57 protein-coding genes, 1 pseudogene and 1 riboswitch (2 of these 59 cut by a window edge) are annotated in these 57,671 nt (G+C 47.3%); of the genes and pseudogenes, 20 read left to right on the top strand and 38 right to left on the bottom strand.

The features are described from left to right. The 6 genes in view from lipA to AOC32_RS09260 are tightly spaced (at most 39 nt apart) and all read right to left on the bottom strand, a layout consistent with a single transcriptional unit that may run on beyond the window. Positions 1-623, bottom strand: the 5' portion of a protein-coding gene (lipA, locus tag AOC32_RS09235) for a lipoyl synthase (RefSeq protein WP_108509173.1). The gene continues 349 nt to the left of window position 1, outside the view; 623 of the gene's 972 nt are visible here — the first part of the coding sequence; it begins with the start codon at positions 621-623; the stop codon falls past the left edge of the window. After that, positions 623-1,282 (bottom strand): lipoyl(octanoyl) transferase LipB, encoded by a 660-nt coding sequence (gene lipB / locus AOC32_RS09240; protein ID WP_108509174.1) that lies wholly within the window; start codon positions 1,280-1,282, stop codon positions 623-625. Before lipB ends, lipA begins: the two co-directional genes overlap by 1 nt. Before the next feature lie 9 nt (positions 1,283-1,291). Beyond that, the gene (locus tag AOC32_RS09245; RefSeq protein ID WP_108509175.1) at positions 1,292-1,567 is read right to left on the bottom strand and encodes an HP0495 family protein; all 276 of its coding nucleotides are present in this window, start codon (positions 1,565-1,567) and stop codon (positions 1,292-1,294) included. Then, a complete protein-coding gene (locus AOC32_RS09250) occupies positions 1,564-2,283 on the bottom strand; it encodes an alpha/beta hydrolase (protein ID WP_108509176.1) in 720 nt (239 codons plus the stop codon). Before AOC32_RS09250 ends, AOC32_RS09245 begins: the two co-directional genes overlap by 4 nt. 19 nt (positions 2,284-2,302) lie before the next feature. Beyond that, positions 2,303-2,608: a (2Fe-2S) ferredoxin domain-containing protein gene (locus AOC32_RS09255; protein WP_108509177.1), complete on the bottom strand. Its 306-nt coding sequence runs from the start codon at positions 2,606-2,608 to the stop codon at positions 2,303-2,305. Between the two features lie 39 nt (positions 2,609-2,647). Then, positions 2,648-3,772 carry a VanZ family protein gene (locus AOC32_RS09260; protein ID WP_108509178.1) on the bottom strand — a complete coding sequence of 375 codons (1,125 nt, stop codon included), beginning with the start codon at positions 3,770-3,772 and terminating at the stop codon, positions 2,648-2,650. A 38-nt stretch (positions 3,773-3,810) separates the two neighbouring features. On the opposite strand from AOC32_RS09260, the gene AOC32_RS09265 reads away from it, so the two are divergent. Continuing rightward, positions 3,811-4,611 carry a biotin--[acetyl-CoA-carboxylase] ligase gene (locus tag AOC32_RS09265; protein WP_108509179.1) on the top strand — a complete coding sequence of 267 codons (801 nt, stop codon included), beginning with the start codon at positions 3,811-3,813 and terminating at the stop codon, positions 4,609-4,611. After that, on the top strand, positions 4,608-5,417 hold the full coding sequence (locus AOC32_RS09270; RefSeq protein WP_108509180.1) for a type III pantothenate kinase: 810 nt from the start codon (positions 4,608-4,610) through the stop codon (positions 5,415-5,417). The genes AOC32_RS09265 and AOC32_RS09270 overlap by 4 nt, the downstream gene beginning before the upstream one ends. Here AOC32_RS09270 and rfaE2 read toward each other — a convergent pair. Continuing rightward, positions 5,414-5,911 carry a D-glycero-beta-D-manno-heptose 1-phosphate adenylyltransferase gene (gene rfaE2 / locus AOC32_RS09275; protein ID WP_108509181.1) on the bottom strand — a complete coding sequence of 166 codons (498 nt, stop codon included), beginning with the start codon at positions 5,909-5,911 and terminating at the stop codon, positions 5,414-5,416. The two genes, AOC32_RS09270 and rfaE2, sit on opposite strands and share 4 nt — an antisense overlap. 133 nt (positions 5,912-6,044) lie before the next feature. Here rfaE2 and AOC32_RS09280 point away from each other — a divergent pair, with 133 nt between their 5' ends. From AOC32_RS09280 to AOC32_RS09300, 5 genes are read left to right on the top strand one after another with little or no spacing between them, the layout of a single operon-like run. Further along, positions 6,045-6,620: a glutathione peroxidase gene (locus AOC32_RS09280; protein WP_108509182.1), complete on the top strand. Its 576-nt coding sequence runs from the start codon at positions 6,045-6,047 to the stop codon at positions 6,618-6,620. Next, entirely contained in the window at positions 6,617-8,005 is a 1,389-nt protein-coding gene (locus AOC32_RS09285) for an NAD(P)/FAD-dependent oxidoreductase (protein ID WP_234409750.1), read from the top strand. The genes AOC32_RS09280 and AOC32_RS09285 overlap by 4 nt, the downstream gene beginning before the upstream one ends. Positions 8,006-8,028: 23 nt before the next feature. Then, positions 8,029-8,814: a DUF1365 domain-containing protein gene (locus AOC32_RS09290; RefSeq protein WP_108509183.1), complete on the top strand. Its 786-nt coding sequence runs from the start codon at positions 8,029-8,031 to the stop codon at positions 8,812-8,814. After that, positions 8,811-10,061 (top strand): SAM-dependent methyltransferase, encoded by a 1,251-nt coding sequence (locus AOC32_RS09295; RefSeq protein WP_108509184.1) that lies wholly within the window; start codon positions 8,811-8,813, stop codon positions 10,059-10,061. The genes AOC32_RS09290 and AOC32_RS09295 overlap by 4 nt, the downstream gene beginning before the upstream one ends. A gap of 8 nt (positions 10,062-10,069) precedes the next feature. After that, the gene (locus AOC32_RS09300; RefSeq protein ID WP_108509185.1) at positions 10,070-10,846 is read left to right on the top strand and encodes an SDR family NAD(P)-dependent oxidoreductase; all 777 of its coding nucleotides are present in this window, start codon (positions 10,070-10,072) and stop codon (positions 10,844-10,846) included. 2 nt (positions 10,847-10,848) lie between these two features. Here the strand turns inward: AOC32_RS09300 and AOC32_RS09305 are convergent, their stop codons facing one another. The 3 genes from AOC32_RS09305 to argS are packed head-to-tail and all read right to left on the bottom strand — an operon-like array spanning position 10,849 to position 13,918. Further along, a complete protein-coding gene (locus AOC32_RS09305) occupies positions 10,849-11,496 on the bottom strand; it encodes a thiol:disulfide interchange protein DsbA/DsbL (RefSeq protein WP_108509186.1) in 648 nt (215 codons plus the stop codon). Beyond that, positions 11,493-12,125, bottom strand: a complete 633-nt coding sequence (locus AOC32_RS09310; RefSeq protein ID WP_108509187.1) for an SPOR domain-containing protein — start codon at positions 12,123-12,125, stop codon at positions 11,493-11,495. Before AOC32_RS09310 ends, AOC32_RS09305 begins: the two co-directional genes overlap by 4 nt. Before the next feature lie 47 nt (positions 12,126-12,172). Then, positions 12,173-13,918 (bottom strand): arginine--tRNA ligase, encoded by a 1,746-nt coding sequence (gene argS, locus AOC32_RS09315; RefSeq protein WP_108509188.1) that lies wholly within the window; start codon positions 13,916-13,918, stop codon positions 12,173-12,175. Positions 13,919-13,955: 37 nt separating this feature from the next. On the opposite strand from argS, the gene AOC32_RS09320 reads away from it, so the two are divergent. Continuing rightward, positions 13,956-14,267: a DUF1840 domain-containing protein gene (locus AOC32_RS09320; protein WP_108509189.1), complete on the top strand. Its 312-nt coding sequence runs from the start codon at positions 13,956-13,958 to the stop codon at positions 14,265-14,267. Positions 14,268-14,271: 4 nt separating this feature from the next. On the opposite strand, the gene metH is transcribed toward AOC32_RS09320, so the two are convergent. Both metH and AOC32_RS09330 read right to left on the bottom strand, forming a co-directional pair. Then, positions 14,272-17,013 (bottom strand): methionine synthase, encoded by a 2,742-nt coding sequence (metH, locus tag AOC32_RS09325; protein WP_108509190.1) that lies wholly within the window; start codon positions 17,011-17,013, stop codon positions 14,272-14,274. Further along, positions 17,010-18,086 carry a homocysteine S-methyltransferase family protein gene (locus tag AOC32_RS09330; protein ID WP_108509420.1) on the bottom strand — a complete coding sequence of 359 codons (1,077 nt, stop codon included), beginning with the start codon at positions 18,084-18,086 and terminating at the stop codon, positions 17,010-17,012. The genes metH and AOC32_RS09330 overlap by 4 nt, the downstream gene beginning before the upstream one ends. A 78-nt stretch (positions 18,087-18,164) precedes the next feature. Between AOC32_RS09330 and AOC32_RS09795 the strand changes: the two genes are divergently transcribed. After that, complete coding sequence (locus AOC32_RS09795) at positions 18,165-18,599, top strand: PhaM family polyhydroxyalkanoate granule multifunctional regulatory protein (protein ID WP_159074936.1); 435 nt, start codon at positions 18,165-18,167, stop codon at positions 18,597-18,599. Here AOC32_RS09795 and AOC32_RS09335 read toward each other — a convergent pair. Continuing rightward, positions 18,505-19,605, bottom strand: coding sequence for an MBL fold metallo-hydrolase (locus AOC32_RS09335; protein WP_108509191.1), 1,101 nt, complete (start codon positions 19,603-19,605; stop codon positions 18,505-18,507). The two genes, AOC32_RS09795 and AOC32_RS09335, sit on opposite strands and share 95 nt — an antisense overlap. A 37-nt stretch (positions 19,606-19,642) precedes the next feature. Between AOC32_RS09335 and aceK the strand changes: the two genes are divergently transcribed. Continuing rightward, positions 19,643-21,436, top strand: coding sequence for a bifunctional isocitrate dehydrogenase kinase/phosphatase (gene aceK / locus AOC32_RS09340; RefSeq protein WP_108509192.1), 1,794 nt, complete (start codon positions 19,643-19,645; stop codon positions 21,434-21,436). Beyond that, positions 21,433-21,630, top strand: a complete 198-nt coding sequence (locus AOC32_RS09345) for a DUF1289 domain-containing protein (RefSeq protein WP_108509193.1) — start codon at positions 21,433-21,435, stop codon at positions 21,628-21,630. Before aceK ends, AOC32_RS09345 begins: the two co-directional genes overlap by 4 nt. On the opposite strand, the gene acuI is transcribed toward AOC32_RS09345, so the two are convergent. Further along, the gene (gene acuI, locus AOC32_RS09350) at positions 21,620-22,603 is read right to left on the bottom strand and encodes an acrylyl-CoA reductase (NADPH) (protein ID WP_108509194.1); all 984 of its coding nucleotides are present in this window, start codon (positions 22,601-22,603) and stop codon (positions 21,620-21,622) included. The genes AOC32_RS09345 and acuI overlap by 11 nt on opposite strands. A gap of 90 nt (positions 22,604-22,693) precedes the next feature. Here acuI and AOC32_RS09355 point away from each other — a divergent pair, with 90 nt between their 5' ends. The 3 genes from AOC32_RS09355 to AOC32_RS09365 are packed head-to-tail and all read left to right on the top strand — an operon-like array spanning position 22,694 to position 24,128. Next, positions 22,694-22,972: a hypothetical protein gene (locus AOC32_RS09355; protein WP_108509195.1), complete on the top strand. Its 279-nt coding sequence runs from the start codon at positions 22,694-22,696 to the stop codon at positions 22,970-22,972. A gap of 8 nt (positions 22,973-22,980) precedes the next feature. Further along, entirely contained in the window at positions 22,981-23,484 is a 504-nt protein-coding gene (locus tag AOC32_RS09360; RefSeq protein WP_108509196.1) for a flavin reductase family protein, read from the top strand. After that, positions 23,484-24,128, top strand: coding sequence for a glutathione S-transferase family protein (locus tag AOC32_RS09365; protein ID WP_108509197.1), 645 nt, complete (start codon positions 23,484-23,486; stop codon positions 24,126-24,128). The genes AOC32_RS09360 and AOC32_RS09365 overlap by 1 nt, the downstream gene beginning before the upstream one ends. On the opposite strand, the gene AOC32_RS09370 is transcribed toward AOC32_RS09365, so the two are convergent. From AOC32_RS09370 to AOC32_RS09405, 8 genes are all read right to left on the bottom strand, one after another. Beyond that, positions 24,129-27,185, bottom strand: a complete 3,057-nt coding sequence (locus AOC32_RS09370; protein WP_108509198.1) for an efflux RND transporter permease subunit — start codon at positions 27,183-27,185, stop codon at positions 24,129-24,131. Then, entirely contained in the window at positions 27,182-28,324 is a 1,143-nt protein-coding gene (locus tag AOC32_RS09375; protein WP_108509421.1) for an efflux RND transporter periplasmic adaptor subunit, read from the bottom strand. Before AOC32_RS09375 ends, AOC32_RS09370 begins: the two co-directional genes overlap by 4 nt. Positions 28,325-28,491: 167 nt before the next feature. Further along, on the bottom strand, positions 28,492-30,054 hold the full coding sequence (locus tag AOC32_RS09380) for an efflux transporter outer membrane subunit (protein ID WP_234409751.1): 1,563 nt from the start codon (positions 30,052-30,054) through the stop codon (positions 28,492-28,494). A 39-nt stretch (positions 30,055-30,093) separates the two neighbouring features. After that, complete coding sequence (gene glmS, locus AOC32_RS09385; RefSeq protein ID WP_108509199.1) at positions 30,094-31,926, bottom strand: glutamine--fructose-6-phosphate transaminase (isomerizing); 1,833 nt, start codon at positions 31,924-31,926, stop codon at positions 30,094-30,096. A gap of 9 nt (positions 31,927-31,935) precedes the next feature. Beyond that, positions 31,936-33,351: a bifunctional UDP-N-acetylglucosamine diphosphorylase/glucosamine-1-phosphate N-acetyltransferase GlmU gene (gene glmU / locus AOC32_RS09390; protein ID WP_108509200.1), complete on the bottom strand. Its 1,416-nt coding sequence runs from the start codon at positions 33,349-33,351 to the stop codon at positions 31,936-31,938. 51 nt (positions 33,352-33,402) lie between these two features. Next, positions 33,403-34,314, bottom strand: a complete 912-nt coding sequence (ttcA, locus tag AOC32_RS09395; protein WP_108509201.1) for a tRNA 2-thiocytidine(32) synthetase TtcA — start codon at positions 34,312-34,314, stop codon at positions 33,403-33,405. An 18-nt stretch (positions 34,315-34,332) separates the two neighbouring features. Further along, positions 34,333-34,728 (bottom strand): dihydroneopterin aldolase, encoded by a 396-nt coding sequence (locus AOC32_RS09400; protein WP_108509202.1) that lies wholly within the window; start codon positions 34,726-34,728, stop codon positions 34,333-34,335. A gap of 5 nt (positions 34,729-34,733) precedes the next feature. After that, a complete protein-coding gene (locus AOC32_RS09405; RefSeq protein ID WP_108509203.1) occupies positions 34,734-35,531 on the bottom strand; it encodes an SDR family oxidoreductase in 798 nt (265 codons plus the stop codon). Positions 35,532-35,565: 34 nt separating this feature from the next. On the opposite strand from AOC32_RS09405, the gene AOC32_RS09410 reads away from it, so the two are divergent. Beyond that, the gene (locus AOC32_RS09410) at positions 35,566-36,744 is read left to right on the top strand and encodes a class I SAM-dependent methyltransferase (protein WP_108509204.1); all 1,179 of its coding nucleotides are present in this window, start codon (positions 35,566-35,568) and stop codon (positions 36,742-36,744) included. 488 nt (positions 36,745-37,232) lie between these two features. On the opposite strand, the pseudogene cca reads toward AOC32_RS09410, so the two are convergent. From cca to AOC32_RS09425, 3 genes and pseudogenes are all read right to left on the bottom strand, one after another. Further along, positions 37,233-37,868: pseudogene (cca, locus tag AOC32_RS09930) on the bottom strand (multifunctional CCA addition/repair protein); the annotation flags it as partial. Further along, positions 37,865-38,776, bottom strand: coding sequence for a complex I NDUFA9 subunit family protein (locus tag AOC32_RS09420; protein WP_108509206.1), 912 nt, complete (start codon positions 38,774-38,776; stop codon positions 37,865-37,867). The gene AOC32_RS09420 and the pseudogene cca, both read right to left, overlap by 4 nt. Further along, on the bottom strand, positions 38,773-40,734 hold the full coding sequence (locus tag AOC32_RS09425; RefSeq protein WP_234409752.1) for a lytic transglycosylase domain-containing protein: 1,962 nt from the start codon (positions 40,732-40,734) through the stop codon (positions 38,773-38,775). The genes AOC32_RS09420 and AOC32_RS09425 overlap by 4 nt, the downstream gene beginning before the upstream one ends. Before the next feature lie 29 nt (positions 40,735-40,763). Between AOC32_RS09425 and AOC32_RS09430 the strand changes: the two genes are divergently transcribed. Further along, positions 40,764-41,381, top strand: coding sequence for a 5-formyltetrahydrofolate cyclo-ligase (locus tag AOC32_RS09430; protein ID WP_108509208.1), 618 nt, complete (start codon positions 40,764-40,766; stop codon positions 41,379-41,381). Here AOC32_RS09430 and metF read toward each other — a convergent pair. The 3 genes from metF to metK form a co-directional block, all read right to left on the bottom strand. After that, positions 41,371-42,213 (bottom strand): methylenetetrahydrofolate reductase [NAD(P)H], encoded by an 843-nt coding sequence (gene metF, locus AOC32_RS09435; RefSeq protein WP_108509209.1) that lies wholly within the window; start codon positions 42,211-42,213, stop codon positions 41,371-41,373. The two genes, AOC32_RS09430 and metF, sit on opposite strands and share 11 nt — an antisense overlap. Before the next feature lie 18 nt (positions 42,214-42,231). After that, complete coding sequence (gene ahcY, locus AOC32_RS09440) at positions 42,232-43,671, bottom strand: adenosylhomocysteinase (RefSeq protein WP_108509210.1); 1,440 nt, start codon at positions 43,669-43,671, stop codon at positions 42,232-42,234. Between the two features lie 62 nt (positions 43,672-43,733). Beyond that, positions 43,734-43,825, bottom strand: a riboswitch (S-adenosyl-L-homocysteine riboswitch). Between the two features lie 27 nt (positions 43,826-43,852). Beyond that, complete coding sequence (metK, locus tag AOC32_RS09445; protein WP_108509211.1) at positions 43,853-45,019, bottom strand: methionine adenosyltransferase; 1,167 nt, start codon at positions 45,017-45,019, stop codon at positions 43,853-43,855. Between the two features lie 178 nt (positions 45,020-45,197). Here metK and AOC32_RS09450 point away from each other — a divergent pair, with 178 nt between their 5' ends. The 3 genes from AOC32_RS09450 to dapF are packed head-to-tail and all read left to right on the top strand — an operon-like array spanning position 45,198 to position 47,878. After that, positions 45,198-46,058, top strand: a complete 861-nt coding sequence (locus AOC32_RS09450) for a lysophospholipid acyltransferase family protein (RefSeq protein ID WP_108509212.1) — start codon at positions 45,198-45,200, stop codon at positions 46,056-46,058. Between the two features lie 8 nt (positions 46,059-46,066). After that, entirely contained in the window at positions 46,067-46,966 is a 900-nt protein-coding gene (locus AOC32_RS09455) for an LpxL/LpxP family acyltransferase (protein ID WP_108509213.1), read from the top strand. Positions 46,967-46,990: 24 nt separating this feature from the next. Further along, on the top strand, positions 46,991-47,878 hold the full coding sequence (dapF, locus tag AOC32_RS09460) for a diaminopimelate epimerase (protein ID WP_108509214.1): 888 nt from the start codon (positions 46,991-46,993) through the stop codon (positions 47,876-47,878). Here dapF and pyrE read toward each other — a convergent pair. Next, complete coding sequence (gene pyrE / locus AOC32_RS09465; RefSeq protein WP_108509215.1) at positions 47,875-48,546, bottom strand: orotate phosphoribosyltransferase; 672 nt, start codon at positions 48,544-48,546, stop codon at positions 47,875-47,877. The genes dapF and pyrE overlap by 4 nt on opposite strands. An 8-nt stretch (positions 48,547-48,554) precedes the next feature. On the opposite strand from pyrE, the gene AOC32_RS09470 reads away from it, so the two are divergent. Continuing rightward, complete coding sequence (locus AOC32_RS09470) at positions 48,555-49,337, top strand: exodeoxyribonuclease III (protein ID WP_108509216.1); 783 nt, start codon at positions 48,555-48,557, stop codon at positions 49,335-49,337. Here the strand turns inward: AOC32_RS09470 and AOC32_RS09475 are convergent. The 9 genes from AOC32_RS09475 to AOC32_RS09515 all read right to left on the bottom strand — a co-directional run. After that, complete coding sequence (locus AOC32_RS09475) at positions 49,309-50,634, bottom strand: AmpG family muropeptide MFS transporter (protein ID WP_234409753.1); 1,326 nt, start codon at positions 50,632-50,634, stop codon at positions 49,309-49,311. The genes AOC32_RS09470 and AOC32_RS09475 overlap by 29 nt on opposite strands. Next, the gene (gene metW, locus AOC32_RS09480) at positions 50,621-51,208 is read right to left on the bottom strand and encodes a methionine biosynthesis protein MetW (protein WP_108509217.1); all 588 of its coding nucleotides are present in this window, start codon (positions 51,206-51,208) and stop codon (positions 50,621-50,623) included. Before metW ends, AOC32_RS09475 begins: the two co-directional genes overlap by 14 nt. Next, positions 51,199-52,341 carry a homoserine O-succinyltransferase MetX gene (metX, locus tag AOC32_RS09485; protein WP_108509218.1) on the bottom strand — a complete coding sequence of 381 codons (1,143 nt, stop codon included), beginning with the start codon at positions 52,339-52,341 and terminating at the stop codon, positions 51,199-51,201. Before metX ends, metW begins: the two co-directional genes overlap by 10 nt. Further along, complete coding sequence (gene slmA / locus AOC32_RS09490; RefSeq protein WP_108509219.1) at positions 52,338-52,991, bottom strand: nucleoid occlusion factor SlmA; 654 nt, start codon at positions 52,989-52,991, stop codon at positions 52,338-52,340. Before slmA ends, metX begins: the two co-directional genes overlap by 4 nt. 10 nt (positions 52,992-53,001) lie before the next feature. Further along, positions 53,002-53,907: an acetylglutamate kinase gene (gene argB / locus AOC32_RS09495; protein WP_108509220.1), complete on the bottom strand. Its 906-nt coding sequence runs from the start codon at positions 53,905-53,907 to the stop codon at positions 53,002-53,004. A 14-nt stretch (positions 53,908-53,921) separates the two neighbouring features. Next, entirely contained in the window at positions 53,922-54,299 is a 378-nt protein-coding gene (gene dksA / locus AOC32_RS09500; protein WP_234409852.1) for an RNA polymerase-binding protein DksA, read from the bottom strand. A gap of 292 nt (positions 54,300-54,591) precedes the next feature. Beyond that, entirely contained in the window at positions 54,592-55,644 is a 1,053-nt protein-coding gene (locus AOC32_RS09505; protein ID WP_108509222.1) for a CobW family GTP-binding protein, read from the bottom strand. Between the two features lie 47 nt (positions 55,645-55,691). Then, positions 55,692-56,900 carry a class I SAM-dependent rRNA methyltransferase gene (locus tag AOC32_RS09510; RefSeq protein ID WP_108509223.1) on the bottom strand — a complete coding sequence of 403 codons (1,209 nt, stop codon included), beginning with the start codon at positions 56,898-56,900 and terminating at the stop codon, positions 55,692-55,694. Continuing rightward, on the bottom strand, positions 56,897-57,671 hold the 3' portion of the coding sequence (locus AOC32_RS09515) for a tyrosine recombinase XerC (RefSeq protein ID WP_108509224.1). It continues 182 nt past the right edge of the window; 775 of the gene's 957 nt are visible here — the last part of the coding sequence; its start codon lies beyond the right edge, outside the window; the stop codon is at positions 56,897-56,899. The genes AOC32_RS09510 and AOC32_RS09515 overlap by 4 nt, the downstream gene beginning before the upstream one ends.

Raw genomic sequence — 57,671 nt, forward strand, 5'->3', positions numbered from 1 at the left:
CTGGCTTGCTTATATAAGCGCGGTACGGTTTCTAGGTTATGGTTCATGACATCAGGCAAGCCTTGTGGATCGCTAGCAAATATATCGAGAGCCTTCTCAAGTCGTCCCCGAAAATCAGGCACTAAGACCTCAACACGAGTTGACGGTGAAAGCTCTTTGGTTCGTCGGATGCAATCGACAAAATGCTGTGCGCCGCCATCACGCAGATCATCACGATCAACGCTTGTAATCACCACATAGGAAAGTTTAAGTGCGGCTATTGTCTTTGCGAGATTAATCGGCTCTTGTGCATCTAAGGGGTCAGGTCTACCATGCCCTACATCACAAAACGGACAGCGTCGCGTACATTTATCGCCCATGATCATAAAGGTGGCTGTGCCTTTACCAAAACACTCACCAATATTAGGACAGCTTGCCTCTTCACATACAGTGACCAACTGGTTCTCACGCAAAATCTGCTTAATCTCATTAAAGCGCGAACTACTCGACGCGGCTTTGACCCGAATCCAGTCCGGCTTTTTTAAGGTCTCGGCTAGAGGCACGATCTTAATTGGAATCCGCGCAGTCTTGTCTGCCGATTTTTGTTTTTGCAGGGGATCGTATTCTTTTTTTAGATCGCTCATCAAACAGGTTCCAATTGCAACTGCTGTTGTAGGTGATTCAGTAAATTTCCTGCAACGGTATCGATATTCTCGCTGATTCCAAGCGACTTGAGGTCAATCGTTTTTAAGCCCTCATAGCCACAAGGGTGGATTGCCTCAAAGGGTGATAAGTCCATATCAATATTCAGTGCTAAACCGTGGTAACTGCATTGTTTGGTAATTTTAAGCCCCAAGGCTGCAATCTTGGCACCCCAAAGGGACGGTGATACCTGAGGCTGCTCACTAAGATAAATGCCAGGAGCACCGGATTTACGCTCAGTGATTACCTTGTAATCAATGAGGGTCTGGATAAGCGCTTCCTCAATGCGCGAAACCAGCTCTTTGACAAAGAGCTTCTTACGCTTAAGATCAAGTAATAAATAAATCACGATTTGGCCTGGCCCGTGATAGGTAATCTCACCGCCACGATCAACTGCAATAAGAGGAATAGAATCAATCGGAGTATGTAAATTACTTGGCTCTCCAGCCAATCCCAAGGTAAAGACCGGAGGATGTTGCAAGACCCACACTTCATCAATCGTCGTCGCAGAGCGTTCTTGTGTAAACCGTTGCATGGCTTCAAAAGCTTCTTGGTATCCCACCAAGCCCAAGAATCGAATTTGTACTGGGCTAGCCTGCATAGCAACTCACTAGAGTACGACGCTCACCAAGGGATGGGTGGATAGTGTTCGATAGATTTCATCGAGCTGCTCACGACTGGTTACATGCACTGTAATGGTTAGGCCGAGGTAATTACCATCACGTGATGGCCGCTCTTCAATGCTTGTCTCCTGAAAATTGGGATCGAATTGTTTTGCAATATGAATCACTGCCGGTAAAAACTCGGGGGCTGCTTTACCCATTACCTTGATTGGAAAATCACATGGATACTGAATCAGGGACTCTGCGGGAGTATTGGTGTTCATGATGATGTTCTCGGAAAGCCCAACCAGTTAGACAAAATAATATTGCGTATGCAGTGCAACTTGCGATGAAAAAAATGATCAGCTCCTGGTACCACATGCACAGTTAATTCTTGAGGACGAGTCCAATCAAATACCGCACTCAACGGAATGGTCTCATCATTTTCCCCATGAATCACAATCGTATCAGCGGGAACACGTTCGGCCAACTCCCACTTGCCTGCTGCGCTACCCACCATGACAAAGCGCTCTACCGGTCGTCCAAGCTCAGCTAGTTTTTGAACCAAATGGGTGCCCACATAACTACCAAATGAGAAGCCTGCTAGCACCAACGGCAATTGATTGACTTGGGTAATCCAAAGCTGCTCATTGGCATTTGGTAGACTTTGCGTCCAAGCTCCTGGGGTACGCATCCAATCACTAATGCAAATTAGATCGTCGAGCTCGCCACGCCCCTCATCATGCACGCCTTCCGATAAACCAACCCCCCGAAAATTGGGTCTCACGCATACATAATCCAACTGATTAAACGTTCTTGCTAAGGTCTGCACCACCTTGTTATCCATGGTGCCGCCGAGTAAGGGATGGGGGTGGGCAATCAAGGCCAATCCTCGCAACTCAGTATGGGGATTTTGTTTGAGGCTCTCTGGCAAATCAATCGAGAGCTGAATTTGGCCGACTGGGCCAGGAATCGTAATGGTTTGGGTCCGACTGTTCATGCCATGCCTAATCGCTTAGTTAAATCATTAAACGTTCGACAGGTTTACCTTGCATCAAATGAGAGTCGATAATTTCTTCCACATCTTCAGTATCGATCATGGAGTACCACACACCCTGGGGATAAACCACCATGACTGGGCCATTGGCACAATGATCTAAACAACCTGCTTTATTTACACGCACCTTGCCTGCGCCGTTGAGTCCTAATTCCTTAACCCGTTTTTTAGTGAAATCAAATAAGGCTTGGGCATTGTGCCGAGCACAGCAATCATCGCCATTACTGCGCTCGTTTAAACAAAAGAATAGGTGGTATTGATAGCTCATCCTAGAAATTATATCGGTGGATGTGGCTTCTGGCCGAACTCACTGATTTGCCCGTCGGGCGAAATGAATCAGCCAAATGAATGCCACTGGCAGCCACAGCCAAGACAGCCATTGCATTAAATCATTGAGGTGGGCTAAACGGCTGTGATTCCATCGAGGCAGGCTAATAGTGAAGTAGGGATTATCTGGAAAATAGTTCACCAAAATCATAAGAGCAACTAAAGCGCTGATACAGGCAATGAGCCGAATGCTGGTTGAAAAGCGTATAAAAATGCTAGCTAGGAGACTGCTGAGCACCATCCCCCAAATTGCACCTGCACTTAACCACACAAAGCCAAACTCCGACCCAAACTGTAAGGATGTAAATAAGGATTTGATCGTGATCGTGATCGCTAATAATCCTGCAAGTATTGGTAGTTTAGGAATATTGTTACGTAGTGCCAAAGAGAAGAATAGGCAAACGCCAAACCAACTAAGGCCTGTTACTAAAGCCTCATAAATCGTGTGGTGCATTCCATCCAATCCCCAGCTTGCAATCGGATTGATGCCAAGACCCAAAAAGCCCATTCCCAACCATGCGCTTTGGGGATAAATTTGTGCGAACGGGAACAAAATAAATAGAGCAACACTTAACCAACGTGTGCCAAACCAGTAATCAAAGCGCTTACGCAGTGCTGTTCCAGATAACCAGTGTGGCCCTAAGGGTTGAGCCAACAGTGCCCCAATTAAGGCACCCATTAAATTAGCGATCCAATCAATTTGTGTCGGTACTCGGGTGGGCAACCAACTTTGTGCACTCTCGATCGCGCCTGATAGAAGGGCGCTAAATACTAAGGCAATGGCAATTGCTCGAAATCCTTGCCAGCGAGGATAAAGAGCGAACACCAAAATAAAGCCCAAGGGAATGTATCCCAAGACATTGATCGTCACATCAAATAAGGTAATGTATTTAGGCAGGGGGCCCGACCACCACGCAAATGGATCTAAACCAAACTTCCAATCCACATTAAAAGGGTTTAAACATCCATAGCCAATGAGCAAGACATAAATGATTGCGATTGCCCGAGCCAGCGGCATTGCCTGCAAAGGCCAATGAATACGCTGAGGCACTCTTGGCGTATCAGTGCGTTCTTGAGTAAGGTCTTTTTTGGCTTTGCCTGACATAAGTACCCATTCTATCGAGACCTTTCTACAATAGACAAATGAACTGGAATTGCATTCTTGAGCGCGTAGCCGAAACTGAATCAACCAACGACGATCTCATGGCGCGTTGGCGCACTGGGGCGCTTATCGACCCCATCTCCCGTTTGGCCAAACACCAAACCAAGGGTAAAGGGCGATCTGGGCGACATTGGTTTGCAGAGCCAAATTCTTCTTTATCGTTCTCGCTCGCTTATCCCTTTGATCAAACACAACAATCCCTGCATGGGCTAAGTCTTGTTTGCGGACTCGCGGTGATCCAGGGGATCTCCAAGAGTCTTGGGCTTGATGAAATGAGTCTGCGTCAACACGGTCTTTCACTAAAGTGGCCCAATGACCTTTTGATCAAGGAACGCAAATTAGGTGGGATTCTGATTGAGGGGGGGAAACTTGCGGGCTCCAATCCAAATGAACGAATTTGGGTGATTATTGGGATCGGTATGAACTTAAGCCATTCCAAATCCTTAGAAGACGCCGCGCAACTGCCCATTAGCGCTCTCTCAGAACTCAATCACAAGCACATGCCGATGGAGGCTGATTTAGTTTGGCTCGCCATTCTCAACGCTCTAGGCGACTATCTTGAACTCTTTGCCAAAAAAGGATTTGTGCCTTTTCGTTCGCAATGGGATTTTTGGGATGCCTATCGCGATCAACCAGTGAGCATTTCGGAGTCAGGCGTAGTTAAGCAAACAGGCATTGCCCATGGCATTAATGAAGAGGGCGCACTTTTACTGCAAGTGCCTGGTAATAGCGAATTAATGGCGATCTATGCCGGAGATGTCTCTTTAAGAAAGCATCTATGAGCTCATTCTTACTGATTGATATTGGTAACTCGCGCTTAAAGTGGGCAAGTGTGAATAGCAAACGCAATCCCGTCGAGCGCGATAAAAAATTATGGGATCATTCCGGTGCCATTGATACCAAGTTACTAGGCTCAAAAGAGCACCGTGATGAGCTGGCTCACTACATTCTCAATACCATCCCAACCCCAAGTGCGATTGGACTTTGCTGTGTGGCGACAGAATCTGCAGTCCAACAGCTCAATGAGCTACTTCAGCCCTGGCAACACTGTCCCCAGTTTCGTCTGCTCGGAAACTCATCATATCCATCTCTGCGCACGCAATACCAAAACACCCACACCCTGGGTGCCGATCGCTGGGCCGCATTAATTGCTGCACGAGAGCTATCGAATGACAACACCTTAGTGATTAGTGCCGGTACCGCAACAACCATTGATTTTTTGGGTGGCAATGGAATGCACTATGGTGGTTGGATCCTGCCGGGGTTGGGACTCATGCGCCAAAGCCTATTGCAACATACCGCCGGTCTTAATGTAGCGAGCCTTGATCAAGGATCGGCTGGCATAGGATTGGATACTGCGAGTGCGATTGATGAAGGATCGCGGCTAGTCCATCTGGGGGCGGTCACGCAGGCAATGAATTTTGCTAAACAGCGGCATCAAGCCATTACCCGTGTATGGATCGATGGAGGTCATGCCGCTACCTTATTTGATGGGCTGATTCACAATCAAATTCCCGCAGAAAAAATGCCGAGTTTGGTACTCCGAGGGCTTTGGGCTTGGCTCAATACCCAAGTCGCAAGAAACTAAGAACGAATCTTGCCAAGTAGGTTCGTAGTGGAGCGCTCATAAATAAAGGGGATCGCGTATGCTTTTCCACCCCATGATTGCACCAGCTTGGTTTCCTCTAAAGACTCGATTGCATAATCTCCGCCTTTGACATAAATATCTGGACGGATCCTACGAATCAAGTCGACAGGGGTCTCCTCTGAAAACAGCACTACCAAATCAACGCTTTCAAGTGCCGCCAAAAGGGCCATACGATCCTCTTGCCCATTAATCGGGCGATCAGCACCTTTTCCTAACATTCGCACCGATGCATCTGAATTAACACCCACGACCAAACTTTTGCCAAGCTGGCGAGCTTGCGCTAAGTAACTGACATGTCCCCGGTGCAAAAGATCGAATACGCCATTCGTAAAAACCATGGGGCGAGCCAAGGACTCTAACTTTGCCTCTAAATCCCCACTAGCAGCACATAGTTTCGCTTCAAAGGCAGGGGGCTTTAGGATTGGCTGCGTCATAGATCAAATTCTAGATGATTCCTACCCAAAACCCTGCTCGATCCTGAATTAAAGGGGTAATTTTCCCCAAAACACAAAAGAAGGCGGAAGACGGTAGACTTCAAGGTTTCTAGCTTAAAAGTGAGGATTCTTGATGAAATGGTTAATCATGATTTCCCTATTTGGTGCAACGACCATGCTAAGTCCAAATGATGCCCAGGCCAACCCATCGGTAAATAAGTGCAGTCCCGCACTGTCACATACCTTTCCAAGGCTTCAGGATGAAATCCCACAAAGTCTTTGCCAATACCAAGGTAAGGTCATCATGGTCGTGAATACAGCCAGCTTTTGTGGTTTTACCAGTCAGTATGAGTCACTCGAGAAAATCTATGCCCGTTATAAAGATCGTGGCTTTGTGATTCTGGGCTTTCCATCGAATGATTTTGGGCAACAGGAGCCCGGATCGAATAAAGAAATCGCGGAGTTTTGCAAAAATACCTACGATGTAAAATTCCCAATGTTTGCTAAAAGCTCCGTTAGTGGCAGAGAAGCGAATCCTCTATTTAAGATGTTGATTGTCAAAACGGGGACCACTCCAAAGTGGAATTTTTACAAATACCTGATTGATCGTGACGGCAATATTGTTGATTCCTTTAATAGCCTAACGAAACCCGATAGCAAATCGATTACCTCTGAAATTGAAAAACTACTAAAGTCAAAAGCCTCGTGAATACTGCTTCCCATTCCATGCCCCAAAAGAAAGTTGCGATTGTTGGCGCCGGCATCTCCGGCTTAGGCTGCGCATATGCATTACAAAAAAATGCGGGGGTTCATGTCACGCTATTTGAGGAAGCTTCGCATATTGGCGGACACAGCAACACCGTTGATATTGAGGTTCCGGGTCGCAATGGTGCAATCAAGTGCGCCGTGGATACTGGGTTTCTAGTCTTTAACCGAAAAACCTATCCGCGCCTAACGCGTTTATTTGAGGAACTGCAGGTTCCAATTGCCTTATCGGAAATGACCTTCTCGGTTTCCATTGATCACTCTCTAGAATGGTCGGGCGATAATCTCAATACTTTATTTGGGCAACGAAAGAATCTACTTCGCCCAGCATTTTGGAGAATGGTTGCCGATATCCTACGTTTTAATCGCTTGGCAACGGCACTAGCAACGAAACAAGTAAGCGCCGGGCATAGCACCGATCCAAAGCAGTTGCAATCGATCGCGTCGTTTCTGGATGAACATGGATTTAGTCAATCGTTTAGGGAGTGGTACTTTTTGCCAATGATTGGTGCGATCTGGTCATGCCCCACCCAACAGATGCTCGAGTTTCCGATCGAAACCATGGTGCGGTTTTGTCATAACCATGGACTCTTGCAGGTCAACAATCGTCCACAATGGCTAACCGTGAAGGGTGGATCGAAAGAGTATGTGGCAAGACTAATCAACGCGATGCATCCGGATCGATTTAAGTTAATTCGTGAGTCGGTCAAAAAAGTGAATGTGCCAGATGCACAAAGCCCAGATAAGCGTATTGAATTAATTAGCTCCCAAGGGATTCATTATTTTGACGAAGTCATCATGGCTTGCCACAGCGATGAAAGCCTAAAACTACTCCATGGGATTGATGAATTTGATCGCTCTCTCTTAGCTGCCATCCCCTATCAAGCAAATCGTGCGGTGTTACACCGTGATGCCAGCCTTTTACCTCAGACCAAGCGCTGCTGGGCAGCCTGGAACTATAAAACCACTTACACCAAAAATCAGATTCAATCGGTCAGTGTGGACTATCTCATCAATAAGCTACAACCCCTACCAGCTGCTTTGCATGAAGAACCGATTATTGTGAGCCTTAACCCCCTGATTGACCCAAAACCTGAATTGGTCTTTAAGGAGATTTCCTATTCACATCCCATTTTTGATGCCAAAGCGATTTCGGCACAGAAGAATCTTTCATTAATTCAAGGTAAGGCAGGAATTTGGTTCTGTGGCGCGTGGACTGGATACGGCTTTCATGAGGACGGTCTTCGCTCAGGAGAATTGGTCGCAGCTGACCTTGTTGCCTCGCTCCATGCCCCGCTTAAGCGCCCGCCATTGCAATCGGCTAACTAAGATAAAGATTAGTATTGCGAGCGATGGCGCATCCACTGATTAATTTTGGTCAAGTCAAGCATAGCCGCTTAAGACCGGTAGTCAATCGATTTAGTTATGGAGTCTTCACATTAAAGATCCCAATGCGAGAGCGCAATCGTAATCCCGAGCTTCTCAAACAATATGGCATGGGCGATAACCAATGGGCCTTTTACTCGTTTTACGACCGCGATCATGGTCACGGTACGGAAAATTCTCTGGCCTGGGCAGAGTCTCTTTTTGAGCAAGAGGGTGTTTCAATTCCTGATGGTGAAATTTGGCTACAAACATTTCCAAGAGTGTTAGGTTACGTGTTTAATCCTGTTAGCTTTTGGATCTACACGGATGGGCATCAAGCGGTACGTGCGATCCTAGCTGAAGTGAATAACACTTTTGGTGAACGGCACTGTTACCTGCTTCACAAAAAAGATGGTGCAGAATTATTTTCAGGCGAAACGCTGATTAGTCAGAAAATTTTTCATGTATCGCCATTTTGTGATGTTTCTGGTGAGTATCGGTTTCGGTTTCTTTTTTCCAAAGACAGCCAACGCAAAATGGATTCGGTATGTCGCATTGAGCTTTACACCGATCATCAGCCACTGATCTACACCAGCATTAGTGGTCAAGATTTTCCCCTGTCACGCTCTGCTTTGAGCCGTGCGAAGCTGCGTTACCCGATGATGACCTTTGGCGTGATTGCGCGCATTCATTGGCAAGCCCTCAAACTTTGGCTAAAGGGGGTACCATTTTACTCAAAACCAACGCCCCCTAGAATTGAAGTAAGCTCATGATTCGACCCGGACAATCCCTGCTCCACAAATTATCGGTATCGCGCACTGAAAAAATCCCGGCAGATGGAAAACTAAGTCTTGCTGCTCGGACCATTGAGCGCCTCTTAAAGCAGTTATCCATCGGTCATCTGGTGATGACTTTTCCAAATGGTGAACAGCGTGAATTTGGCAATCGAACCGATTCCTTACATGCTGAGATTCGCTTCCATCGCTGGTCTGCATTCCAAGACATTTTGCGGCATGGTGATATTGGCTTTGCTGAAGGGTATATCCGCGGGGATTGGGACAGCCCCCATCTTGAAAAGTTACTCGACCTCGCCGTCAAGAACCGCAATGTTCTTGAACGTGCCATTTATGGCAATTGGTTCGGGTCCTTAGTGTATCGATTTCGTCATTTTCTGAACCGGAACAATAAGGCGGGCAGCAAAAAGAATATTCATGCGCACTACGACCTAGGCAATGCGTTTTATCGCCTGTGGCTTGATCCCAGCATGACCTATTCGAGCGCTTGGTTTGGGGCTGACTCGAATGCCAGTTTGGAGCTTGCGCAACGGGCAAAATATCGCAATATCTTAAATTCTCTGGCACTTCAACCCAATAGCAAGATTCTAGAGATTGGTTGTGGGTGGGGTGGATTTATGGAAGAAGCAGCCCTTGCCGGTCACCGGGTTACAGGACTCACCCTCTCAACCGAACAGCAGTCATTTGCAATGGATCGCGTCAATCGACAATGGCCCAATCGCCATGAAGTACGACTTCAAGACTATCGGGATTGCAAGGATCAATTTGATGGGATCGCCTCCATTGAAATGTTTGAAGCAGTTGGCGAGCAATATTGGCCAATGTATTTTGAAACCATTGCCCGCTGCCTGAAGCAAAATGGCAAAGCATGTATTCAAACGATTGTGATCGCTGAAAATCTGTTTGACCGTTATCGCAAAAGCACGGACTTTATTCAGCAATATATTTTCCCGGGTGGGATGTTGCCATCCCGAGAAGCATTTAAACACTATGCACAACAAGCGGGGCTGCAAATCGAATGTGAATTCGCCTTTGGGCATGACTATGCCAAAACCCTTTGTATTTGGTATGAGCACTTTAATCAAAAACTCCCTGAAATCCGAGAGCTTGGGTTTGATGAACCCTTCATTCGGTTATGGAACTTTTATCTGATGTACTGTGCAGCCGGCTTCAAAGAACAAAATATTGATGTCGTTCAATTTACGCTCAGCCACCAACCGAAATAGGGTAATCAATGAAACAACCAGCGATTTTGAACTATCAGCAACAACGCGTATGGGTGATTGGGGCATCGAGCGGCATTGGTGAGGCTTGCGTTAAGGCCCTTTTTCAAAAAGGAGCTCGGGTTGCACTATCGAGTCGTCGCGTCGAACGCCTTGAGGCAATTGCTCAGACTCATCCAAAGGACGATTATCTAATCCTACCTGTTGATGTCATGCGTGAGGCTGATATTCAAGAGGCATATCAGAAGATTGAGAACGAATGGGGCGGTATTGATTTACTGCTTTTTGTCTCCGGAATTTATATTCCGATGCGAGCAGATACCTTCAATATGGCCGACGCTGAGAAAACGGTCGATTCGAATCTCTTGGGTCCAATGCGTGCAGTTGGGGTTGTATTGCCGGCGATGCTTGCCCGCGGTAGCGGACATATTGCCATTGTCGGCAGTGTTGCAGGCTATAGCGGTTTACCCAAGGCCTTGGCTTACGGGCCAACAAAGGCAGCGATGATTAATTTCTGCGAAACCTTGTTTTATGATCTGCAGCCCAAGGGTATTGGGGTTCATATGATTTCTCCGGGCTTTGTGGAAACCGAAGCAACTGCTCAAAATGACTTTGAAATGCCGGCCCTGATCTCTGCACAGACTGCCGCTAATGAAATCCTAGATGGAATTACGCGCGGAGAATTTGATATTCACTTCCCCAAACGCTTTTCAGGTTTTTTAAAGTTCTTACGCATCTTGCCCTACCCAATCTACTTTTGGATATTGCGTAAATTTGTGAAGATCTAAGTCTATTTGTAGCCGTCTTTGCGGACTTTATTCACTAAGAAATCCATCACCTGAATAGACTTGGCACGTGAGCCAGCAATCGATGGCGATGTAATGTACTTCCCCTGAATCGCCACGGTTGGTACACCATCAATTCGGTAGGCATTCCCTAACTGATTAGCAGCGCGGGCTTTTGAAAGAACAGCAAACGAGCGATAGGCTGCTAAGAATGCATTACGATCAACGCCTTGAGCGGCGACCCAATCGGCAATCTCGTTTTCATTGAGAAGTCGCTTGTTCTCACGATGCATGGCAAACATCACTTTGTCATTAAGCGCCTCACCCTTTCCCAAAGACTCCAGGGCATAAAACAATAAGCTATGGGGCATTAGTTCATCACGAAAGGCAATGGGCACTTTCTTAAATACAACATCTTTATTCTGACGCTTTAACCAAGCCTTTAGATCGGGCTCAAACTCGAAGCAATGGGGGCAGCCATACCAAAAGAATTCAATCACCTCGACCTTACCTTTTACATCGATTGGCTGGGCAATCGGTAAAACGCGGTAATCAAAACCTTCTTCAACCTTAATCGGGGCTTGTGCAAGTGCAAATGATTGCAGACCAAATAAGGTCAAGATCAGGACAAAGATTTTGAATAAAGATTTCATGATCGATTTACACGAATAACAGTGGGTTTAATTCCAAGGATGGTTAATTTACTGCGAACGGAGGTGGTATCTTCAATGCTGCCAAATGGGCCAATCCGAACTCGCCAAACCGAGTTTCCATCAACGGCGCTTTCACTCAGTTGCGCCTGAATACCCTGCATGGCTAAATTTGCCTTTTGTGCATCGGCTTCAGTGCGCTGATTAAATACACCGGTTTGAACATAAAACAAAGTATCTGCTTTAGGCTCAGGTTTCGCTTCGGGGGTCTTACCCGCTGCAATATCTGCGATTGGATCGCGTGCGGGGTCGGCTCCGCCAATGCCAGGAACTTTGGTCTGTAGCGGCTTATTAAGGTCAAGCTGAGGTGCGGCAACCGCAGTCTCTTCCTCGGTCTCTTTGTCTGATTTTGGTGGGAGCGGCTTCATAAAAGCAGGCGCGCTTGGGGCCCGAACTCCTGGCTTTTCTTGCGGCTGCGATTTCATTAAATACCACGCCACAATCAGCGCTAGACCTACCCCAACAAAAACGCCAATCAAAACACCCATAATCATTCCGCCCGATTCGGATGAGCCCAGTAGTTGGGTAGCAGATCGCTTTTCTAGTGCGTCGGATGATTTAATGTCAGCCATGGCCTCTATCTTAACTCTTGCTCAAAAATGCGAGCAAGCCGCTTAAATTACATCTTTTGCGGGGCACTAACCCCTAATATTTTTAGGCCATTTTCCAAGACTTGCCGTGTAGCAGCCAACAAGGCCAAGCGTGCTAATTTAAGATGCTCGTCGTCCACCAAAACGCGGTCTGCGTTATAAAAGGTATGAAAGTCGCCGGCGAGTTCACGCAGATAGAAGGCAACCGCATGAGGGGCCAAATCGTGCGCAGCATTGGCTAATACCTCCGGATACTCAGATAATCGCCGCAATAAGTGATCGGCCGCCTTACTGTCAAGCAGACTCAAATTCGCATGCTCTAAGGCGCTAGACTCCCCGCCCCATTGCTGAAGAATCGAACAAATCCGTGCGTGGGCATACTGCACATAAAAGACGGGATTCTCATCATTCTGTTGCAAAGCTAGATTCACATCGAATACAAATTCGGTATCCGCTTTACGCGAGATCAAGAAAAAGCGAACTGCATCGCGCCCACGCTGCAACGCCAGATTTCGCTCATCATCGGTCATTTGTGGATGAATGCCGCCAGACCATTCGACCAAATCTCGCAACGTGACATAGGAGCCAACGCGCTTGGAGAGTTTGACCTCTTCACCATCGCGAATGACCGTGACCATCTTATGCAACACATAATCGGGATAGGTGGTTGGAATTGGCCAATTACGTTTTTGTGCTACTCCCTGTATTCCAGAGCGGACTCGAGCAATCGTGCCATGATGATCACTGCCCTGAACATTAATCACTTTTTCAAAACCACGGCTCCATTTGTTGATGTGATAAGCCACATCTGGAACAAAATAGGTATAGCTACCATCGGACTTGCGCATTACACGGTCCTTGTCATCACCATCTAAAGTGGTCTTTAGCCATAAAGCGCCATCGGCTTCATAGGTTTTATCAACTGCTTGAAGATCGCCAATAACCTGCTTAACGCTTCCATCGGTATACAAAGAAGATTCCAAATAAAACTGGTCAAATTGCACGCCAAAGGTCTTCAAGTCAATATCTTGCTCTTTGCGCAAATAGGCCACTGCATATTGACGGATTTTCTCTAGATCAGACGGATCATGCCCAGCACCTTGGTAAGACTCGGCAATCTCAGCAATGTACTCACCGTTGTAGGCCTCTTTGGGCCAATTGGGGCTTTTGGGATTCAAACCCCGTAAACGCGCCTGCACCGATAGCGCGAGATTATGAATCTGAACTCCGGCATCGTTGTAATAAAACTCCCGATGCACATCAGTATCTTGGCTGTCTAAAAGATTGGCCAATGCATCACCGAGAGCTGCCTGACGCCCGTGTCCAACATGCAAAGGTCCGGTGGGATTAGCAGATACAAATTCAATCATGGCCCGCTTGGGCAGGCCCGGGTCTGACGTACCCATGCTATCCCGACGGCCAAAACCTGCACCCTCACGTAATATAAGTCCCACCACCGCAGACTTGGCCGCAAGACTCAAACGAAAATTAATGAATCCGGGCCCAGCAATTTCAGCGCTTGCAATCAGTTGTCCGTACTCAGGAAATTGATTTAATTGGCCAAGAATGGCTTGTGCCAACTCGCGCGGATTGGTCTTCCAGGCCTTCGAAATTTGCAAAGCAATATTGCATGCAACATCGCCATGGTCGGCAACTTTGGGTCGCTCTAAATGCGGAATCGGAAACTCACCGGCTGCGAGTCCACGCTCTTGCGCTAGGGCATTCAGAGCATTAGTGATGCATTGCGTGAGCTGAGTTTTTTGGCTAGACAACATAGAGATGAAAGTTTATCAGTGATGGTAAGCTTGATGCATGATTCATCAATTCCAGACCAAAAATGCAGCCCCTGTCATCATGCTCGATGACCTAACGCATCGAATTTTTAATGCCATTGGCCGCCCATTCGAGAATCAGGGTATTTTTCTGCCAGAACAAATTCCGGGATACATCGAACGGCTGCAGGCTGCGATTGATGCTGAACACGATAAGGCGCCTAGCTCAGGTACTGGCGATGACGAGGATCAATCGACCGATCCTGACCTCTTGGGACGAAGGGCTTACCCCTTTCTTGAACTACTGCGTCAGGCGCTAAAAAACCAGGAGCCGGTGGTCTGGGGTGTGTGAACCACTAATCCAAAGAGCTGGCTAGCGATCGCTTAATGTGATCAAGCGATTGTCCGCTTCGCTTGGCTAAATCATCTGCCTGATCCATCCCGATCTTTCCGACATTGAAGTATTGGGCATTCGGATGGGCCAGATAGAAACCGCTCACACTCGATGCAGGATTCATAGCCAATGACTCTGTGAGACTCATGCCAATTTCGTCTGCCTTTAGGGCGGCAAACATCGCCTGCTTGACATCATGCTGGGGGCAGGCTGGATAACCAGGAGCCGGACGAATCCCTTGATACTTTTCATCGATTAAATCATCTGGGCTTAGTTGCTCATTGGCCGCATATCCCCAAAGATCGGTTCGGATCCGCCAATGCATGAGCTCCGCAAATGCCTCCGCTAAACGATCGGCCAAAGCTTTGAGCATGATGGCACTGTAGTCATCGTGTTTGGCCATAAATTGAGCGACTTTTTCGTCAACCCCATGACCTGTAGTCACCGCAAAGCAACCTGCGTAATCGCGCACACCACTAGCTTTACTGGCGACATAGTCTGCTAAACACCGATTTGGGCGCATTACACCATCGACAATAGGGCGCTCGGCTTGCTGTCTTAAGTTATGCCACACAAGGAATGGTTGCAAGCGCTCCTCATCGGCATAAAACAAAATATCGTCACCATCACTATTGGCAGGGAAAAGACCAATCACTGCATCGGCCTGGAGCCATTGGCCTTTAATGAGTTTTTCCAGCATAGCCTGCGCATCCTGGTAGACACGGCGGGCCTCAATCCCTACAACCTCATCGTCCAAAATGGCAGGGAATTTACCTGCCAGATCCCAGGTCTGAAAAAATGGGGTCCAGTCGATGAACTTAGCAATCTCAGCCAATGAATAATTTTTAAAGACCCGTCGACCAATAAATTTTGGCTTAATAGTTTGACTATTCACCCAATCAATTGACTCACGATTGGCACGAGCAGCTTCTAGACTAATTAATGGGGTACTCTTTCGATTCGCATGCTGCTGACGAATACGCTCATAATCATTCAGCAAATCCTGCACAAATTTCTTTGCTCCCTCATCGGAGAGCAAACTCGATGCAACCGAAACAGAACGAGATGCGTCCGGTACGTAAACTACTGGACCTTCGTAGTGTGGCGCAATCTTAACGGCTGTATGGACACGCGAAGTTGTTGCACCGCCAATTAGTAATGGGATTTTTTTCTCCCTAAAATGTGGATCCCGTTGCATTTCTTGGGCAACATAGGTCATCTCTTCTAATGAGGGCGTAATTAATCCAGATAGGCCAACGATATCGGCATTTTCTTCCTTCGCCTTCTTTAGAATTTGATCGCAGGGAACCATTACCCCCATGTTGACCACTTCAAAGTTATTGCATTGCAAGACAACGGTTACGATGTTTTTTCCAATATCGTGCACATCGCCTTTGACCGTTGCAATCACGATTTTGCCCTTGGCTTTACTCTCTCCGCCAGCTGCAACCAATTGCTTCTTTTCCTCTTCGATATACGGAATTAGATGGGCCACGGCCTGCTTCATGACCCGTGCACTCTTGACCACTTGAGGCAAGAACATCTTGCCAGCACCAAATAAATCGCCCACCACATTCATTCCGTCCATGAGGGGTCCCTCAATCACCTCAATGGGCCGCCCGCCCGAGCCCATAATCTCAGCACGTAGCTCCTCGGTATCGTCGACAATAAAATTGGTGATGCCATGAACAAGTGCATGGGTTAAGCGCTCGCGCACAGGTGCCTCGCGCCACACTAAATTTTCTTCTTGCTTGATGCCCCCACCCTTGTACTGATCCGCAATCGCGAGTAAACGCTCCGTCGGCGTTTGTCCGTCTTTCTCCTGAAAGCGGTTTAGGACCACATCTTCAACACGCTCTCTTAACTCAGGGTCTAGGTCAGCATATACGCCAAGCTGTCCCGCATTCACAATTCCCATATCCATACCCGCCTGAATCGCGTGGTACAAAAAGACCGTATGAATGGCTTCACGCACCCGGTCATTACCTCGGAAGGAGAAGCTCACATTCGATACGCCACCACTTACTTTAGCGGCTGGTAAGTGTTCTTTAATCCAACGGGTAGCATCGATAAAGTCCACCGCATAGTTATCGTGCTCTTCGATCCCCGTAGCAATCGCAAAAATATTGGGATCAAAAATAATATCTTCGGGCGGAAAGTCCAACTCGTCAACCAAGATCTTGTATGAACGTTGGCAAATTTCTATTTTTCGTTGATAGGTATCGGCCTGGCCTTTTTCATCAAAAGCCATTACAACCGTAGCCGCGCCGTAGCGTTTAATCAATTTTGCCTGCTGCCTAAATTGCTCCTCGCCCTCTTTCAAGGAAATTGAATTAACAATCGGCTTCCCTTGAATACATTTCAGTCCCGCCTCGATGACAGTCCACTTGGACGAATCAATCATGATAGGTACTCGAGCGATATCAGGTTCAGAAGCAATCAGATTGAGAAAGCGCACCATCGCTGCTTCTGAATCCAACATGGCCTCGTCCATATTGATATCAATCATTTGGGCGCCATTCTCAACCTGCTGACGGGCAACTGCGAGCGCTTCATCAAACTGATTATTCAAAATCATGCGCGAGAACGCTTTTGAACCGGTCACATTGGTGCGCTCACCAATATTTACAAAGCCAATCTGGGGCGAGATATTGCAAGGCTCTAGCCCGGATAAGCGCATTGGCTGCATCGTTGCTTTACTCATGCCACTTCCTCGGTCCGGTCACTATGAAAAGGCCTGGGCTTTCGTTTAGTCATCGCCTTTGCAATTTGACGAATATGGTCAGGGGTTGTTCCACAACATCCTCCGACCAGATTGACTAATCCATCACGAGCAAATTCATCGACAAGCCCTGAGGTGACTTCGGGGGTTTCATCAAAACCCGTATCACTCATTGGATTTGGCAAGCCAGCATTCGGGTAGCACGAGACCGCTGTATCGCAAACGCGCGCCAATTCAGCAATATAGGGTCGCATTAATGCTGCACCAAGAGCGCAATTTAATCCAAACGTCAGAGGCTTAATATGGCGCAAACTATTCCAAAATGCTTCGACCGTTTGCCCCGAAAGAATTCGGCCCGATGCATCGGTGACCGTTCCTGAGATCATCACCGGTAAGCGCTCACCGGATTCTTCAAAAAATTCATCAATGGCAAACAATGCGGCTTTGGCATTGAGCGTATCAAAGATGGTTTCCACCAATAGCAAATCAACGCCGCCCTCAAATAGTCCTTCGACTTGTTCACGATAAGCAGCACGCAAACTATCAAAATTAACATTACGAGCGCCTGGATCGTTCACATCTGGCGAAATACTCGCAGTCTTTGGAGTCGGTCCAATTGCGCCGGCCACAAAACGGGGTTTATCCGATGTTGAGTATTCATCGCAGGCTTGACGCGCGAGCTTCGCTGCCTGCACGTTCATCTCGCGCGCCAGCTCAGGCATTTTGTAATCGTCTTGTGCAATCGACGTAGCACCAAAGGTATTGGTCTCAATTAAATCAGCGCCTGCCTCAAGGTATTGCCGATGAATATCCAAAATCGCTTCTGGTTGAGTAAGCACCAGTAATTCATTATTACCTTTGAGATCAATCGGATGATTGGCAAAGCGCTGCGTGGTTTTTAAACCCCGATAATCCTCTTCAGTAAATTTTTTCTGCTGAATCATGGTCCCCATGGCCCCATCCAGAATTAAGATTCGTTCTCTTAATAAGGTAGGAAGAATGGCGCCTCGGGTGTACGGCGAGATAGGCTTTAATTGACTTCCTTGGGATTGCATTGGCGCAGAACTCGTATTAATCTTCATTGACCCACCATTTTATCGATAATGTGATTATTTAGCCCGCGAGGAGAGAATATGTTTGGCGCAATACCCGACTTTAACCAAAGCCTAGAAATGTTCAAAACGATGTGGGGTCAGAATGCCACTGGGGCTCCTGGAGCTTCTTTTATGCCAGACATGAGTGGCGGCATGTCAGGCTTTAATAGCGCAATGCCAACCTTCGATATTGAGGAATTGGATAAGCGCATCAAAGACCTCAAAAGCGTTGAGTCTTGGCTGAGGATGAACCTCAATGTTCTAAAGTCAACCATTCAGACCCTTGAAGTGCAGCGTGCCACTCTCATGGCAATCAAATCATTTGGCGAGGCGATGGCCAACCCTCCCAGCCCATCGGGCGCCGAGGGGTCCTCAGAATCTAAGTCGAGAGAGCGCAAAAGCGCCAAATCCCGTCCGCGCTCAAAGAGCGCTGCAAGATCTTCTGGTGCCACAGATAGTTCAAATGAGCAATAGCTTCGCCCATGGCAAAGCTAAGCTGATGGTTATCAAGCGGTCGCCGAAATAGGACTGGAACGATCTCATACGCAGTTCGCGGCTCTTGACAGGCCATCACGGTCTCACTTAACCGAGCACGGTGATGCTCATGTAACTGCTCAATCCGTTCATGTAAGCCCACAAACGGTTTGCCATGCGATGGCAAAACGAGCGTTTTAGCAGGCAATGAGCGCCAACGATCAATCGATCGCAAATAGAGGTCTAAGGGGTTTGCATCCGGATCGGCGTCATAGACACTGACATTGGTCGAGATACGAGGCAAGACCATATCGCCCGAGATAAAGATTCCTTGGGATGCGCAATAGAGCGTAGCATGTTCAGGTGCATGCCCATAGCCCATCGATACGACCCAATCATGCTCGCCGATTTGAATATGGTCACCATCCATGATACGACGATACCGTTTAGGCACTTCAGGCACCAAACGACTGTAATAATCTGCACGACTACGAATGCGCTCAAGATCTTCGGCATGCTGCAAGCCATGGCGCTCATAGTGATCAGCCGTTCCGCCATTACCTGGGGTAGAACCAATCGCAGTACCGCCCTCCTTACTGCTTAACCATTGGGCCATCAGAAAATCGCTCATCGAGATCCATAACCCGACCTTCCAGCGCTCACATAAATAATGGGCAAGGCCAATATGATCTGGGTGCATATGGGTCACTAACACTCGCAAAATAGGCAAACCTTGGAGATGATTGGCAAAGATGGATTCCCAGCATGACTTTGTAAGGTCGTTCGTAATTCCACAGTCAATAATGGTCCAACCCTCCTGGCCATCCAATCGATCCCGTAAAAGCCATAAATTAATGTGATCAAGGGCAAATGGCAGTGGCATCCGTATCCAATACACACCTGGAGCAAGTTCTAATGTTTCTCCCTGCGCCACTAGGGTCTCCCCATATGGATAGACCAATTGCTTTATTGCATGATTATTGTCTGTAGGGCCTGACTGGGTCATCTTTGAATCCTAATTAATTGCTAGATACACTCTTGGTATGAACAATCCATTTCCCAAACTATTATCGTCGCAAGTTGCTTTTGATATGGCCCAAACTCTCCTTCAAGGATTTATGCGCCATTACAGCATTTTCAGAGACGCTGGCCGCTTGGCCAAAGCAGCATTTGAGAACCAAGATTGGCATGGTATTCGCCAGCTACTACGCGATCGGATCACCTTTTATGACCAACGGGTCCTTGAAACAGCGCACCACCTTGAAGAAGAATTTGATGCACCCGCCTTATCCGATGAAATTTGGCAACAGGTGAAACTGCATTACATCGGTCTTCTATCGAATCTTCATCAGCCAGAGTTAGCAGAAACATTTTTTAACTCGGTCACCACACGGATTCTGGCAAGTAAATATTTCAATAACAAATTTATCTTTGTACGCCCCACGATATCCACCGAATATTTAGAAAACGATGAGGCGCCCTCAAAGCCATCTTACCGGGCTTACTACCCTGGCGATATTCAGGGTCTTCAAGCTGTCCTCAAAAGTTTAATTAGCAGTTTTGATCTTAAAAACTCTTTTGAAAATTTAGATCGTGATCTTGAGCTAACAACCAAACTCATCAAGCAGTCTCTCTCGGACACAACGAGCTCAACGGATTTTCAGATTCATGCCCTAAGCACGCTATTTTTTCGCAATAAGACCGCCTACATCATGGGGCGCATCATTAATGGAGAAAAGATTTCTCCATTAGTGCTGGCTCTGATGCACAACCCAAAAGGTGAATTACTTATTGATGGTATCTTGCTATCGGAAGTTGACCTGCGTCTTATTTTTAGTTTCACGCACAGTTACTTCTTAGTCGATATGGAGGTACCATCGGCTTATGTCACGTTTATGCGAAGCCTCTTACCGCATAAACCCCGGGCTGAGCTCTACAACATGATCGGACTGCAAAAACACGGTAAAAATTTGTTTTATCGAGACTTCCAGCATCACCTGATGCATTCCACCGATCAATTTCGAATCGCCCCCGGAATACGGGGTCTAGTGATGCTAGTGTTTGATCTACCGAGCTATCCCTATGTATTTAAGCTCATTAAGGATTATTTTCCGCCTCCCAAAGAAACCACCCGTGATCAAATTATGGGGAAATACCAATTGGTTAAGCAGCATGATCGGGTTGGACGAATGGCTGACTCTCTGGAATTCTCCAATGTTGCCTTTCCCTTAAATCGGTTTACCCCCGAATTACTAGCCGAGCTTGAGGAGCACTGTGCATCATTACTTGAGTTTAGCGGTGGCGAAGGCCCTGATGCCGAATTAGTCATCAAACATCTTTATATCGAACGGCGCATGACCCCTCTTAATATTCGCCTTCAAGAGGGCTCGCCCGCTGAAATTGAGGATGGCGTGATTCAGTACGGCGAAGCGATAAAAAATCTCATCGCAGCTAATATTTTCCCGGGCGACTTGTTGTATAAAAACTTTGGGGTCACGCGCTATGGGCGAGTTGCCTTTTATGACTACGATGAAATTGAATACTTAACCGATTGCGAAATCCGCGAAGTTCCTGCACCACGCAATGAAGACGATGAAATGGCAAGCGAGCCCTGGTATCGCATTGGTCCTAAAGATATTTTTCCGGAGACTTATAAAACATTTTTACTTGGTAATGATCAAATCCGTGATCTGCTACTCAAGCACCATGCTGATCTATTCCAACCGGCAATGTGGCAATCGTATAAGAATCGTTTACTTGCAGGCGAAATTCCTGACTTCATTGAGTATGATCAGTCGTTACGGCTTAGAAATATTTTCCCGGACAATTACCGATGATTCGAAATCTAGATGGCAGCATTGGCTCACCATGCGTCAACTGGTGTGAAATGAATCCAAGATCAAACTACTGCTATGGCTGCTTTCGAAGCATTGATGAAATCGCAAATTGGTCTATCTTAAGTGAGACAGAAAAGGAAGCGGTTTGGTTGGCGCTTGCCTTACGACAAGCAACTGCAAACTCTAGCGATTAACATCCACAATCACCCGACCACGAACCTTACCGTTCATCAGATCCTCAGCATATTGAATGCTCTCGCCCAAAGAAATTTCCTTAGCAATCGCCATTAATTGCTCAGGTTTGCACAAGGATGCGAGCTGGGCCCATGCCTCAATGCGTTTTTGCTTTGGTTGAGTAACACTATTAATTCCATAGAGGGTAACGCCTCGCAAGATGAATGGGGCAACCGTGGCCGGAAAATCCATTCCCTGTGCTAGACCGCATGCGGCAACCGCACCATTGGCTTTAGTGGCAGCGCATGCATTGGCTAAGGTATGACTTCCCACTGAATCAACTACTCCTGCCCAACGCTCCTTCGCCAAGGGTTTGCCTGGCTGAGATAAGGAGGCGCGATCAATCACTTCGGATGCGCCAAGTGATTTCAAATAATCTACTTCCTCAAGGCGGCCGCTACTAGCGACAACGGTGTAGCCCAATTGATGCAAAAGACTAATTGCAAAACTACCTACACCACCGGCTGCACCGGTCACCAAGATTTCACCATCGGCAGGCTTTAGACCATGTTTTTGAAGCGCCATAATGCACAGCATGGCGGTATAGCCGGCTGTACCAATGGCTAAGGATTGTTTGGGCGTAAATGCCTTAGGCAATGGAATTAGCCATTCAGACTTTACGCTTGCCAACTGGGCCAAGCCCCCCCAGTGAGACTCCCCCACACCCCAACCGTTTAATACAACCAGGTCACCAACTTTAAACTCAGGACTCTTGCTTTCAATGACCTCGCCGGTTAAGTCAATTCCGGGGATCATAGGAAATTGCCGAACGATTGGTCCCTTACCTGTAATTGCTAAGCCATCCTTGTAATTTAAGGTGGAGTAATGCACCTTAATCCGGACATCCCCCTCTGGCAGGGCGCTCTCATCAACGTCACTTAATTGGGCACGATACCCTTGTTCGTCTTTATTAATTAAAATGGCTTTAAACATGGCGGATTCCAAAATAGATTAAATATTGAATGCGTGTACTTTATTAAAACCGTTTATCCTACTGTTTCAGGATCGATTATGGGGCTTTTCATGAAACGTATTGTATTAATAGTTGCGACCCCTCTTGTTTTAAGTGCGTGCGCCTCGACCGGGCTAACCATGTCTTTGGGTAATATGCGCCTCATTAGCTCGAGCGCCGATCCTCAACAAGTGATGGATTTTGCAAATAAAGTCTGTAAAGATGACTTTTATATGGGCGCCAGTTTTATTTCTAAGGCGGGCAAAGATTATCGGTTTAAATGCGTCAGAGCCGATGAAAATGAAGTTCTAATTCCCATTCCCACTACCAAAATCAATCCAGCCAAGTAAAGTTTTCATTGCAGACTCAATTCTCATCCCTCGAGCTAAGACAAGCGTTTTCTAGCTTTCCAACTGGTGTCACCGTAATCACCGGGCTTAATTCTGATAAAAAACCGGTCGGCATTACGGTCAGCTCATTTAATACCGTATCCCTATCGCCCCCCCTCATTTTATGGAGCATTGGGAAACAATCCGACCTGAAAGATTATTTTGGTGTTGGACAACGACAGCTGATTCATGTCTTAGAAGCCAATCAAAAGGATCTAGCCTTAATTTTTGCCAAGCAGATCAAGAAAAATATACTTGAACTAAACCATAACATCAATAGCAGTGGTTTATATCAACTCAGAGACTGTGCGGCCTATTACGAGTGTGAGACCGTTGCAGTGCATGAGGGTGGCGATCATCAAATTATTGTGGCTCGCGTTTTAGCTATCGAACACGATCCTGATTTGCAACCATTGCTGTTTGCACATAGCCAATTTACGCAACTCGCATTTGATCCGGAAGGGAGTCTCTGATGATGACGCTTTGGGGCAGAAAATCATCCATTAATGTTCAAAAAGTATTGTGGATACTTGCCGAACTGGGCCTTGTTGAAGGACGCGACTTTGAGCGGATCGATGCGGGTCTCCACTTTGGCGTTAATAAAACGCCCGAGTTTTTAGCGCTAAACCCCAACGGTTTGGTGCCGACTTTACGAGATGGTGAGCTAATCCTTTGGGAATCAAATTCTATCTTGCGCTATCTGGCCCATAAGTACGCTGATCGCAAGCGCTTCCCTGTTGAACTTGCGCCGATGGCAGCCTCTGATAAATGGCTCGATTGGCAATTAACAACCTTGTGGCCAGCTCTGCGGATCCCATTCTTAGGATTAACGCGCATTCCTGAGGCCGAGAGAGACTACGCGGCAATCCTTAAGGCATTCCAAGAGTCCAATCAATTGCTCGGAATTCTCGATAGTGTTTTGAGCAAGCAGGCTTATTGTTCGGGATCTAACTTCCACTTGGGTGACATCGTTCTAACCTTATGCGTCAAGCGCTGGTTCATGCTGAGCGATCAATACCCAGACAAAACGGGTCCACGCGCAGAGTTAAATCACATTACCCGTTGGTACGACCAGATTTGCAAATCAACCCAATTTACCAAAGCAGTTGAACAGTAATTAAACCTGCTTAAATTTCTTTTGTTGGTGATCGGCACCGATGTAGAGATACATCGCTGGCACCACAAATAAAGTAAATAGTGTGCCGATTGCAAGGCCAGTAAAGATCACAATTCCCATTGATTGACGGCCGGCTGCCCCAGCGCCTGAGGCAATCACGAGTGGAATAACGCCCAATACCATCGCAGCGGTCGTCATCAAAATTGGGCGCAGACGTACACTACTTGCCTCAATAATGGCTTCTAGCTTTGATCGTCCTGCCACTTGAAGTTCATTGGCAAACTCCACCATCAGAATTCCGTGTTTACTAATTAATCCCATTAAGGTTACTAATCCCACCTGGGTATAGACGTTTAAAGTGGTAAATCCAAGGTTGATAAAGATTAATGCCCCAAATAATGCGAGCGGCACCGAAACCAGAATAACCAAAGGATCACGGAAGCTCTCAAACTGAGCGGCAAGAACCAAAAAGACGATTAATACGGCAAACATCATTGTCACCAAAAATCCACCCGACTCGGCCTTAAACTGACGCGATGGCCCTGCGTAATCAATCGAGTAGCCAGATGGCGCAGCCTCTTTAATGGTTTGCTCCAGAAAATCCAAGACCTCCTCTTGCGAGACAAATGGCGTACTGACACCACTAATCGTCGCTGAATTTAATTGCTGAAAACGATTAATGGATTGGGGTACGACGCGACTTTGTATCGTCGCAATGGTTCTCACCTGAATCATCGCCCCCGTCGGGGTTTTAATGTAGTAGTCCAAAATCTGATCAGGATTTAAACGATCCGCCTGCTTCACCTGTGGAATGACCCGATAGGAACGGCCTGCAACCGAGAAGTAATTAACAAAGCCGCCGCCCAGGGCAGCGGATAAGGCATTACCCACATCGCGCTGGGTCATCCCTAAAGCAGCGACTTTCTCACGATCAATTTGCAATACGTCCTGTGGTTTATCGATCTTTAAATCTGAATCGACGAAGAAGAACATGCCGCTTTGTCTGGCTTTATCGAGGACCGCTTGCGACACCTCATTTAAATTGGAATAGGGCTCTGTTGTATTAATGACCACTTGAACTGGAAAGCCCTGAGCACCTGGTAACGCTGGAAACTGGAATGCGGCAATGCGCGTGCCCGCAATACTATTCCATTTATTTTGCAGATCTTCTTGGAATTTACTGGCACTGCGACTGCGCTCGCCCCAATCTTTCATAATCACGCCACCAAAACTTGAATTTGGACTGGTGATCTGAAACATTTGTTTATATTCGGGCTCTTTACTTGCAATCTGAAAAACTTGATCGGCATACCCTTGCATTTGATTTACGGTCGAATTGGGTGGTCCAACCGCTGAAACTAAAACAATACCCTGGTCTTCAGTGGGAGCAAGTTCAGAGCGCGCGGTCGCATAGAGATACACAACACCGATTAGCAACAACACGCCCATCACGATGATGACCTGCCAGGTTGATAACAGATCTCGCAGAGTATTCTGATACGAATGTCGCACACTCTCAAATACTCGATCGATCTTCTTCACAAAAGGAGACATCTCTTCCTCTTGCGAAAATAGTCGTGAACACATCATCGGCGATAGCGTTAATGCAACCACCCCAGAAACTGCGACCGCACCCGCTAAGGTAAATGCAAACTCGGTGAATAGGGCCCCCGTTAACCCCCCCTGAAATCCAATCGGGATATAAACAGCGATCAATACGATTGTCATCGCCAGAATCGGATTACCCAACTCACGCGCTGCAATCAGGGATGCCTCAAGCGGCGACTTACCTTCTTTCATGTGGCGATCAACGTTTTCAACCACAATAATGGCGTCGTCCACCACCAAGCCAATCGCTAACACCAAGGCTAATAATGTCAATAGGTTGATTGAGTAGCCAAGGACTTGCATCATGAAAAACGTGCCAATCAATGACAATGGCATGGCCAGTACGGGTACCGCAACCGCACGGTAGCTACCTAAAAATAGGTAGATCACGACTGTCACAATAATTAAAGCCTCTAGCAGCGTTTGGACCACTTCCTGAATGGAGGTATTAATAAAATCAGTCGAGTCATACACAATCTTGGCATTTAAGCCAGTTGGCAATTGCTTCTGAATATCGGGAAATGCATCCCGAACCCGCTTAGCCACATCCAATAGGTTTGCATCGGGTGCGACCTTAATACCAATAAAGACTGACTGCTTGCCATTAAATGCCACATTGTTGTTGTAATCTTCAGAACCCAAAGTGACCGTTGCAACCTGGTCTAAATACACAATGTCTGCACCATTGCGCTTAATAATTAATTTACGGAATTCGTCTAAAGAATGGAGGTCAGTATTGGCCACTAAATCCACCGAAACCATTTGCCCCTTAGTACTTCCCACGGGGGCTAAATAATTATTGGCGGCCAGTGCTGCATATACATCGTCTGGAGCAACACCAAGGCCTGCCATTCGGTCACGATCGAGCCAGGCACGAAGAGCAAATTTACGACCACCTAAGATTTCGGCATTTTGCACACCGTTAATTGAGTCCAACTTAGGCTTAACGACGCGTAATAAATAATCAGTAATGCTGTTATTAGCGATGTCGTCGCTATAAAAACCCATATACATTGCCGCAGTCGTTTGACCCACTTGTACTGTCAAAATCGGCTGTTGTGCTTGCGGCGGCAATTGATTACGCACCGAACTAATTTGCGTATTAATCTGAGTAAGCGCCTGATTAGCATCGTAATTTAGGCGCAGGGTAGCAGTAATCGTGGAAACGCCACTAATGCTAATCGAGGATAAATAATCAATGCCCTGGGCTTGAGCAATGGCTCCTTCCAAAGGCTGGGTAATAAATCCTGCGATTGTCTCCGGATCCGCCCCAAAATAAGTGGTTGTAATGGTCACTACTGCATTTTGAGTTTGGGGATACTGATTAACGGGCAATGAACCAACTGCTTTGAGACCCAATAGCAAAATCAGCAAGCTCACCACGATTGCAAGGACAGGGCGACGAATAAATAAATCCGTCCATTGATGGCGCTGAAAATCTTGACTCATTGCTCTTGTGGTTTTGGATCCGGTGAATTGGCTGGCAAGACACTGTTATTCACGATTAAGGGGGTGCCATTCTTCAATTTCAATTGCCCACTAGTGACAACCGTCATACCAGGCTCTAAACCTTTGAGAATGGCAACCTGGTCACCCCGGGTGGGTCCAGTCGTGACAAACACTTGCTGCGCCTCAAGCACAGGCACGCCTTTTTTATCCAAGCGATTGGTTTTCTTGGCAATAAATACGGTGCTGCCATACGGATTGTAAGTAACAGCGGTTTGAGGCAGGGTCAGTAACTCAACCTTATCGCCCAAATTAATATTGACGTTCGCAAACATCCCAGGCAAGAGCTTCTTATCTGGATTGCTAATTTGAGCCTCAATCTGAATATTACGGGTATTAAGCTCAACCTTAGGACTGACGGCCGTAATCTTTCCGACAAATGGCGTTTCTTTAAATGCATCAGTCTGCAACTCAATGGTTTGACCCACCTCGATAATCCCAGCCGAGCTTTGCGGCAAGGTGAAATCCACAAAAATAGGATCAATGGTCTGCAAGGTTAATAGCTTGTCACCAGGATTGACGTACTGTCCAGGATTAATTGTGACGATGCCAACCCGACCGCTAAATGGAGCCTTGAGATTCTTTTTAGCAATCAAAGCAATTTGCTGTTCTACCTGCGCTTGCTTTGCCTTCATATCCGCGGTGCTGGTGTCATAGACATTCTTGCTGATCGCCTGAATCGCTAATTGAGCCTTATCGCGCTCATTAATCACCTTCGCTAAATCCGCCATGGCTTTTAAAGAGTTCAGTTGGGCGACATCGGCGGAGTCATTGAGCTTAATGAGTAATGAACCTTCTTTAACATCCACACCAGACTTCACCGGAACCTTGACAACCAATCCGCCAACTTCGGTACTGAGATCAACACCTCGGAATGCGCGCACATTACCGACACTGTTCATCCGGGGTTGCCATTCTTGTTTTTCAATAACCGTGGTGGTGACCGTTGCAGGTGGAATTCCCATACCAGCCATAAACTGGTTAAACATAAATGTTTTTAATTGGTTAAATCCGAAAATTAGGCCTAACAAAATAAATACCCCAACTAGCATCACAATCATGCGACGCTTCAAGGGGGGCATTTGCATTAAGGCAGCGTATGTTTTGGTCTTTTTAAAACGCTCACGTGGGCGCAAACGAGCGCCAATCCAAGCAAATGGCGCCCAGATCAGTCTGAGAGTTTTCTCAGTGAGAAGCGTATTTTTTATCCACGCTATGAATTGATGAACTAGATTCATGAATCGATCTCTTAATGACTTTGTTTAGGCGAGTTAACTTGCTCACTGGCCTGGGCCTGAAAAGCGGGGCCACTGCGATTCCACCAGCCACCACCCAGCGCAGCAAATAATGCGGCAGTATTCGCAAACCGACTTGCTTGCACATCAATCAAGCGGAATTTAGTTTGCTGATACTGTCGCTGAGCAATTAATACTGCGAGATAACTACCAGTACCGAGTTTATATTGTTCCTCTAATAAATTGAGGTACTCCAAAGCATTACGCTCTGCCTCTGAAGCAGCCCGCAGCGCAAGCGCATCACTCTCAAGAGCTTGCAGCGCATTTGCTACTTCTTGAAATGCATTCAGTACAGTCGCTTGATACTGAAATACCGCAGCCTCATAGGTAGCAATAGCGCCACGTCGTTGAGCTAGCAATGCACCTCCCTGGAACAAAGGCTGAAATACCCCGCCAGCCACAGACCAAATGGCAGCATTTGGTCCGAATAGGGCACCAGTCGTTAAGGCCTGCGAACCCATCGCACCACTTAAAGAAATTTGAGGTAAAAGATTAGCAGTTGCTACGCCCACCAGTGCATTCGTTGACTTGATATATGCTTCGGCCGCACGAATATCAGGGCGTTGACGAACCAGATCCGATGGAATCGAAAGTGGAATGCGTTCTGGTAGGTTTAGTTTAGCGAGATCAAACTTAGCCAACTGTGCATTACCAGGAAAATCGCCCACATAAACTGCCAATTGATTTCGGGTGAACGAAAGATTCTTATCAATATTCAACAAATCAATTTGTGAGCTAGCCGCAAGCGAAACCTGTGAAGTTAGATCAACGCGGGATGCTGTTCCTATTTCTAACTGCTTACTAATTAAATCAGCCAGATTTTTCTGGGACTCGTAAATTTCTAAATTGGATTGATATTGAGCACGAAGTGCTGCCTCGCGAATCGCAGTAGTAACAATGTTTGCTGTCAAACTTAGATAAGCGCCCTCCAATTGAAATCCAGTAATTTCAGCCTGCGCTTGAGCACTTTGCACAGCACGTCGCGCCCCTCCAAATACATCCAAGTTGTAATTTACGGAAACCGAGGTGTTATACAGATTGAATATGTTTGGATTACCTGAGCTCAGCCCAAAGGTCGATGGAGTAATTTGTTGGCGCGTTGCAGATGCCCCCAAACCAATACTTGGAAACAATAAAGATCCAAAGGCTGCGTTCGCATTCTCTTGGGCAGCACGCAAGGTTGCATCCGCTGAGGCTAGGGTTGGGTTGCGTTTTAGAGCCTGCTTAATAAGCGCATCTAGTTCAGGGGAACGATATAGGGACCACCACTCCGCGGGAATATCGGCGGCAGGATCTAAGGATTGTTTCGTTCCTCCGACACTCGGCGCTGTTGCCAACTCTGATGAAACTGGTTTTTCTGTATACGTAGCAACTTTTGGAGCTTCGGGCTTTTTAAAGTCGGGGCCGACGGCACAGGCTGTGAGGCCAAGGCAAACCAAAAGACCAAAACCATGCTTAAGTGGATTTAGCGAAATGAAATGACAGAGAGAACATTGAGAATCGAAAAGGCTCTTCACACCTATTATTTGACCACAAGGAGCTTACTTTTGGATGAATTACTCGACCGTAACGCTTTTGGCTAAATTACGGGGTTTATCAACATCCGTACCAAGGGCTACTGCGGTGTGATAAGCCAAGAGCTGGAGCGGAATAACGTGTAATAGCGGCGATAAATTACCGTAATGCTCTGGTAAGCGAATCACCTGGATACCCTCTTCACTTTTAATTTCCGTACCCTGATCAGCAAAGACATAAAGGCGGCCGCCACGGGCTTTGACCTCTTGCATATTTGATTTCAGCTTTTCGAGCAATACATCATTGGGTGCTACGGTGACAACCGGCATCGCCTCAGTCACCAAAGCAAGCGGCCCATGTTTTAACTCGCCAGCCGGATAGGCTTCCGCATGAATGTAAGAAATCTCTTTTAACTTGAGGGCGCCCTCAAGAGCGATCGGGAAATGCAAGCCGCGCCCTAAGAAAAGCGCATTTTGACAATTCGCGAACGCTTGACTCCAGGCAATAATTTGTGGCTCTAGTGCCAATACGGCATGGATTGCTTGAGGTAAATGGCGTAAATCCTCGAGTACTTTTTTCTCAGCAAGGGGTGATAAATGCCCCGAGCGTTTGGCAATCGTATTGGCCAATAAGTACAGGGCAACTAATTGGGTAGTAAACGCTTTGGTAGAGGCTACCCCAACTTCAGTGCCAGCGTGTGTCAAAAAGTGCCATTTGGTTTCTCGTACCATCGCACCCGATGCCACATTACAAATCGACAAGCTAAGAGGATGACCAAGCTGTTTGGCATGACGCAAGGCTGCCAAGGTGTCTGCCGTTTCTCCAGATTGGGAGACAACCACAATCAAAGTTCTTGGATTTGGAATCGATTGTCGATACCGGTATTCACTAGCAATTTCAACTTGCGTTGGAATCTTTGCAATGTCTTCAAACCAATATTTAGCGACACAAGCTGAGTAATAACTTGTCCCGCAAGCAAGAATCAATACCTGATCAAACTCCTGCCATTCTTGCGTATTCGCAGCAAACAAAGCCGGGCCAAGTTCGGCGATATTGGCAATTGTGTCGGAGACCGCACGGGCTTGCTCAAATATCTCTTTTTGCATGAAGTGCTGATAGGGTCCTAATTCAACTGCTTGTGCTTGAACAGGCATTGGTGTAATTTCCCGCTGCATCGCCTGACCCGTTCGATCCCAAACCTCAAACCCATTGACAGTCAAAGCAACCAGATCGCCCTCTTCTAAATAAGCCATGGTTTTGGCTTTACCTGCTAATGCAAGTGCATCTGAGGATAAATAGTGGCCATCATCACCGATTGCAATAATGAGGGGTGAGCCGGCACGAGCGCCCACGAGGAGATGGGGCTCGGCTTGAGCAATCACAGCAATCGCATAAGCACCTCTTAATTGTTCTATGGCTTGTGCAACTGCTCTCTTTAAATCTGGCTTGCCAAGTTTAATAAATTCCTGATGAACTAAATGAGCAATGACCTCGGTATCAGTTTCTGATTCAAACACATAACCAGATGCTTTTAACTGATCGCGTAGTACCTCATAGTTTTCGATAATGCCGTTATGCACAACCGCAATTTGCCCATTCGAAATATGGGGGTGTGCATTATGCGTATCGGGTCTGCCATGCGTCGCCCAACGCGTATGCGCGATCCCAACCTGACCACAAAAGTCCTGGGCTTGCTTTGCCAAGTCGGCCACACGGGCAGTGGTTCTGGCTCGCTCGATCGGATGACCCGCTTGCTGACTATCAATCACGGCAAATCCGCAAGAATCATAACCCCGATACTCTAGGCGTCGCAGTCCCTCGATTAAGGTATCGACGACATTTGTTTTGGCAACTGCTCCAACGATTCCACACATAAAAAGGATTTACTTTCGAGCGATCTTTTTTGCTTTTGGCAACACACTTTTCACTTTCGTTGGCCGTTGCCATTCAATCGAAATTTGTTTTGCCCTTGATACCGTTAATTTGCCTGGAGGTGCATCTTTGGTAAGCGTGGTTCCTGCGCCGAGCGTCGCGCCTTTGCCTACCTTTACGGGGGCAACCAACTGCGTATCCGAACCAATAAATACATCGTCTTCAATTACTGTTTGGTGCTTATTGACACCATCGTAATTGCAGGTAATCGTGCCTGCGCCAATATTGACGCGTGACCCCACGATCGAATCGCCCACATACGCTAAATGATTGGCTTTGCTCTGTGATGCAATTTTGCTATTTTTAACTTCTACAAAATTACCAATATGAACATCACTTGCCAATTCAGCGCCCGGCCGTATCCGTGCATAGGGTCCAATTCGATTGGCGGGGCCAATCTTAGCCCCATCGAGATGGCTAAATGCTTCGATTGCAGTACCCTCAGCAATGTGCGTATCTTTAATGACGCAATAGGGTCCGATGCGAACCTGATCGGCCAGGGTTACGATTCCCTCAAAAACACAACCAACGTCAATCCACACATCCTTGCCACAACGCAGCTCACCGCGAACATCGATTCGATCGGGATCAAAAAGCGTGACGCCGTTCTCTAAAAGTACGTTCGCGATCTGAGTTTGCAAGACTCGCTCCAACTCGGCTAATTGTGCGCGATTATTGACGCCTAGGATTTCATAATCATCGGCTGCTTGGGCAGAACGCACTGGCACGCCGGCCTTAACCGCCATGGTGATCACATCCGTTAAGTAATATTCACCTTGCGCATTTTTAGCTTTAATCCCCTTTAGCCACTTACCCAATTGCTCGGTGGGCAAAACCATGATGCCGGTATTAATTTCTTGAATCGAGCGAATGGCTGGATTGGCGTCCTTCTCCTCAACAATGGCTTGCACATTGTTGTCAACATCCCGCACGATGCGGCCATAGCCATATGGATTTTCCATGCGATGGGTTAGCAAACCAACCGCCCCATCACTTAAGCGGGCTAACGTATTCAAGGTTTCCTTGGAGCACAGGGGTACATCACCATACAAGACCAGCGTGGGCGCCCCAGGATTTAGCTTTGGTAAGGCCTGTAATAGCGCATGACCCGTTCCTTTTTGCTCTTTTTGCAAAACGGTCTTTACCTTACTAAAGCGCTCATCTAAATTAGCCAAATGGGCTAAGAATGCTTGAACCTGCTGTGCACCGTGCCCGATCACAACAATCGGCTCGGCCTTAGGGGCAAGCGCTAATGCGGTTTCAAGCACATGCGCAAGTAAAGGCTTGCCTGCTAGAGGCTGCAATACCTTTGGCAAAGCGGACTTCATGCGCTTGCCTTGCCCAGCAGCCAAGATGACGATATTCATAGGATTAATTATAGGGCTTAGAAGCATCCCGCAAATGCGGATAGACGTACTCTAATCTTTATGGATCCAGGTCAGCGAAGACCATGAAGGCTCCGTTGCAGCACACACATCAACGCCCTCATCGATTGCACGATCACCCTCATACGATTTAACGAACTCGGTCAAATCCGAATGAATAGATAGATTCTGAAAATTAAAGGCATCTTGATCCAATAGGTGGGATGGAACGATGTGATGCAGGGAACGAAACAGGTTTTCGATCCGACCGGGAAATTCCTTTTCCCATTCACGGAGTAATTTCTTCATAGCAGCCCTTTGCAGGTTTGGCTGACTACCACATAGATCACAGGGAATAATTGGAAACTCCATCGATTGCGCATAGCGCTCAATCAACTTTTCAGGAACATAGGCTAGTGGCCGAATGACCAAATGACGCCCATCATCTGAGCGTAATTTGGGTGGCATTGCCTTTAGCTTGCCCCCATAAAACATATTGAGCAGTAATGTTTCTAGGATGTCGTCTCGGTGATGCCCCAAGGCAATCTTGGTTGCCCCAAGCTCATCGGCCACTCGATACAAAATTCCGCGTCGCAAACGAGAACACAATCCGCAGGTTGTCTTGCCCTCAGGAATCACCCTTTTCACAATGCTATAGGTGTCTTGCTCTTCAATATGAAAAGGGATGTTGAGTTGGCGTAAATAATTAGGCAGTGTGTCACTGGGAAAGTTGGGCTGTTTTTGATCTAAGTTCACAGCAACCAGATCAAATGAAATTGGTGCCCGCTCACGCAACTTCAATAAAATATCAAGCAAGGTATAACTATCCTTGCCACCAGAAAGGCATACCATCACCTTATCGCCATCGGCAATCATGCCAAAATCGCCGATAGCCTGACCAACTAGGCGGCATAGTTTTTTATCTAGCTTATTCTCTTCAAATGCTTGCTTGCGAGGGTCTACCATCTGCGGCTCCCATTAGCCTTACGATTGCTTCATCTTAAAGACTTCAACGCCGACCGCCTCACAATCCGGATAGACATCGGGCTTTGCAGTACTCACTCGAACTGCCATCACATTCGGATGCTCAAGAATTGCTGCCACGATTTCATCGCAGAGGGTTTCTTGTAAATGAATATGGCCGCGCTTAACGCGCTCTGCAATGGTTTTGCGAATGAAATCGTAATCAAGTACCTCTTCTAAGCGATCTTGCTTCGGGGTATTTAGCTCTAAGGGAACATAAATCTCGACATTAAAGATCACCCTCTGCTCAGCGCGCTTCTCAAAATCATGTACACCAATATTGATATAAACCTCGTAATCTTTCAAAAAGAGGCGTCGACAATGAATCAGACTTGGATGAGATAGTAAGGAGTGCATAGAACCTATTGTTTAATTTTGAACATCACATCGCGATCGGATGCTAGTAAATGTTGTCCGCCATCGACATACAGCGTGGTGCCCGTAATCGAATTGGCATTGGCTAAGAAAAACGCGGCGCTCGCAATATCCTGCGCGCTAGATGAATGCCCCAAGGGAGTGACCTGATGGGCTTTCTCGAACTCGGATTGACTTTGATCGCCCGATGGCAGGGTAATACCTGGGGCTAAACCAACAGAGCGCATATATGGCGCGAAATCGCGGGCCATCATTTCGGTTGCAGTCAATAGCGCGCTTTTGGAAAGCGTATACGAAAAATAATCTGGATTTAAGTTGATTAATTTTTGATCCAGTATTTGAATCGTTGCAGGAACAAAGTCTTTGCTAATTGGCTGAGACTTGAGGTGACGAAACATTGCTTGAGCCATCAGTACTGGAGCCGCTAGATTAATTTGAGTATGCCGCTCAATCAGGTCTGCGCTTACTAGATGATCATCTTGGCTCGGCCGATCGTATTCAAAAATCGCAGCACTGTTAATCAAGCAATCAATTCTTGAGAATTGGTCGATACTTTTTTTGATCAGAAATTCAGTCTCTGCTGGGCGCAACAAATTTGCCTGCAACGCAATTGCCTTAACCCCCAATCCATGAATCTCATCAACTACGGCTTTTGCCTCTTGGGTGGATTGCCCATAATGAATAATGACATTCCAGCCCTCACGAGCAAAATACAAGGCGATTTCTCGACCAAGGCGCTTAGCTGCGCCCGTGACCAATACTGTCCGATCTGCCATTGTTTTCATGTGCTATGGAAAAACTCACTTAGACTAGCGAGCTATGGATATTAACCTGACACAGGCGCAAGCGGAGCATTTAAAAGCCATCCTGACCAAAATTTCCCATGAAATTGGGGAAAAAGGCGGCTGGATTCCGTTTTCACGCTATATGGAGCTCGCCCTGTATCAACCAAGCCTTGGTTACTACACCAGCGCCCTAGAAAAATTTGGGCGCTCTGGTGATTTCATAACGGCCCCAGAAATCAGCCCATTTTTTGGCCAAACCATCGTGAATACGATTCTGCCGGTGCTAGAAGGATTAAGAAAGCAGAGACAACAGACCCGCATCATCGAAATCGGCGCAGGGACAGGGCAGCTCGCCAAGACGATTCTATTGGATCTGCACCGTCGTGGCTTTGACCTTGATGAATATCACATCATTGATGTATCACCAAATTTGATTGGACGTCAAAAGGCATTGCTCCAGGACGCCTGCCAAAGCCATGGGATTAAAACGCGTTGCCTGTGGCATTCAGAAGTGTTGCCGTCTTTTCATGGCGTCATTCTTGGGAATGAAGTGCTCGACGCGATTCCCTGTGAGCGTATTGTGTATCAAAACCATGCCTGGCACTATGCCGGGGTGGGGCTTGGAGCAGAGCCTGATCAATTTCTTATATCTGTACCCGGAGAAAAACTAGAGGTTCAGCCATTGATCGACTGCGCTAGCGATGGGTACACAACCGAAATCCACCCTCAGGCTGAGGCTTGGTTTACAAAAGTGATTGATCGACTCGAACAGGGTTTATTACTGATGATTGACTATGGTTTTCATCAACACGAGTATTACCATCCCCAACGAAATACCGGCACACTCATGGCGCACTACCGTCATCAAGCGCTAACTAATGTTCTGGCCCTACCGGGAATATCAGACATAACATGCCACATTAATTTCTCGAACCTTTTGCATTCAATTGAGAATAAGGAAAATGCTCAGTCATTTTTTTCTAGCCAAGCATCGTACTTATTGGATGCTGGCATTACCGATTTAGTATTGCAGCAATCCGATCCACGCGACCCTCAGCAGATGATCGCCATATCCAATGGGATACAGAAATTAATCTCGGAGGCGGAAATGGGGGAACTCTTTAAAGTACTGGCTTTTGGTAAACGCTTAGAGGGTCTTGATTTGGACCTCTATGCACTCCCCGGCTTTGGGGGTCGTAACCGGGTTTATTGAGATAGTGCCTCTTGAATGGTGAAGAGGCGCACCCTCTCAAGCTCCACATGAATTGCTTTACCTAACTCATTGGTGTTTGAGCGTTGGCTTACAGACTTCGCAATTTGTCCGGCATCAATACCCATCAATTTACTAATTAGCTTTTGCCAAACTGCCACATCAATACCTAGAACCTCAAAAAGAGTGAGCGCTTCACTGATGCGCTGAGGCTTTCTCCATAAGTCAGTCCGATTAAAAAATGCCAGGATATCCATAGGAATTAATTTAGAGTGCGCTGACTCAAAATCTGCAGCAATCTGGCAATATTCGGCAATCTCATTAGGCCACTTGGACCTGCGAGCCCACTCCTGGATTTCAGCAGGAGGGATGGTTCTTAATAAACAGGCGATACGCTGATTTAACTCGGGGTACGCCGCGACAACCAAATGCATTGCATGCCGAATACTCTTTTGAACATTTTCCTGATGCCACTGTTTCTCAAAGCCAGCTGGCAAAACATCCGCTAGGGCATTGCAGTGATTAAGTGTTTCGATAAACCGGAGTGGCTCTGTTTCTTCCATGGCGCGCGCTAGCTCTTGCCAGATGCGCTCCTTTGATAAGGTTTCTAATTCAAGCGCATCAACCATTCGTCTCATATAAACGAACGTCTCGGGCGCAATATGAAAATCTGGAAAACGTGCCGCAAATCGGGCGACGCGCAATACCCTTAAAGGATCCTCTAAAAAAGCATTTGAGACGTGCTGCAATACGCCCGCCCTCAGATCAGCCTGACCACCATAGGGATCGACGATCTCCCCGGCTGGCTCACCGACTTCATTGACTGCCTGGGCCATCGCATTGATGGTCAAGTCGCGTCTTTGCAGATCCTCCTCTAGGGTCACACTTGGGTCTGCATGAAAAGTAAAGCCTTGGTGGCCTGGTGCTGTTTTGCGTTCCGTCCTAGCTAAGGCATATTCGGCATTCGTGATGGGATGCAAAAACACCGGGAAATGACTACCCACTGGCCGAAATCCTTTTTGCATCATTTCATCGGCTGTGCTTCCAACCACCACGTAATCAATATCATGAACCGCTTTTCCAAGCAAACGGTCCCGCACCGCACCGCCAACTTGATAAATCTTCAAGTTAACAAACTCTCAATACGCTGTTTGGTAATCCTAAACTCATCAACCAAAGCGTCTTTTCCACCCGCAGGCAATATATTGGGAATACTCATGGAGGCAATATTGTCACGTGACATTAAGGTCGGGCCAGGGCCAAATTCAAATGCCAAGGCCTGTAGGTATCCAGCCCAATTGGGCAAAGAAATGATGAGACGATCCTTACCCGCTTTGCGAGCCGCAAATTCAACCAACTGTTTCATCGTGAACACCTCGGGACCCACCAAATCATAGGTCTGATGAATAGTACTGGGGTGAGCTAGGGCCATGACAAACGCACTAGCAACATCATTAACGCTCACTGGCTGAAACTTGGCATGTGAATACGCCAATGGAATCACCGGGAATAGCTTCGCTAGATTAGCAAAGGTATTAATGAACTGATCGTGCTCTCCAAAAATGACCGATGGTCTAAAAATGGTCCAATCTAAACCGCTGGCTCGCACCCGATTCTCACCGTCACCCTTACTGCGTTGGTACATTGAGGGACCATTCGAGTCGGCACCTAAAGCACTCATATGCAGATAGCGTTTGAGTTGCTTGGCTTTCATGGCCTCGATGATTGCCTGAGGCAAATCCACATGGGCTCTTTTAAAACCAGGGCCATATGGTTTTGCTACTTGATCTTGCAAGATACCAACTAGGTTGATTACCGCCCCGTGTGGCTTTACATCTCCGCATAATCGCTCAATGACTCTAGGCTGATTTACATCCGCCTCAACTAAGGTCACACTGGGTAAGAGCCGAAGGTCTCGCATGGCGCTATAACGCCGCGATGGAATCAAGACGGAGTAGCCTTTACTTTGTAGCTTCTGGCTAATGGCTTTACCAACAAAGCCGCTCCCACCAATTAATAAAATGTCATGTTTCATGGTAGTTCACTTAATACAGCAGTTTTAGGCGCAATCACTCCAAGCCGTTGTTTCATGGGAGTAGTTTGCCCATCCATTAAAAGCGAATAGTAGCTCGCATTGGCAAGCACATTCTTCACGTAGGTACGAGTCTCATTAAAAGGAATCGATTCCACAAAAATTGCCCCCTCAGTGGATTGGTTTAACCTTTCTCGCCACGATTTTGGCCGAGATGGGCCAGCATTGTAGGCGGCGGATGCCAATACCCAAGAGTCATCAAGGTCTTTTAAAACCATATTTAAGTAATGGCTTCCTAAGGTCAAATTCGTTTGCGTTTCTTTAAGACGTTCGTTGGTATAGGAATTCATACCAATTTTCTTAGCAACATACTTGGCGGTATTGGGCATCACCTGCATCAAACCCGAAGCACCCACCGATGATGAGGCGTTGGTAATGAAACGAGACTCTTGACGGATCAAACCATAAGCCCAGGCTAAGTTCAAATCAATATTCTTAGCAATCGGACTGAGCTGATCTTTAAAAGGGGTGGGGTAGCGCAGGGCAAAATCATGCTCACCTTTTGTGCGATCGGCCGTATTGACCGTACGATCATATAAATGGATACGTTTGGCATATTCTGCGGCAGCTAGTAATTGGCGATCGCTCATGCCCCGTAACTCCCAGTTCCACTCACGATTTCCTTCAAAGCGAAGGTTCATGGCATAAAAACGCTCAGCCCGAGTAAACCCAGGGCGCTTCCCCATCTCCTTAATTTCCCCGTCGCTAACTTTCACTTTGGGCGGAATCACAATCGGCTTACCGAGCTCCTCGCGCGCTAACTGTCCATAAAAACTAAATTGGTCTTCGAGTAATTGAAACTGCGCATTGGCTTTCTCAGGGTCTCCCAATTCTTTCAACGATCTTCCGTACCAATAGGTCCATGCAGGATCACGCTGACGAACGACCGGATTCATCGATTCAATCGACTCACGCACCAGCTGCCAATCGTGGGCCCGTAAAGCTGTACGAACTTTCCATTCCTGAGTTTCTGCGGATAGTAAGGAATTAAAACCTAATTGCTGTTGGCGTCGATATGCATCATAGGCATTTCGATCTAGGCGTTTTGCTAAAAATTGCCCAATCACACCCCATGCCATCGCTTGATCTTCTTTGTTATAGCGTAAGCTAGTTTGCAAGAAGTCACGGTAGGTTTTACTTGAGTCTGCTCTTGCACTGCGCACAATACTGGCAATCGGATCTTCTCCGCCAATACGTCGCCCTGCGGTTTCAAAATTCATTTCAGCAGCAGCGCGACCAAGCGCTCTGGCCTGAGAGTTGGACAGACCATTTGCCTGGACTAATGCCGGCACCAACTCTTGGCAAGCCAACCCAAACTGGCGTGGATCAACCATGATTTTGAGTGTATCTTGACCAACACGCTTTGCGTCTTCTTGCTTTACAAGTCGTGAATGAAGGGCATAACACTTCACATTGGTATCGTCATCCAAGACAAATTTAGGATATTCCTGATCAAACTGAGCCCAATCTTTCCGTTTACCAAGAACCAATAACCAATCGTTGCGCATCCGATCGCCGATCGCAGTCCCCTCATAGGTTTTTAGAAAAGCGCCAACCTCCTCATCAACCGAGGAATCAGCTCTTGCTTCATTTCCTTTATCAAACATTTGCGGCTTGATTCGAAAATACCGGACATAATCCGTATCCGGATAGTTACTTAATTGCGCTGAGAGCTGTTGAGTTTTTGGTACATCATTACGCCGCGCGGCATCGCGTAACTCAATAAATAATTTATCCGCTTCGGTGAGCTCATAAGGAGCGGGCTGGCCCGGGGAAGATTTGCTGACATTCGGCTTTTTAGCAAAGCCGCTTTCCCAGGCACCCAAGCAAAGCACTAGGATCGCCAAAAGAAGAAAGTGCTTGATCGGGTGTTTTGGCATAAAAGCAAAATTTCGGTTCATTTTGCTATTTTCACCCGATAATAAGTGCCATGCATACCCCTATTCATCAAATTCGACAGGATCTTTTGAGTCAGCGCGCGTCATTTGCTCGATCCCCCCAATTTGATTCTGCATACACCCATTTTTTATCGCATTTTCATCAATTTCTACTCCAAGAAGCACAGACGTATCAAGCCATTGCATTTTGCTGGCCCTATCGTGATGAACTTGATCTGCGCGAGCCCCTGCGAGAGTGGCAATCCTCGAACTCGGATCGATACCTCTTGTTACCTAAAGTTAGAGCCGATCGGCAATTGAGTTTTTATACCTGGTCGGACTCAGACCCCCTGGTTCACAATGCCTATGGGATTGCCGAACCCGATCCGACTGCAAGCGGTGTACAAGCCAAGAACCCCGACTGCATTCTAATCCCCTGTGTTGGATGGCTGAATTATCAGAATCGATACTGGCGGCTTGGCTATGGAGGAGGCTATTTTGATCGCACTATTGCTTCTTTAAAGCAAGCAGGGCATCGATTTACAACGGTTGGCATTGCGTTTGACTGGCAAGCGCTAGGTCTTGATCGCTGGACTCCCGAGGCTCATGACCAAGCACTAGATCTGGTGATCACGAATACTGGAATCTATCGAAACTCGATTAAGTCTTAGAGGCTTGGTCCAATTGCAGATTCTGGGCAATGCGGATCACGGGTTCTGCTTGATTTAAGGAATAAAAATGCAGCCCTGGCACTCCTGCAACGATGAGTTGCTCGCACAATGTGCTCACCACATCCTCACCAAAGGCCTTGATCGAAGCGCTGTCATCACCATATGCCAAAAGACGTAAACGAATCCAGCGTGGAATTTCTGCGCCGCATGCATCTGAAAAACGCAGCAATTGGGTGCTACTCGTAATCGGCATAATGCCGGCAACCACAGGCACATCAACGCCCAATTGATAAGCGTCGTCTACAAACCGAAAATACGCATCGCTATTAAAGAAGTATTGGGTAATCGCCGAGTTAGCACCGGCCTTAATTTTTTGGGCAAAGTAGGCGATGTCCTTACTTGGCGACTGTGCCTGCGGATGAGTTTCAGGATAAGCGGCCACCTCAATATGAAACCAGTCACCGGTTTCTTGGCGAATAAATTCCACCAACTGATTGGCATGCTGCAGCTCGCCATACTGACCCATGCCAGAAGGTAAATCACCACGTAGCGCCACAATTCGTTTAATGCCCAACGCCTTATATTGCGAAAGAAGCTTCGTAATTAATTCTTTGGAACTACCGACACAGGATAAATGAGGAGCCACTACCTCTCCCGCCCGATGAATCGCTTCGACCGTCTGCAAGGTTCCCGATTGAGTCGAGCCACCCGCACCAAAGGTCACCGAGTAAAAGGCGGGCTGCAATGCCGTTGTTATTCGCTCTCGCGTTTGCAACAAGCGCGCCTCCCCCTCCGGGGTTTTGGGGGGGAAGAACTCGACGCTTAATTCCATAGCAGACCCATTAGCCTTTTAGTAACGATAGGTTTCAGGCTTAAATGGGCCTTCTTTCTTAACGCCAATATAAGCAGCTTGTTGATCCGAAAGCTCCGTTAACTGTGCATTCAATTTCTTTAGTTGCAAACGAGCAACTTTTTCATCTAAATGCTTAGGCAAGGTATAGACGCCGACAGGGTATTTGTTCGTTCCTGCCGCTCCCCAGAGCTCGATCTGTGCAATCACTTGATTAGCAAACGATGAGCTCATGACATACGAAGGGTGTCCAGTGCCGCAGCCTAAGTTCACTAAGCGGCCCTTGGCCAAAATAATGAGGCGCTTTTCTGGAAGACCATTGGCTGCCGGGAAGATTACATGATCAACTTGAGGCTTAATTTCTTCCCATTGGTATTTTTCAATACCAGCAATATCAATTTCGTTATCAAAGTGACCGATGTTGCACACAATCGCCTGGTCTTTCATCTTCTTCATGTGATCGTGTGTGATGACATGATAGTTACCGGTCGCGGTCACAAAAATATCGGCCTTATCGGCAGCATATTCCATCGTGACCACACGATATCCTTCCATTGCAGCCTGAAGCGCACAGATCGGGTCGACTTCGGTCACCCATACTTGAGCGGAGAGTGCACGCAATGCCTGAGCGGAGCCTTTGCCCACATCACCATAGCCAGCGACCACTGCAACTTTGCCGGCAATCATGACGTCGGTTGCGCGTTTAATCGCATCGACTAAAGATTCGCGGCAACCGTACAAGTTATCAAATTTACTCTTGGTAACCGAGTCATTGACGTTAATGGCTGGGAAATGCAATTCGCCCTTCGCATGCATTTGATAGAGACGATGCACACCTGTTGTGGTTTCTTCGGTAACGCCATTAATCTTCGCTAACCGGGTTGAGTACCATGTTGGGTCGATCGCCAATTTACTCTTAATGGCCGCGAAGAGAATACGTTCCTCTTCGCTCGTCGGATGATTCAGAACAGCCAGATCTTTTTCGGCCTTACTACCCAGATGCAGCAATAAGGTTGCATCACCACCGTCATCTAAGATCATATTGCTGTAACCGCCGTCTGCCCACTCAAAGATCTTGTGAGTGAAATCCCAATACTGCTCGAGGGTCTCACCTTTAATCGCAAATACTGGGGTACCATTTGCAGCGATCGCGGCGGCGGCATGGTCTTGTGTTGAAAAAATATTGCATGAGGCCCAACGCACTTCGGCGCCCAAGGCCTCAAGCGTCTCAATCAGCACTGCTGTCTGAATAGTCATGTGCAGCGATCCGGTGATACGCGCGCCGCGCAATGGCTGCTTAGCAGCAAACTCTTCACGAATCGCCATCAAACCAGGCATCTCGGTTTCAGCAATTTTGATTTCTTTGCGACCAAAATCGGCCAAACCAATATCGGCAATTGCAAAATCGCCATTTAACTTTAAATCAGCTACGGTATTCATGAATAGCTCCAGCTAAAGAATGCCAGCAGAGCCAGTATTGACTCGCTAACCACTAGCATTCGGGTTAGCGAGCGCAGTTGCAATGAAGTTACTGGGTAACTCCCCTTCAAGCCTGGGGGGCGACGGTTCGCCCCTTGCAACGCTCCTTGAAGGATTTGCCTAAATTGTAATCAATTTTAGGCTAGAGGCCTGCCGCAGCCCTCAAAGCGGCTGCCTTGTCCTTGCGCTCCCATGTGAAGTCAGGCTCCTCGCGGCCAAAATGGCCATATGCAGCGGTCTTTTTATAAATAGGGCGCAACAGATCCAGCATTTTTACAATACCCTTCGGACGAAGATCAAAATGCTCCGATACGAGTTTTGCAATCTGCTCGTCGGCAATCTTGCCAGTACCAAAGGTGCTAACCATGACCGATGTAGGACGAGCCACACCAATCGCATATGAGATCTGAATGAGGCATTTACTGGCCAAACCAGCAGCCACCACATTCTTGGCTACATAGCGACCAGCATAGGCAGCCGATCGATCAACCTTGGACGGATCTTTCCCAGAAAACGCACCGCCACCATGAGGAGCTGCGCCACCGTAGGTATCCACAATAATTTTGCGTCCGGTGAGGCCGCAATCGCCTTGCGGGCCACCAATCACAAAACGGCCGGTTGGGTTCACCAAATATTTAATGTCGCCCTTGATTAAATGCTTAGGCAAAACTGGCTTGATTACTTCTTCGATCACCGCTTCACGTAATTTCTCCAAGGGAATATCCGCGGCATGCTGTGTCGATAGCACCACCGTATCAATCGAGTCGGGCTTTCCATCGACATAGCGCAAGGTCACTTGGGATTTTGCATCGGGGCGCAGCCAATTTAGGCGCCCGTCACGACGCAATTGAGATTGGCGCTCCACCAAACGGTGTGACAAATAAATTGGTAAGGGCATTAGCTCAGGGGTCTCATCGCAAGCGTAACCAAACATTAGGCCCTGATCGCCCGCACCTTGATCCAAGCCATCATCGTGCGCTTTATCAACGCCTTGCGCAATGTCTGGGCTTTGTTTGTCATAAGCTACTAAAACTGCGCAGCCCTTGTAATCGATACCATATTCAGTGTTGTCATAACCAATCTCGCGCAGGGTATTGCGCGCTACTTGAATGTAATCAACATTGGCATTGGTGGTGATTTCACCGGCCAGAACTACTAAGCCAGTATTGCAAAGTGTCTCAGCAGCAACGCGTGCCTTTGGATCTTGCGCCAAAATAGCATCTAAGATCGAATCTGAGATCTGGTCTGCAACTTTATCGGGATGTCCTTCAGAAACCGATTCTGAGGTAAAGAAATAATCGTTAGCCATTCTATTCTCCATTTAATTAAGCACTGACAACACCACGTGCCGGGGAATACAACGGCGACGCTTTAGCAGATTTTTTTAATTCGCCCCGCAAGTTGTCTTTAACTCGGCGAATAGCCAAATTCTAGCGCATCTAAGAACAGGCCGCCAAACCCCATTTTGAATTGAATATCATTAGCACATGTCACATTGGGCCTTGCATTTCATTCTAAAAGGTGTCGCCAGCCTCCCCTTGAGTTTGGCCCAGATTCTGGGTGGCTTAGGCGGGATTGTGGCCTACACCTTTTTCTCTCATTTTCGTGGCCTATTTCAAGAAAACTATCGCCATGCAATGCAGCTTCATGGTAGAACAACTCATCCATGGAGGGCTGCCGCAGCTTCTGGCATGCTTTTTATCGATAGTCTTTGGATCTGGCATAACCCTAAAAAGGCGCTATCACGTGCTGACGTCCAGGACTGGAGCCCAGTCGATCAAGCGGTTCAAGAGGGCAAGGGCTTGGTGATGCTCACACCCCACCTGGGCGGCTTTGAAATCATCCCCCGCATATTAGCCAATCATTTTCCGGCTACCATTTTGTATCGTCCGGCTCGTCAAGAGTGGCTAAATGATCTAATTGAGGAGCAACGCGCCTATCCCAATATGCACTTTGTACCCACCAATCTGCAAGGAGTCCGAAAAATGGTCAAAGCCCTTCAAGAAGGCGAGGCGATTGGCATTCTTCCGGATCAAGTGCCCAGTGGCGGTGATGGGGTGTGGGTGAAGTTTTTTAATCGCTACGCTTATACGACCCCCCTGCCAGCTCGGTTAGCGAATCGCAATCAAACCCCCGTCATCTTGTTCTCAGCCATTCGCAAATCACTTGGTCAAGGCTGGATCATTAAAGCGCAACGCCTAAAGGCATTTTCAGAGGATCCCCATCAGGCAGCTACCCAAATGAACGAAGCGATTGAAGCGGTCATTCTTGAGGCTCCTGAGCAATTTATTTGGTCATACAACCGTTATAAACACCCGGAGGGCGCTGAGCTTCCACCCCAAGAGTAAATTATTTGATGAGCTGGCTACACACCCTTCTCAATTACATTGGCCTGAGCATTCTGAGGCTTTTTGCTTTCCTGCCCTACACGTGGACCGTTCAAATTGGGTACGCCCTCGGATCAGTATTTGGGCGTCTACCTCACCAACGTAAATATGTAGTTCTTCGTAATTTAGAACTGTGTTTTCCAAATCTCGGTCCCCATCAAATACAAATCTTAGCCAATCAACACTGGCGCCTCTTGGGGCGCGCAGTCATTGAGCGCAGCCGTGTTTGGCTTGGCAGTGCAGAACAAATTTTCTCGATGGTCGACATTGAGAGCGAAATTCCTCTGGGCGATAACAAGCCTCGGATTTTGGTCATCCCCCACTTTGTCGGCTTTGAATGCGGATTCATGGCACTTTCTGCCCTTGGAGAAAAAAATGGCTGGCAGCGCGGAGCGGGTTTATATCAGAACATGAAAAACCCATTTTTTAACCAAAAAATCATTGAATGGCGCAACCGCTTTGGTGCTAAATCAATTAATCGTCAGAACCGACTCTTTGATTTAATTCGAGAGATTCGTAAAGGTAATTTTGTCGTCATTGCGCCCGATATTGATCTTGGCCCTAAAGACTCGGTTTTTGTTCCCTTCTTTGGTATTCCAACTAATACAATCACTGCGATATCGCGTCTAGCAAAAGCATGTAGTGCGGAAGTATGTTTGATGATCACAACGCTGAATGCGGACAAGAGTAAATACATTTGCAAAATCCATAAAGCCTTACCAAATTTTCCTAGCGATGATCCAGTATCTGACACTGCGCGATTAAATCATTACTTTGAAGAAGAAATTCGTAAACGCCCGGCTGAATACTATTGGGTTCATAAGCGCTTCAAATATCGCCCGCCAGGTGAAGCAAGCTTGTATGATTAGCCTCACATACTCTAAACGCATGTTATGACCCGATTACGCTTTACCAAAATGCATGGCGCCGGCAATGACTTTATTGTGATTGATGCGACTCGCCAAGACATTCGATCGATTACCCCAACGATTTGGCGAAAATTAGCACATCGCCAACTAGGTATCGGGGCCGATCAAATCTTGCTCGTGGAAAAAAGTAGTCTGCCAGATGTTGATTTTAAATACCGTATCTTGAATGCAGATGGGGGCGAAGTCGAGCAATGCGGTAATGGTTCAAGATGCTTTGTGCGTTTTGTTCATGAGGAAGGTCTTAGCACTAAAGATCAAATCCGAGTTGAAGTGCGTAATGGTCTTCTAAGCCTCAAACGCTTAGCTAATGGCTATGTAGAAGTTGATATGGGTAGCCCCATCTTTAACTCTGACGATATTCCATTTATTCCCTCGGGCCTGACAAGTAAACAAGAATTACACGAAACCCTTTATGCACTCCCACTGAGTCGCAATAGCGGCGCACATGCCGACTGGATTGCAGCTTTATCCATGGGCAACCCCCATGCCATTCAAGTGGTTGAGGATATTGATAGTGCGCCGGTATTAATCGATGGTCCGCTGATTGAGTCGCATCCCGCCTTTCCAAATCGAGTCAATGCTGGCTTTATGCAAGTTCTTGATCGCCACACAATTCGCTTGCGAGTCTATGAACGTGGAGCGGGCGAGACCCTATCGTGCGGTACCGGAGCGTGTGCTGCGGTGGTATCGGGCATTCGCCGCGGACTACTGGACTCCCCAGTAAAGGTAAGTACCCGTGGCGGAGAACTCGAAATTTTGTGGGATGGCTTTAAAAATCCCCACGCCCCCGTTTTGATGCGTGGGCCCACTCAAACCGTGTATCAGGGCGAAATCGATTTAGATACGCTTTAAATCCCGTATCGAGCCCGGTAATTTTGAACTGCGGGTAGATGCGTTTGCAATTGCTGATCATGCGATTGTTGTAAAAAACGCATCAGGCTATCCAAATTAGCGATTGCAATTACTGGTAAACCAAATTCTTGTCCGACACTTTGGACCGCAGAATATTGCCCAATATTGACTGCGTCTCCGGATTTTTCCATACGATCGAGTGCAATTAATACCGCGCAGGGCTTGGCACCGACCCGCTCAATTAAATCAACCGACTCACGCACCGAGGTGCCCGCTGAAATCACATCGTCAATAATGACAACCCGACCATGAACCGGAGCACCAATCAGGGTTCCGCCTTCGCCGTGATCTTTGGCCTCTTTGCGGTTATAGGCAAACGGGGTATTACGACCGGCATGCGCTAGTGCAATTGCCGTACTCGCCGCCAAAGTAATGCCCTTGTATGCGGGCCCAAAGAGCATATCAAAATCAATTTTGGATCCAAGGAGTGCTTGGGCATAAAACTCACCCAGCCTTCCCAGATGTGCACCATCATTAAAGAGTCCGGCATTAAAAAAATAGGGGGACAGTCGCCCAGCCTTCGTTTTAAACTCGCCAAAGGACAATACTTTTGCCTCAAGCGCGAATTGAATAAAGTCCGATTGAATTTGTTCTGAATTTACACTCATAGGCCTGTATGTTACGCATCATTTCTGCCAATCTCAATGGCATTCGCTCAGCAGCCAAAAAAGGCTTTATGGAGTGGATGCACGATCAGCGTGCTGATTTTATCTGCGTGCAAGAACTCAAGGCTCAAGAAGCTGATCTAGAAAGCACAATCCTCTCACCCGATGGACTAAATGCCTATTTTCATTATGCCGAGAAAAAAGGGTATAGCGGCGCCGGGATCTTCACGCCCCACCCCATCGATGATTTACAAATTGGATTTGGTAACCCTGAATTTGATGCCGAAGGGCGCTATGTCGAAATCTCGATCGGCTCCCTGTCAGTGATTTCGGTCTACATGCCCTCTGGGTCCAGTTCTCCCGAACGACAAGAAGCAAAATTTCGTTTTCTAGATGCGTTTTTACCCCACCTCATCAAGCTTCGAAACAAAGGGCGGCAAATTGTTTTATGTGGGGATGTCAATATTGCGCATCACGAGATTGATCTTAAAAACTGGAAAGGTAATTTAAAAAATTCAGGGTTCTTACCGGAAGAGCGCGCCTGGCTAACCAGGCTGTTTACTGAAGAAGGGTATATGGATGTCTATCGACATCTCGAGCCCCATGCAAGTGATACTTGTTATACCTGGTGGAGTCAACGAGGCCAAGCGTATGCCAAGAATGTAGGGTGGCGCATTGATTATCAAATCGCCACACCAGAGTTTGGCAAGTCCGCTAAGAAGGCTAGTATTTATAAAAATCAGCGCTTCTCAGACCATGCGCCGCTTACGATTGAATATGATTGGGCGCTTTAATCTGCATCCGAATAGCGATCCCAATCAAGATGAGGACTGGGATGCCAATCAATGCGGTTGAGATAAAGAAACTTTCGTAGCCAAAGCGATCGACATAGACTCCAGAAAATCCAGCTAACCATTTTGGCAGCAACAGCATCATCGAACTAAATAATGCGTATTGCGTTGCTGAATATTGAACATTGGTTAATGAAGAAAGGTAAGCGATAAACGCAGCCGAAGCGATACCGGAGCTCAGATTATCGGCGGAGATCACCCAAACTAAACCGGTGAGATCATGGCCGCGCGTGCTTAGCCACGCAAAAAGAAGATTGCTGGCCGCCGAGAGAATGGCTCCTAAAAATAAAATGCGCATCACGCCAAAACGCAGCGCCAGAATCCCGCCCACAAACGCGCCGACTAAAGTCATGATGACCCCAAATACTTTAGTAACGGCTGCCACCTCATCCTTGGTATAGCCCATATCCACATAAAACGGGTTCGCCATAATGCCCATCACAACATCGCTGATGCGGTAGACGGCAATGAGTGCCAGAATTAAAAGAGCATGCCAACGATATCGACTAATGAAGTCCGCAAAGGGTTGAATCAGGGTTTGGTGCAACCACTCGCCTGCCGAGCGCGCTTTGGGTAGCTGAACCATTTGGGGCTCAGGACTCAGTAAGGTGGTAATCACACCAACCCCCATCGACAATGCCATTACCAAATACGCAAATTGCCAGGCGTTGGCAAAGTAGAGGCTGGCGCTTTCTTCGGCGCGCGCTGCCAGCCACAATGCGCCCGCTCCTGCCCAAATCATCGCCAAGCGATAACCCGTTTGATAGCTAGCCGCCAAAGCAGCCTGGTACTCTGCCTTTGCCGACTCGATCCGAAAGGCATCAAGTGCAATGTCTTGGGTGGCTGAAGCAAAGGCGACTAATAATGCAAACCAAATAATGACCTGTAAATCTTGCTTGGGATCATTCATGGCCATGCCAACTAGACCAATCATGATGAGCGCTTGAGCGAATAGCAACCAACTGCGCCGACGTCCTAAGTATTTTGTGACTCCAGGAATTGGCACCCGGTCTACCAATGGGGCCCAAAGCCACTTACCGGCATAAAACAGGCCAACCCACGATAAATAACCAATGGTGCTGCGATCAATGCCAAGCTCTCTTAGACGAAAACTTAAGGTACCCAATACCAAGAGAAGTGGCAGGCCGGCCGAGAATCCTAGAAAGAAAATACGAATGCTGGGCCACTCAAGATAGACCCGTAAATCATTCAACCAGGAGCGAATGCTATTTAGCTCCACGCACGCGGTAGATTGCTAAGCTACCAAATAAATTAGGTAGCCAGTGGACCGTCTTGCCATGATGCAAAACAACCCGCCCCAGAATCTCAATTCCTAATTTGTGGGCCAGGGCTTCAAAATCAGCAATGGTCAGAACTCGTACATTGGGGGTATTGAACCACTCATAGGGCAAGGATTTTGAAACCGGCATGCGGCCCAAAGCGACTGCGTAGCGATGCGACCAGTGTCCAAAGTTTGGAAAAGAGACAACGCATTGTTTTCCGACGCGAACCACCTCCCGCAAAATACGCTCGGTTTGATGAATCGTCTGCAAGGTCTGTGATAAGACGACAGTATCAAAACTCTGATCCTTGAAAAGTGCCAAACCACCCTCCAAATCTTGCTGAATTACATTTAAGCCCTTTTCCACACACGCCAATACCGCGCTATCTTTAATTTCAACACCATAAGTAATCGCTTGACGCTTTGCACGAATAAACTCGAGGAACGATCCATCACCACAACCCAGGTCTAGTAACGAGCTGTTTGTTTCAACCCAATTGGCGATCGCATCAAAATCGGATCTTAATTGCATTGCGCCTCCGCCATCGTCGCAAAATAGGCTCGAACTAAGCGATGGTAGCGCTCATTATTGAGTAAGAATGCGTCATGTCCATGCGGCGCATCAATTTCAGCATAGCTCACATCTGCTTTGTTATTAAGTAAGGCTTGCACGATTTCGCGGCTACGATCGGGCGAAAAACGCCAGTCCGTTGAAAAAATGATGAATAAAAATTTAGCATTAGCATGCGCTAGGGCTTGGCTCAAATCCCCCTGATGACGTTTTGCTGGATCAAAATAGTCCAGAGCTCGCGTAATTAACAAATACGTATTGGCATCAAAATACCCAGAGAACTTATCGCCCTGATGGCGCAAATAACTCTCAACGGCAAACTCCACATCAAAACTAAAACGATATTCGTCTGGCGCGCCAGCTAAACGTTGCAAATCGCGCCCAAACTTTTCGGCCATATCGTCATCCGAGAGATACGTAATATGTCCCACCATCCGCGCTAAGCGCAAGCCGCGCTTGGGAACGACCCCATGCTTGTAATAATCGCCCCCATAAAAATCAGGGTCTGACAAAATTGCATTGCGCGCAACTTCATTAAATGCGATATTTTGTGCGCTAAGCTTTGGCGTGGAGGCAATCACCACGCAATGGGCAACGCGCTCTGGATATTGAATCGCCCATGACATGGCCTGCATACCACCTAGACTACCCCCCATAACCGCCGCAAACTTTTGAATGCCCATTTGATCGGCTAGACGTGCTTGTGCATTGACCCAATCCTCAACGGTTAGTACCGGAAAACGAGCCCCATAAGGTTCATTGGTTTGTGGATCGATGCTCATCGGGCCCGTTGAGCCAAAACACGAACCAAGATTATTTACCCCAATCACAAAAAAGTGATTGGTATCGACTGGCTTACCAGGCCCAACCATATTGTCCCACCAGCCCAACTCATCAGCATTGTCTGGATCAATCCCGGCAACGTGATGCGATGCATTCAGCGCATGGCAAATCAGAACCGCATTGCTAGCATTTGCATTCAGTCGTCCATAAGTCTCAACAACTAAATCGTATTGATCAATGCTAGCGCCACTTTGCAACCTTAGCGGTGCATCAAAATGATAGGTTTTCTTTAAAAGATGCAGCTCACTCATGCAGTAAGCAGAATTCGTAGACTTGGCTCAATTCCTTCGCTGGGCAACTTCTTAAAACCGCTCCGAGCAAAGCGATGCCAGCGACCAATCACATAACTCATCAGTAGCGCGGACTGCAAGCTGGCTGTATCGGTAGCCGCTCCATCCTGATGTTGACTTTGTGCAATCCGCAATGATTGCTTTAAGGATGTTTCAACACGATCCAAAACTTGATTGATGCGCTCTTGTAAGCGCTCGTCCTCCTGCAACAAAGCGTCGCCCAATAAAACACGCACCATGCCAGGATTTTTCTCAGCAAAAACCAAGAGCATTTGCACCATCCCCTTCACTTGTGCAATGCCCAATTCCTCTTTTTGATTAATCTGATTAATCAGGCCAAAAATGGTTTGCTCGATAAATGCAATTAAACCCTCAAACATTTGCGCCTTACTAGCAAAATGTCGATAGAGCGCGGCCTCTGAAACGCCGATCTTGGCAGCCAAAGCAGCTGTGGTGACGCGATCGCCGTTTGGGTTTTGCAGCATCTCGGCCAAAATTTGCAGAATTTGTAAACGACGCTCGCCCGGGCGTGGACGCTTACGAGTCTTGGTCTCGCCCCCGCTAATCTCAGAAGCTGAGTCTTGATGAAGAGGGCTACCGCTGCTGTTCATGATTATTTTTTTATCTAGAACGTATCATGGTACCAAAAGCTTGTTCCGTCAGAATTTCTAAGAGTAGGGAGTGCTCAATCCGCCCATCAATAATATGGACCGAGTTCACGCCGCTCTTGGCAGCATCTAGTGCAGACGAAATTTTAGGAAGCATACCCCCGGAAATCGTACCGTCGGCAAATAGTGCATCGATCTCACGTGCACTCAAATCGGTCAAGAGCTTGCCGGATTTATCCATCACGCCCGGTATATTGGTCATCATCACCAATTTCTCAGCTTTGAGAATTTCGGCCATTTTGCCCGCAACCAAATCCGCATTGATGTTATAAGCTTGACCCTCTTCACTAAAACCAATCGGTGAAATGACTGGAATAAATGCATCATCTTGTAAGGCTTTCACCACAGCCGGATTAATCGATTCAATTTCACCGACAAATCCTAAATCGATTGGTGCGCCTGAGGGAGTTTGCTCATTCGGAACCATCATTTTCTTGGCATGAATCAAACCACCGTCTTTGCCAGTTAAACCAACGGCCTGACCACCAAAATGATTAATTAGCATCACGATGTCCTGCTGTACCTCGCCGCCCAATACCCACTCAACCACTTCCATGGTCTCTTCATCGGTAACCCGCATTCCCTGAATAAAGGTGCCGGTCTTGCCAATTTTCTTAAGGGCTTCATCAATTTGCGGGCCACCACCATGAACGACGACCGGGTTCATGCCAACTAGCTTTAGCAAAATCACATCGCGCGCAAAGCTCTCCTTGAGACGCTCTTCAACCATGGCGTTACCGCCATACTTAATCACAATGGTTTTGCCATGGTATTGCCGAATGTAGGGCAGGGCCTCGGCCAAAATCTCGGCCTTCAACAATGGCGGAATGTCGGCGAGTGTTGGTACTGCTTTAGTCATGATGAATAGAAATCCTATTCACCAAATAACTTTTGGCGCAGCTCACGACGCTCTTGGGCCTCAAGTGAGAGATTAGCGGTTGGACGAGCGATTAGGCGCGATAAGCCAATCGCCTCACCGGTTTCTTCGCACCATCCATAGTCACCCGACTCAATCCTTGCTAGCGCTTGCTCAACCTTCTTTAAGAGCTTACGCTCACGATCTCGGGTTCGGAGCTCTAATGCGTGCTCTTCTTCAATCGTCGCCCGATCAGCGGGATCGGGGACCAGTATGTTTTCACGTAAGTGCTCAGTCGTTTCGCTAGCGTGCTTCAAAATATCTTCTTTGAGCGTTTGCAATTTGGTGCGAAAGAACTCCAACTGAGCGGCATTCATGTAGTCCTTTTCAGACATCTTTAGTAATTCGGCCTCAGTTAGGGGGGCGCCTTTAGCGGACGATCCAGAAGCTTTCTTACTGGGCTCAGCAGACTTCGCTTTGGTACTCGCTTCTTTTGTCGTCATGGTTTTTCCTTCGCTCCAAATAATCAACACCTTAAACCCCAGGGCAATATCGCCAATCAGGGTTACTACTAAAAGTCACTTAATTGCACTTTTAAGGGAGCATTATTACGCTTTCTATAAAAGTTTCAATGGCTATTTAAATACAACCGTGGCGGCGCATTGTACAGTAATTCAATTAATTCAATTAGTTAGCCAAGCAGCCTTCCAAACCGGCCAGCAAAGTATCTTTTGGCAGATCAATTCCAATGAATACCATCCGAGTTTGTTTAGCCTCTGCCCCCCATGGGCCAGCCAAATCACTACCCATCATTTCATGAACGCCCTGAAGAACCACCTTGCGGGCTGAACCCTTCACATACAAGACGCCTTTGTAGCGCAACATCTTCTCCCCAAATACAGATAAGACGCCCCCCAAAAAATCCTCCAACTTGCGGTGATCGAACGGTTTATCGCTTTTAAAAACAAATGATTGAATCCGATCGGTATGCCCATGGTGGTTGTGATGATTGTGGCCATGGCCATGGTGATGCTCATGATCGTGGTGGTGATCGTGACCACATTCGCTGTGATCGTGATCATCCTCTTCCAAAAAATGGGGATCAATATCGAGCTTGGCATTTAAATTAAATCCCCGCAAATCCAAGACGGAATCGAGCGGTACCACGCCCTTTGTAATCGTTTGGATGGGTGCTCTTGGGTTCATATGCATCAACCGATTTTTTAGAGCCGCAATTTCTTCTGGGCTCGTAAGGTCTGTTTTAGTAATAAAGATGCGATCGGCAAAGCCAACTTGGCGCTGAACTTCCTCGTGCTCATTAAGCTGTTTCTGTCCATGCTTAGCATCGACAAGGGTAACAACGGCATCTAACACGTAATGATTAGCAATGTCATCATCAATGAAAAACGTTTGCGCAACCGGACCGGGGTTTGCCACACCAGTCGTTTCAATGACCACATGGTCAAACTGAATTTTTTTACTCTTACGCTGCTCCCATAGCTGATTTAATGCTTCAACTAAATCGCCTCGAATCGAACAGCACACGCAGCCATTGCTCATTTGCACAATTTGCTCTTGCGTATCTTGAACTAGGATATCGTTATCGATATTTTCTTCACCAAACTCGTTTTCAATCACAGCAATTTTTTTGCCATGCTCACCGGTCAAAATGTGTTTTAACAAAGTGGTCTTACCACTGCCCAAAAATCCCGTGAGAATCGTTACTGGTATTAATGCCATCGTGATGTCATTTCTTAAAAAGAATGTTTAAACAAGTATCTTACCGATTATTGGGTGCGTTGGAGTAGCAATCCTTTAAGGTATTCCCCTTCCGGAAAACTAGCCAGAACTGGATGATCCAATCCCGCTGCCAAACGCCGCAGGATTCGATAATTCGTTTCTTGATCTTGCATATGTGACAAGGCCTCACTAACGGATGAAGTGATCATTTGCTCAAAATGCTCGAGGCTAACAGCGCCTGAGCAAGAAAATGTGAATAGCAGGCCGCCCGGATTGAGTAATTGCAAGGCAGCGCGATTAATCTCTTTATAGGCCTTTAAGGCACGCTCAAGATGCTGAGCCGAAGGCGCAAACTTTGGGGGATCTAAGACGATTAAATCAAATTTTTCCTGAGCGCCCCGCAGTTCTCGAAGGGTAGCAAAGGCATCGGCATCATGCCAGGTAGCCAATTCCGAAGAATAGCCATTCATTGCCATTTGACGCTGTGCCAAGGCCAAGGCATCGCCAGATGAATCAACTGACATCACGCTCTTTGCTCCTCCTTGCAAAGCCGCCAAAGAGAATCCACCGGTGTAGCAAAACATATTGAGCACTCGGCGATTGCTTGCAAGCTCAGACACCATCTTGCGGTTATCGCGCTGATCAATATAAAAACCGGTCTTATGACCTCCTAGCACATCGATTCCATACTGAACCCCATGCTCATTGACCGAAATGAGCTCACCGTCATGGTCGCCAGACAAAATACCGCTCTGCTCTGCTAATCCCTCTCGAGCTCGCACTGCAGCATCCGAGCGCTCGACCATCAAGGAGCACTGGGTTTGCTCTTGTAAGGCGCTGATGATGGCATCTCGCCAATATTCCACGCCTGCACTCAGAAACTGGCAAACAATCACCCGATCATACTGGTCAACAATCAGGCCGGGTAAGCCATCGGCCTCCCCAGCAATTAATCGAATCGCATTTGTGCCTCGTATCCATTGCTGCCGATGCTGTATCGCTGCACTAATTTTGCGCTTAAAAAAGGCGTGATCAATGGCTTCGGTTTCATTCCACGACCAAATGCGCACACGGATCTTCGACAGCGGGCTATAGGCCCCTTTTGCAATCCAGCGGCCATCTTGACTAAGGATCTGAACCGTTGCACCTGCTTTGGGCTTTCCATCAACCCTCTTGATCGCGGTTGCATACACCCAAGGGTGCCTCCGCACTATGGGGCGCTCCTTACCCGCCTCAAGAATAATGTTGCAGTTCACGTTTTATTACCCTTCACTTTGGCGCGTGGGTGAGCATTGTCATAGGCTTTTGCTAAATGCTGAAAATCCAAGGCGGTATAAATTTGCGTACTGGCAATACTGGCGTGTCCTAACATTTCTTGCACGGCTCGCAAGTCATGGGACGATTGCAGAACATGGCTAGCAAAACTGTGGCGCATCATGTGTGGATGTACATGGGTAGGCAAACCAGCCCGAATGGCCATCGACCTCAAACGGGCCTGCACGGTGCGTGGCGCAAGACGCCTACCCTGAATCGATACAAATAAAGCCTGCTCATCCTGCAACGTTAATAAAGCGCGTTGCGATTTCCAACGCTGCAATGCCTCCATGGCGGGCTTTCCAACTGGAATGGTCCTGCGCTTATTGCCCTTACCAAGAACCGAAACCTCGCTTGCACTCCAATCAATCCAACCTAAAGAATCTCGACTTGGCTCACTATCTAACCCTAACAGCTCTGATAGGCGCAAGCCCGATGAATACAAAAGTTCGATCAAAGCATGATCACGACTCAACTCCCACTCTTCATTTTCTGCCGCCTCTTTAGCGGCAAACTCAATGAGGGCCAGTGCTTGTTCTACCGATAATGCCTTCGGTAGCAACTTACTGCGCTTGGGGGCTTTGATATCGGCGACGGGGTTTGATCCAAGACCAAGCTGACCTTTACTTTCCAATAAGAGCCAGTCATAAAAACCGCGCCATGCCGATAAAACTCGAGCAATCGATCGTGCAGATAGCCCCTTGGCGTGAAGC

This window comes from Polynucleobacter acidiphobus, from assembly GCF_003065385.1.
GTDB lineage: Bacteria > Pseudomonadota > Gammaproteobacteria > Burkholderiales > Burkholderiaceae > Polynucleobacter > Polynucleobacter acidiphobus.

Bases quoted from the DNA above. Each gene is read 5' to 3' on its own strand.
- ttcA (WP_108509201.1), bottom strand. From the start codon at position 34,314: ATGGTAGACCCTCGCAAGCAAGCATTTGAAGAGAATAAGCTAGATAAA.
- AOC32_RS09310 (WP_108509187.1), bottom strand. From the start codon at position 12,125: ATGGCTGACATTAAATCATCCGACGCACTAGAAAAGCGATCTGCTACC.
- pyrE (WP_108509215.1), bottom strand. From the start codon at position 48,546: ATGAGTGTAAATTCAGAACAAATTCAATCGGACTTTATTCAATTCGCG.
- argS (WP_108509188.1), bottom strand. From the start codon at position 13,918: ATGTTGTCTAGCCAAAAAACTCAGCTCACGCAATGCATCACTAATGCT.
- AOC32_RS09405 (WP_108509203.1), bottom strand. From the start codon at position 35,531: ATGAAAACAATGGCAGATCGGACAGTATTGGTCACGGGCGCAGCTAAG.
- AOC32_RS09470 (WP_108509216.1), top strand. From the start codon at position 48,555: ATGTTACGCATCATTTCTGCCAATCTCAATGGCATTCGCTCAGCAGCC.
- AOC32_RS09265 (WP_108509179.1), top strand. From the start codon at position 3,811: ATGAACTGGAATTGCATTCTTGAGCGCGTAGCCGAAACTGAATCAACC.
- AOC32_RS09455 (WP_108509213.1), top strand. From the start codon at position 46,067: ATGAGCTGGCTACACACCCTTCTCAATTACATTGGCCTGAGCATTCTG.
- metW (WP_108509217.1), bottom strand. From the start codon at position 51,208: ATGCAATTAAGATCCGATTTTGATGCGATCGCCAATTGGGTTGAAACA.
- AOC32_RS09330 (WP_108509420.1), bottom strand. From the start codon at position 18,086: ATGCAATCCCAAGGAAGTCAATTAAAGCCTATCTCGCCGTACACCCGA.
- AOC32_RS09320 (WP_108509189.1), top strand. From the start codon at position 13,956: ATGATTCATCAATTCCAGACCAAAAATGCAGCCCCTGTCATCATGCTC.
- AOC32_RS09335 (WP_108509191.1), bottom strand. From the start codon at position 19,605: ATGACCCAGTCAGGCCCTACAGACAATAATCATGCAATAAAGCAATTG.
- AOC32_RS09420 (WP_108509206.1), bottom strand. From the start codon at position 38,776: ATGAAACATGACATTTTATTAATTGGTGGGAGCGGCTTTGTTGGTAAA.
- metF (WP_108509209.1), bottom strand. From the start codon at position 42,213: ATGGAATTAAGCGTCGAGTTCTTCCCCCCCAAAACCCCGGAGGGGGAG.
- metX (WP_108509218.1), bottom strand. From the start codon at position 52,341: ATGAGTGAGCTGCATCTTTTAAAGAAAACCTATCATTTTGATGCACCG.
- AOC32_RS09505 (WP_108509222.1), bottom strand. From the start codon at position 55,644: ATGGCATTAATACCAGTAACGATTCTCACGGGATTTTTGGGCAGTGGT.
- argB (WP_108509220.1), bottom strand. From the start codon at position 53,907: ATGACTAAAGCAGTACCAACACTCGCCGACATTCCGCCATTGTTGAAG.
- acuI (WP_108509194.1), bottom strand. From the start codon at position 22,603: ATGTTTAAAGCCATTTTAATTAATAAAGACGAACAAGGGTATCGTGCC.
- dksA (WP_234409852.1), bottom strand. From the start codon at position 54,299: ATGTCTGAAAAGGACTACATGAATGCCGCTCAGTTGGAGTTCTTTCGC.
- AOC32_RS09255 (WP_108509177.1), bottom strand. From the start codon at position 2,608: ATGAGCTATCAATACCACCTATTCTTTTGTTTAAACGAGCGCAGTAAT.
- AOC32_RS09425 (WP_234409752.1), bottom strand. From the start codon at position 40,734: ATGAACCGAAATTTTGCTTTTATGCCAAAACACCCGATCAAGCACTTT.
- AOC32_RS09410 (WP_108509204.1), top strand. From the start codon at position 35,566: ATGGATATTAACCTGACACAGGCGCAAGCGGAGCATTTAAAAGCCATC.
- glmS (WP_108509199.1), bottom strand. From the start codon at position 31,926: ATGTGTGGAATCGTTGGAGCAGTTGCCAAAACAAATGTCGTCGATACC.
- AOC32_RS09355 (WP_108509195.1), top strand. From the start codon at position 22,694: ATGAAACGTATTGTATTAATAGTTGCGACCCCTCTTGTTTTAAGTGCG.
- lipB (WP_108509174.1), bottom strand. From the start codon at position 1,282: ATGCAGGCTAGCCCAGTACAAATTCGATTCTTGGGCTTGGTGGGATAC.
- AOC32_RS09795 (WP_159074936.1), top strand. From the start codon at position 18,165: ATGTTTGGCGCAATACCCGACTTTAACCAAAGCCTAGAAATGTTCAAA.
- metH (WP_108509190.1), bottom strand. From the start codon at position 17,013: ATGAGTAAAGCAACGATGCAGCCAATGCGCTTATCCGGGCTAGAGCCT.
- AOC32_RS09365 (WP_108509197.1), top strand. From the start codon at position 23,484: ATGATGACGCTTTGGGGCAGAAAATCATCCATTAATGTTCAAAAAGTA.
- AOC32_RS09245 (WP_108509175.1), bottom strand. From the start codon at position 1,567: ATGAACACCAATACTCCCGCAGAGTCCCTGATTCAGTATCCATGTGAT.
- AOC32_RS09450 (WP_108509212.1), top strand. From the start codon at position 45,198: ATGTCACATTGGGCCTTGCATTTCATTCTAAAAGGTGTCGCCAGCCTC.
- glmU (WP_108509200.1), bottom strand. From the start codon at position 33,351: ATGAATATCGTCATCTTGGCTGCTGGGCAAGGCAAGCGCATGAAGTCC.
- ahcY (WP_108509210.1), bottom strand. From the start codon at position 43,671: ATGAATACCGTAGCTGATTTAAAGTTAAATGGCGATTTTGCAATTGCC.
- slmA (WP_108509219.1), bottom strand. From the start codon at position 52,991: ATGAACAGCAGCGGTAGCCCTCTTCATCAAGACTCAGCTTCTGAGATT.
- AOC32_RS09250 (WP_108509176.1), bottom strand. From the start codon at position 2,283: ATGAACAGTCGGACCCAAACCATTACGATTCCTGGCCCAGTCGGCCAA.
- AOC32_RS09295 (WP_108509184.1), top strand. From the start codon at position 8,811: ATGATTCGACCCGGACAATCCCTGCTCCACAAATTATCGGTATCGCGC.
- AOC32_RS09370 (WP_108509198.1), bottom strand. From the start codon at position 27,185: ATGAGTCAAGATTTTCAGCGCCATCAATGGACGGATTTATTTATTCGT.
- dapF (WP_108509214.1), top strand. From the start codon at position 46,991: ATGACCCGATTACGCTTTACCAAAATGCATGGCGCCGGCAATGACTTT.
- AOC32_RS09270 (WP_108509180.1), top strand. From the start codon at position 4,608: ATGAGCTCATTCTTACTGATTGATATTGGTAACTCGCGCTTAAAGTGG.
- AOC32_RS09400 (WP_108509202.1), bottom strand. From the start codon at position 34,728: ATGCACTCCTTACTATCTCATCCAAGTCTGATTCATTGTCGACGCCTC.
- AOC32_RS09345 (WP_108509193.1), top strand. From the start codon at position 21,433: ATGATTCGAAATCTAGATGGCAGCATTGGCTCACCATGCGTCAACTGG.
- AOC32_RS09305 (WP_108509186.1), bottom strand. From the start codon at position 11,496: ATGAAATCTTTATTCAAAATCTTTGTCCTGATCTTGACCTTATTTGGT.
- AOC32_RS09280 (WP_108509182.1), top strand. From the start codon at position 6,045: ATGAAATGGTTAATCATGATTTCCCTATTTGGTGCAACGACCATGCTA.
- aceK (WP_108509192.1), top strand. From the start codon at position 19,643: ATGAACAATCCATTTCCCAAACTATTATCGTCGCAAGTTGCTTTTGAT.
- AOC32_RS09290 (WP_108509183.1), top strand. From the start codon at position 8,029: ATGGCGCATCCACTGATTAATTTTGGTCAAGTCAAGCATAGCCGCTTA.
- AOC32_RS09375 (WP_108509421.1), bottom strand. From the start codon at position 28,324: ATGCCCCCCTTGAAGCGTCGCATGATTGTGATGCTAGTTGGGGTATTT.
- AOC32_RS09260 (WP_108509178.1), bottom strand. From the start codon at position 3,772: ATGTCAGGCAAAGCCAAAAAAGACCTTACTCAAGAACGCACTGATACG.
- AOC32_RS09430 (WP_108509208.1), top strand. From the start codon at position 40,764: ATGCATACCCCTATTCATCAAATTCGACAGGATCTTTTGAGTCAGCGC.
- rfaE2 (WP_108509181.1), bottom strand. From the start codon at position 5,911: ATGACGCAGCCAATCCTAAAGCCCCCTGCCTTTGAAGCGAAACTATGT.
- AOC32_RS09300 (WP_108509185.1), top strand. From the start codon at position 10,070: ATGAAACAACCAGCGATTTTGAACTATCAGCAACAACGCGTATGGGTG.
- metK (WP_108509211.1), bottom strand. From the start codon at position 45,019: ATGGCTAACGATTATTTCTTTACCTCAGAATCGGTTTCTGAAGGACAT.